Here is a 55,213-nt window from a genome sequence, read left to right as displayed (position 1 = left end):
AGCCGACTAGGCGGATACGCCGGGTTTGACTACGCTCAACCCCATCTGCGTGCCGATATCGGGAACCTTGCAATGCCTCACTGGCTGGTGATTGATCTGGAGGCCACTACCGATGAAGGTGGCTGGCCGGTAACCGAAATGGAAATTATCGAGATCGGCGCGACGCTGGTGAATCGTGACGGTCGTGAGGTGGACGCTTTCCAGCGCTTCGTGCGGCCCCTGAGGCGACCGCTGCTCACGCCTTTCTGTCGCGAGCTGACCCATATCACCCAGGCCAACATTGACAGCGCCGCGCCGTTGAGCGACGTCTGGCCCGCGTTTGAGCACTGGTTGGCGCCCTATCACGCGAAGTTGCAGAGCTGGGTCAGTTGGGGTGACTACGACCGCAAGCAACTGCTCCAGGAATGGCAGCGCCTGAACCTGCATGGCATCCTCGCCCAAGTCCCGCACATGAATCTCAAACAGCGCTTTGCCAAGGCCCGGCGCCTGGAGCGACCGTTGGGGCTCAATGGCGCACTGCAACTGGCCGGCCTGCAATTTGTGGGTCAGCAGCACCGGGCGCTGGAAGATGCGCGCAATACAGCGCGTCTGTTGCCTCTCGTGCTTCCAGTCTGAACGGCGGGCCGCGACTCGGTGCGGCAGATGACGAAACCTGAAGCCTTGTGCATACTGGCCGGCCTTTTTCAGCCCCTTTTTCGAGGAATCGCCCATGTTCAAAGTCAACGAGTACTTCGACGGCACCGTCAAGTCGATCGCTTTCGGCACCGCTGAAGGCCCTGCGACCATCGGTGTCATGGCACCGGGCGAATACGAATTCGGCACCGCCCAACGGGAAATCATGCACGTCGTCTCCGGCGCCCTGACGGTGAAACTGCCCGAGAGCAGTGACTGGGAAACCTTCGCCGCTGGCAGTCAGTTCAATGTTCCGGCCAACAGCAAGTTCCAGCTGAAAGTCGCCGTCGACACCGCTTACCTGTGCGAATACCGCGGCTGAAAACCAACACCAAAACCTGTGGCGAGGGCGCTTGCTCCCGTTGGACGCGTCAGCGTCCCTTCAATGTGACGCGTCAGGTTGGGGGCTGCTTTGCACCCCAGCGGGAGCAAGCTCCCTCGCCACAGAAGCCAATGGATGAATAAAAAAATGCCCGTGTCATTGGACACGGGCATTTTTTTAAAGGAGCTTTTTATTCGAGCACTTCTTATTCAAGCACTTCAACCGACATGCCGACTTCAAGCTGACCGTTGCTGTCGTTGACCAGGTTCTGGCCAAACATCGCCCCGTCCGGGGTCGAACGGTAGTGCTGCAAGGTGGCAAAGGGTTCGCGGTTCGGATCGCGCTCTCCGGTGTGCGGATCTACCGTGGTCATGATGCAGCGCGAGCATGGCTTGACCAGGCGGAATTCCACCTCGCCGATTCGAATGCGCTTCCAGCCATCCTCGGCGAACGCCTCGCTGCCCTCGACCACCAGGTTGGGGCGAAAACGCAGCATGTCCAACGGGCGGCCGACCCGATTGGACAAATCCTCGAGGGAAGCCTGGCCGATCAGCAGCAATGGAAAACCGTCGGCAAAGGCGACTTTGTCATCATCCTTGCCATAGCCGGCGGCGGTGGTGCGGGCCAGCTCCACCGGCACGTGCACCAGTCGCGTAGGGTTACCGATAAAATCGCTGACCCAGGCAGCCGCCTCATCGCCCGCGTCCGGCACGCGCAAGGTGTCCCGCCAGATGATCACCCCGCGCCGTTGTTCCTCGACGGTCACCGGTAGCGGCACGTCGATGGCGCCGTGGCCCGGCGCGCTGAGCGTAAGGCCGCCGGTCTCGTTCCACAACGCCGAGAGCTGGCTCATCTTCGCCACGGCGCGCTGGGTCAGGAAACGCCCCGTGCCCTCATCCACCAGCATCCAGCGCCGGTCACCGTCCAGCCCAAGCTTGTCCAGGCCAATCCCCTGCAGGGACTGGCCCTTGCCGGACTTCAACGGATAACGGTACAGCGCGCTCAGCCGCAACATGGTCAGCTTCCCTGGTGGCGAAAAAATGCCACCTTATACGAGCCGGCCATTGAAGCAAACCCGCATCAGCGTCAGTCCAACGCCAGCCGCTGGCGTACCACGTCGACCAGTTTGTCCGGCTGGAACTTGGAGAGGAAGTTGTCGCAGCCGACCTTCTTGACCATCGAGTCGTTGAAACTGCCGGACAGCGAGGTGTGCAACACAACATAAAGCCCGCGCAGACGTGGATCGTTGCGGATTTCGGTGGTCAGGCGGTAGCCGTCCATTTCCGGCATTTCCGCGTCGGTGAAGATCATCAGCAATTTGTCGGTCATCACCTCGCCGGTGTCGGCCCAGGCCTTGAGCATGTTCAAGGCTTTCAAGCCGTCGCTGGCGATGTGCATCTTCACGCCCAGTTGCCCCAAGGTATCGCGCAATTGCGAGAGCGCGACGTTGGAGTCATCCACCAGCAGCACTTCGCGGCCACGGGCGCGCTCCAGCACCGGGTCTTCGAGCTTGTCCCGGGAGACCTTGGCGTTATAGGGCACGATTTCAGCCAGGACCTTCTCCACGTCGATGATTTCCACCAACTGGTCGTCCACCTTGCTGATGGCCGTCAGGTAATGCTCCCGACCCGCACTGGACGGCGGCGGCAGAATGGCTTCCCAGTTCATGTTGACGATGCGGTCCACGCCGCCCACCAGGAACGCCTGGACCGAACGGTTGTACTCGGTGACGATGATGGTGCTGTTAGGCCCCGGTACCAGTGGACGCATGCCGATGGCCTGGGACAGGTCGATCACCGGCAGCGTCTGGCCGCGCAGGTTGACCACGCCGCAGACGAATGCATGGCGTTGCGGCATCAGGGTCAACTTCGGCAGTTGGAGGACTTCCTGGACCTTGAACACGTTAATGGCGAACAACTGCCGCCCCGCCAGGCGAAACATGAGAATTTCCAGGCGATTCTCACCCACCAGTTGGGTTCGTTGATCTACTGTGTCGAGAATGCCGGCCATCGATGACTCCTGGGCTTGTGCGGATGAATCCAATGAAACAGCTATCGGCTGCCTGCGTAGGATCTTGACCCCTCATAAAATATGAACGCGGGAAGTTGATATCACATTAACATCATGTTCTACTGGCTTCATTGCTTCATCCAGCATTTTTCTGCGCTGCGCGACCTCGGTTTGCGTATAAAGTTCCCTTCGCCTAAGGGATTCCCCTAGGCACAATCAGGTCCAACCTGATATTCCCGTTATTCAATAGCCATTAATGTGACGCCATTCTCATTGCTGAACGGAGTCAGGCCTTTGTGCGCGATCACGGGACATCGGTCCTCCAGCCTTCTGGCCGACCTTGCCAGTGCAATCGTTTGCGAATCTGCCTTCGATGTACACCACGGCGTCGCCGTCCTTGAAAACCAGCCGTTGGCCATACGCGGTTTCCTTTCGCCTGACATGATGTTGTGGAGATAAGCATGCCGAACGATCACAGGGACTGGAGTCAACGCTTCCCTGAATTCCTGAGCGAGGCGGAAACGCTGCTGGCCAAGTCCGAAGAGTGCCTGAGCCACCTGCAGTTGATCAGCAATGACAAAGACGCCATTGACTGCATGCTCAGCACCTTGCTGAAGCTGGCCAAGAAGGCCAATGCCCTGGCACTGGAATCGGTTTCGGAGTTTTCCCTGCATATCCATGGTTTGCTCAGCCATGCGCATAATCATATGGAACTGCATGATCAGGCCCTGGATGCCTTGAAGGATTGCTTTACGCTGATGGCGTGGCAGCTGGAACTGGTGGACCCCACCACCGGCAAGCTCAGCCTGGACAGCAGCGAACAGACTTCACTGATCGAAGCCTTCGCGTACCAGGTCGGACAGAGCCCCTGCCAGGCATCGGCCGTTTCACGCCCAGTGGTTCTGGTGCCCTTCGCTCATAAGCAAGCCTGAGATCAGTGCTTCCCGTCCGGCGGAGGCGGCCAGGCTCATCCCCCACAAGTGTTCATGCCGAGCGCGACCAACCATCCTCGAAGTGGTACTATCTCTCGCGTCAGTTGCTTCAACGGCCCTGCCCCACGCCGACCGAAGCCACCTTCGACCTGATACGTTTACCAACCCGGCCTGTCAGATGCCCTGACCGGCCAGCCCGCAGCGAACCTTCATTGGCTCCATCCGCTATGTACGCCAGCTTCAAATCCTTCATTACCTGGCCTCCCTCCCGAGAAAATGCCCGCCGCTTCACGTTAATGCTGTGCATCTGCTCGAGCGTCGGTTGCCTGCTGGCCTATCTGTTTGCCGATGAAGTGCCGCTGGTTCTGCTGGCGTTGAACGTCGCGGCCACGACCTGTGTCTGGATTCACCACCGCCTGGCCCGTACCTCCATCAAGCTCCAGCCGCAGGAACTGGCCGACCGACTGCTCGAAGTCCAGGAAAACGAACGCCGTCGACTCAGCCGTGAACTGCACGACGACATCGGCCAGTTGCTCACTGCGGCGAAGCTGCAAGGCGAATGGCTGAAGCGCCGGATGCCCGAAGAAATGCAGGGCCAGTGCACCACCCTCTGCGAGACCCTGGACGAAACCCTCGACAAAGTCCGCGATGTATCGGCGGTCCTCAATCCCCGGCAACTGACCAGCCTGGGCCTGGAAGCCAGTTTGCGGGCGCACCTGCTCAAGACACTGGCCAATGCGCCGGTCAAATGGAGCCTCGATTGCCAACAACGCATGACCGGCATCCCTGAAGAAATGTCGGTCGCGATCTTCCGGATTACCCAGGAAGCGGTCACCAACATGTTGCGCCATGCCGGGGCGAGCAATCTGCTGGTACGCCTGCAACGCTTGCCTGACGGCCTCACCTTGCTGATCGTCGATGATGGTCAGGGTTTTGTCCCGGCGCTCCACCCCGCCCATGAAGGCCAGCGTGGCATGGCCGGCATGTCGGAACGGGTCGAACAGCTGGGCGGCACCCTCACCGTCATCAGCGAAGCCGGCAAGGGCACCCACATCGAAGCCCGCCTACCCTGGGCGCCACGTGCCCTGGAACGGGCCAGTAAGAATAAGGTTCTCCATTGACTTGCAACTTACTGCTGGTAGATGACCACTCCCTGATCAGGGCCGGTGTACGCGCCCTGATCAGCGATATTCCGGACTATGCCGTCATCGGTGAAGCCAATGACGGCAAGCAACTGGTGGAATTGGTCGAACGGCTGGCCCCGGATATCGTGCTGCTGGACATTTCCATGAAAGACACCAGCGGCCTGGATGCCTTGCAGCAACTCAAGCGAGTAAGGCCACAAAGCAAGGTGCTGATCCTGTCCATGCACACCGACCCGGCGCTGATCATGCAGGCCCTGGAATCCGGCGCCCATGGCTATCTGCTCAAGGACACCAGCCCCACCGAGCTGGAACACGCCCTGGACGCACTGCGCAACAACGAACGCTACCTGAGCCCGGCCATCGCCCACACGGTGATCAATCAGGCGCTGACCCGTGCCCAGAAACAGCAGTCCGACCCTGCCCAGGCCCATAATCTGACGGCACGCCAGCTGGAAATCCTGCGCCTGATCGTGCGCGGCAAGTCCACCCGGGAAATCGCCAACGGCCTGAGCCTGAGCATCAAGACCGTGGAAACCCATCGAGCGCAGATCATGAAGCGCTTGCAGATCCACGATGTGGCCGGGCTCGTGCTGTTCGCCGTGCGCGAAAAAATCATCAGCCTGGACGATTGAGCGTCCCCGGGCCGCCCAGCAAGGGTGAATCGGACGGCAGGTGCACCCGCAACGCCTTGGGACGCACCGTGAAACGCAACGCGTCGACCTGCAACGGTTCGCCATCCAGATTGATATCCAGGCCCTGAGCAACCTTGATCTCCACCCAGGGCAGACGCGCCCGCACGAACATGTTGTCGATGCCCAGGCCGCCGGCGAGCAAATCCTTCAAGGTCCCCACCACTTCCTGAGGCGCCGGCAGGATGCTGATGTCCAGCAACCCATCGTCAGCCAACGCCTGCGGGCACAGGACATGGCCTCCTCCCGCCTGTCGGCCATTGCCGATGCCCAGCGCCAGCAAATCGCCCTGCCAGTGAAAATCCGGTCCCTGCAGTTCGCCATAGGCCGCGCTCAGCTCACTGAACCGCGTCAGACCGGTGAACAGATAGGCGGCGCCACCCAAGACTTTCTTCAGATCTTCCGAGGTGTTCGCCGTCACTTGGCTGCCAAACCCTCCGGTAGCCATATTCAGGAAAATCGCGCCGCCGACTTCCCCCACGTCTACGGCCCGCGGGGCAACGTCCAGCAGGCCCAAGGCCTGCTCAGGCTCCAGTGGAACACCGGCCGCCCGGGCAAAATCATTGGCCGTGCCCAACGGCAGGAGCACCAGGCTGGCATCACTGGCCTTGAGGACCATTGCCTCGGCGATATCGCGCAACGTCCCGTCACCGCCTCCGGCGATCAGACGGGTGTAACCGGCGTCCAGCGCCTCATTGACGCATCGCCGGGCATCGCCGGCCTCCCAGGTCAAGCGCACCGCCAGGTCCCAGCCTTGCTTGCGCTTGAGCATTACCGCCGCGCGAACCTCTTCGTTGAGCGCCTGCTTGCCATGCAATATCAACAGCGCCTTGCCCTTGCTCATCGTTCTCTCCGTCATTGGAAGGTTCAGGAAATGGGACCACTCATCCGGCTGAAAAAGCCCTATTGGCGCCAATTCAGTAAAAAATACCGCGCAGCCGTACCGAACCAAGGCCGGCTGAGCCACTCGCCGGACCGATACTTCGGTATTCGAAGAGTTTTCTTACAAGATCTGGCGAATCAGCTCAATTGACCCTCTAGCGGTATTGAGACACCTTGGGATTCTGTTTTGCTGGATCATCGAAAACACTCATCACACAAGGAAATACTGACCCATGGATGGATACAACGCGGCCCTCAGGGGCTGGATCAGAGGTTCGAACAGTGCAGGCCGAAGGGATGGGTCGTCCCATGCATAGCCGTGAATATAAGCTGTCGCCACGGCCGCTCGCATCCTTTGGGAGCGAGCGGGCCAATGCTCAGAACGAATGCAAAAGTTGCAACAGTCCCTCCGGAGGAATCGATTTGGAACCGCGCGTCGTTGAACTGGAAACCCACCTTAAATACATCCGCAAAGACATGGATGAGATCCGCACCGACGTAAAGGTGATCCGCCACAGGCTGGCCTATTCGGCCGGCGCTGCGGCGGTGGTGCTTGGCCTGCTGGGCTGGATCGCGAACAGCCGCTTCGACCAGGTGGTCATGCTGTTGACCCGATGACAGCAGCACGGGCAAGGGCCCGGGGATCCGGCTCGGGCCGCAGGATTGTCGCCGCGGCGTCAGCCCAGCACTTCACTCAAGGGAATGAAGCTGACTTCGTCGCCCTCGACCAGCGTTTGCTGCTCGAGCACCTCGACCAGCCCTTCGGCCCAGGCTGCGCTGCGCAGGACACCGGAGCTCTGATTGCGATAGATGATCGCTCGCCCGTTCTCCATTCGACCGCGCAAGTATTCTCGCCGGCTGCCGGCCTTCGACCAGGCGAAACCGGCTGGCACCTTGAACTTGAGCGGCGCGACCGACTGAACACCCTGGCGTCTGAGCAGATAAGGCCTGGCCAACAGGGCGAAGGTCACCAGGGTAGAAGCCGGGTTCCCGGGCAGGCCGATCACCGGCACGCCACGGTAGTGCCCGAACGTCAATGGTTTACCAGGCTTGATGGCGAGTTTCCAGAGCGCCAGCTCTCCGTCCTCGCGCAAGGCGATGCCCAGGAAGTCCGCTTCGCCCACCGACACGCCGCCGGTGGACAGAATCAGGTCGACGTCCGACAACTGCGCCAGACGCTCGCGGGTAGCCGGCAGATCGTCCGGAAGGATACCTGCGTCGATCACTTCGCAGCCCAGGCCCTGTAGCCAGCCGCAGAGCAGCACCCGGTTACTGTTATAGATCTGACCAGCGCCCAGTGTCTGGCCCGGCTCGACCAGTTCGTCGCCGGTGGACAGCACCGCAACGCGTACCTTGCGCACCACCTCCAGCGATGCACACCCCAATGAGGCCGCCAGCCCCAGCTCGATCGGCCCCAGGCGCGTACCAGCGCTGAGGACTTGTTCCCCGACGGTGGTTTCCTGCCCCTGGGGACGAATGTTCTGCCCAACGACCATGGATTCGGTAAACCGCACCCGCTGGTCGTCTTCGACCACCGTATTTTCCTGCATCTCGACACAATCGGCACCGGCAGGCACGGGCGCTCCGGTGAAGATCCGCGCACAGGTTCCTGCCGCCAGCCGCTGCGGCGCCTGGCCGGCGAAGACCCGCTGGCTGACCGTCAACGGTTCACCACTCCAGTCGGCCAAGCGCAAGGCATAGCCGTCCATCGCGCTGTTGGGCCAAGGCGGTAAATCAAGAGTCGACACCAGATCCTGCGCCAGCACCCGACCGAGCGACTCGGCCAAGGGCAGACGCTCGCGTTCGAGGATCGGTGCCGCTTGGGCCATTTCGAGCAGGCGCTGCAATGCCACCTCTACGGCCATCAAGGCCCCGGCCTTGCCAGGTTTACCCACGGGATTCACAGGGTGCCGCCTGTTTCAGATGGGCCACGAAGTTACATGGTCGATGCCGCACATCCAGCTGTTCGGCCAGGATCCCGTCCCACCCTGTGCGCACTGCATTGGTCGAACCTGGAAGGCAACATACCAGCGTGCCATTGGCCAGGCCTGCCAGCGCCCGGGACTGCACGGTCGAAGTGCCGATGTCCGCCACCGAGATCTGCCTGAACAACTCGCCGAATCCATCGACCTGCTTGTCCAGCAGGCATGTGACGGCCTCCGGAGTGCTATCGCGACCGGTGAAGCCGGTGCCGCCGGTGATTAGCACCACCTGCACCACCTCTTCGGCAATCCAGGTCGCAACCTGCGCCCGGATTTTGTACAAGTCATCTTTGAGCAATACCCGCGCCGCCAGATTATGACCGGCAGCCGTGAGCCGATCGACGAAGACCTGCCCGGAGGTGTCGGTTTCCAGGGTACGGGTATCGCTGACAGTCAACACCGCAATATTGAGCGGCACGAAAGGTACATCGGCCTTGGCTTTCATAGGCTCGTCCAGTTGTAGTGGAAACAGCCCGGTGTTATATCACAGCGCCTGATTTTTTCGCCTGTGCGGATACAACGCCATGAACTCGACCACCTCCCTGCCATCATGCTCCATTCTGCTATTGGCGGGTGGTCGTGGACAACGCATGGGTGGCCGGGACAAAGGCCTGCTTGAATGGCAAGGCGAACCGCTGATAGCCCATCTGCACCGCCAGACCCGAGCGATGAGCGATGACCTGATTGTTTCCTGCAACCGCAATCGGGATCGCTATGCAATGTATGCCGATCAGTTGGTGCAAGACGATGAAGGCGACTTTCCCGGCCCATTGGCCGGGATCCGTGCGGGCCTCAAGGTGGCAAGACACCCGTATTTGCTGGTATTGCCGTGCGACGTACCGCAAATCGACGCGAACCTGCTCGACGGTATGCGCAGAACCGCCAGCGAACACCCTGACAGGCCGTTGATGGTCCGGCATGGCGAGCATTGGGAACCGTTGATATGCATCATTCCGCTGGTGTTGGCGGTGACCTTCGAACAGGCCTGGAATGAAGGCGAACGCAGCCCTGGCCGCATTATGCGCTCGCTGCATGCGGTCGCCCTGCAATGCCCGGCTGACGATCCGCGGTTGGCAAACCTGAACACACCGGAATTACTGGCCCGTCATAAAGGCGTGTCAGATTGACACTAGCCAGGAACTTGCGCGCGATGTATACGTCTGAAGGTCAGTAACTTGAAGAATCCCTTTCGGAGAAACACCATGACTCAACGGACCCTCGCCACTTTCATGCTTGCTCTGGGCCTCGCCACTCTTGCCGGGTGCGCATCGCCAACAGTGATCACCTTGAATGACGGTCGCGAAATCCAGGCCGTCGACACGCCCAAGTACGACGAAGAAAGCGGCTTTTACGAATTCGAGCAACTGGATGGTAAGCAGACTCGTGTGAACAAGGATCAGGTTCGTACGGTCAAGGATTTGTAATTTTCTGCGCTGGACACTGTTATAGAAAAAGCCCGCAACTTTTTGCGGGCTTTTTTTTGGGTTTCGCGAAGAGGCCATCTCATTCGACATTGATGCAAGCAGACACACCGCCATCGCGAGCAAGCTCGCCCCCCCCCCAGAGGTTCGGTGTTTACACAAGATTTATGTCTGCTAAAGAGCAAAAGTGTGGGAGCGAGCCTGCTCGCGATGGCGGTGGTTCAGCCGCGCACAGGCTCTGGCTACCACTCCAACCTGATGCCACTTTCAAACACCCGCTCCTGCCCGGTCACCGGATCCACAAAGCGCAGCCCCTTAGCCAGCAACTTGAGAGGATTGGCGTAGTCATCTTCCGCATCCCGAAGCACATCGGGATAAAACGGATCATTGCAGATGCCGGCCCCCAAGGCATTCATATGCACCCGCAGTTGATGTTTCTTGCCCGTGACCGGATACAAACCGTAACGCCACAATTCACCGTTTTTCTCCAACACCTCGACAGCCGTCTCGGTATTGGGTTCGCCCGGAACTTCCTGCATCCGGAAAAAGGGTTCGCCATCGATCATCCGGCTCTTGTGCACCCGAGGAAAAGTCAGCTCAGGCAGCCCACGGGCGATCGCCTGGTAGCGCTTTTTGATCTGCCGGGTCGGAAACAATGACTGGTACGCCGAGCGCGTATCGGGGTTGGCTGAAAACAACACCAGCCCGGCCGTGTGCCGGTCAATGCGGTGCAAGGGCACCAGGTATGGATTGTCCAGACGCCGGATCAGCCGTCGCAGAAGGGTTTGCTCGACATACTCCCCCGCCGGGGTCACGGGCAGGAAATGTGGTTTGTCCGCTACCACCAAATGCTCATCAGCGTAGAGAATCGCCTCCACCACCGGAATCGGCTTTTCGTCGGGTACTTCGCGAAAGTAATGGATGCGCAGGCCTTCGCGATAGGGCAAGTCGAGATGAATAGGCCTCCCCTCCCCATCCAGCACCCGGCCCCGCGCGATCCGGTCCAGCCACTGCTCACGGCTTACGGCGCTGAAGTGCTCGCACAGGCATTCAAATACTGTCTGCCAGGAGCCGGGGGGCAGATACAACGTACTGGCCTGATGGTGAGCGGCGGAAAATGATGCACCGGACATTGGAGACTCTTACCCATTTCTGCGGGGCGGCATTATCCGACACTCGCGCCAGCCCGCCCAGTAATGATTGCGTCACACCGGGATTGATTCAGGCTTTGCCGCCGCCTCGGTGAACTCTTTCAACCAGCGCAGTACTTGCACCGCCTCCCAGCGTCCCGGGTCGTATAAGGCGTACATAAGCCCTTGGTAGCCCACCACATCCAACTGCTTGTGATAACCGGCACGCTGAAACAGCGCCTCAATCTCAGCGAAGCAGGTATTGAAATGCAACTTATTGAATGGCGTCTTGCCTTCGGTAACCAGCCCATCCAGACGCAATTCCTGGACCGCTTCGCGGACAACGTCTGCGGACATCCTGTTTACGCTGGCTTTGAGTTGTTCGACATTGACCAAGGGGACCTACTCCGGATAACTGTATGGGCATACAGTAACCGAAGCGTGCGATTTTCGCCAATGGCATGGTTTGCCGGGGAAGCGCAAACGGGTCAGCGCAGAAAAGCGGCGACCCGGTCAGGGTCATCGAACGGCCAGTCCAGTTCCGCCCCGGTATCGATCCGGCGCAACACCGGGATACGCAAACCGTAGGTTTCGGATAATTCCTCACTCTCGGCGATATCCACCAGTTCCACCAACAACCCATGCTCGACAAAACGCATCAGCACCGCCTCGGCAACTTCACACAGATGACAACCCAGGGTGCCGTACAACTGGCATTCAGGAGACATGGCAGGTAGACCCAAAAAAGATAGACGGTCATTCTAGGCCCGCCCCACAGAACCGTCGAGCCGCGTTATCGCTTGCGGATGTTTCGGTAAAACGCTGATGCAAATCACTGAACATTAATGCTTTTCCAGCGAGGCTGAGGGTCCTGTTACCTTCTACGCTTCGAACAGCCATCGTGAAACGGAGTACCCCTTGTTCACCAATCTGCTGATCATTCTCGCTTCGTCCCTGGTGGTCATTGCCTTGTTCCGGCGGCTGCGCCTGCCACCGGTGCTGGGCTACCTGTGCGTCGGGCTGGCGGTGGGGCCGACCGCGCTGGACTGGGTGAACGACAGCGAGGAACTGCCGGACCTGGCCGAGCTCGGAGTGGTATTCCTGCTGTTCTCGCTGGGCCTGGAATTCTCCCTGTCGAAAATGCTCGGACTGCGCCGGGTCGTGTTCGGCCTCGGTAGCTTGCAGGTACTGTGTTCGGGTGCGCTCCTGGCGATGCTGCTGGGGTTTGCCGGTGCGCCGCCGGTCGCGGCATTGTTGCTCGGCGCGGGTCTGGCCCTGTCTTCCACCGCCATCGTCAGCAAGGAGTTGGGCAGCCAGGGAGAGATCTTCAGCAGCCATGGCCAGAACGCCATCGGCGTGTTGCTGTTCCAGGATGTCATCGCGGTCCTGCTGTTGACCCTGGTACCGGTATTCGCCGGTAGCAGCGAGCACCCGTGGTACTGGGCGTTGCCACTCACCCTGGGCAAGACCCTGGTGCTGTTCGCAGGCTTGCTGCTGGCCAGCCGACTGCTGCTGCCCCGGCTGTTCCATGAGGTGGCAGCGTCCCGGTCGGCGGAACTGTTCGTGCTGCTGGCCCTGGTGATCGTGCTGCTGACGGCATGGCTGACTCATCTGCTTGGCCTGTCGCCGGCCCTGGGGGCATTCCTGGCGGGCATGTTGTTGGGAGAAAGCCATTACCGACACCAGATCGAGGCCGATATACGCCCGTTCCGCGACATCCTGCTGGGATTGTTTTTCGTCAGCATCGGCATGTTGATCGACCTGCAACTGTTCGTCGATGACGGCTTGTCGATCCTCGGGTTGACCCTTGCCCTGATGCTGATCAAGGGCAGCGTGGTCGCCGCGCTGGTGAAATGGCGCGGCAGCGACGCAGAAACCGCCTGGCGCAGCGGCCTGGCACTGGCCCAGGGCGGGGAGTTCTGTTTCGCCCTGATGGCGCTGATGCAGCAGAACCGACTCATGCCCGACAACATCAGCGGCCTGCTGCTGGCAGCGACGTTCTGCTCGATGCTCTTGACTCCGCTGTTGCTGCGCGCCGCTCCGCATATTGCCGCGAGGCTGCATCGCAAACCCAACGAAGCGGCACAACTGGACCAGATCAGCGCGCTCAACGCCGGGTTGTCGGGTCACGTGGTCATTTGCGGGTATGGGCGTGTGGGGCAATCCATCGGGCGGTTCCTGCGCCGCGAAGGCCAGGCATTCGTCGCCCTGGATGAAGATCCGGTGATCATCCAGGAAGCCTCCGTCGGGGAGCACTGCGTGCATTATGGCGATTCCCGGCGTGGCGACCTGCTGGCCGCCGTCGGCTTGAGCCGCGCCAGGTTGCTGGTGATCGCGGTCGACAAGACGGACATCGCCATTACCGTGCTCAAGGAGGCGCGACGGCTCAATCCGCAGGTGCCGATCCTGGTGCGCACCCGTGACGACAGCCAACTGGCCGAACTGCAGGCCGCCGGGGCCAGCGAGGTGGTCCCGGAGTTACTGGAGTCAAGCCTGATGCTGGCCTCCCATGCGTTGGTCATGCTCGGTCTGCCCGAACAGCAGATCCGTCAACATGTGGACCAGGTCCGTCACGACCGCTATCGCTTGTTGCATGGCTTTTATCCCGGCAATCAGGACAAAGTGCCGTGATGCCTTGTCTAGTCCTGGCTCACCGCCCCGATCTTGTGAATCGACAGGTCGGCGCCGTAATACTCTTGTTCCTGGCTCAGGCGCAGGCCCAACAATGCCCGGATCAGGCCGTAGACCGCGAACCCACCAGCCAGGGCCACGGCGACGCCCAGCGCCGTGCCGATCAGTTGGCTGACCAGGCTGACGCCACCCAGGCCACCCAACGCACCCTGGCCGAAGATGCCGCAAGCGATTCCGCCCCAGACGCCGCACAATCCATGCAGCGGCCAGACACCCAGCACATCGTCGATCTTCCACTTGCCCTGGGCCGCGGTGAAACACCAGACAAACAAGGCACCGGCAATGGCACCTGTGGCCAGCGCTCCCACCGGATGCATCAGGTCGGAGCCGGCACAGACCGCCACCAACCCGGCCAGCGGGCCGTTGTGCAGGAAGCCTGGGTCATTGCGCCCCACGACCAACGCCGCCACGGTGCCGCCCACCATGGCCATCAACGAGTTGACCGCCACCAACCCGCTGACTCCAGGCAGGGTCTGGGCGCTCATTACGTTAAAGCCGAACCAGCCGACGATCAGGATCCACGAGCCCAGGGCCAGGAATGGAATGCTCGACGGCGCGAACGCCACCAGGCGACCGTCTCGATAACGGCCATTGCGTGGGCCGAGCAACAGCACGGCGGCCAGCGCCAGCCAGCCGCCCATGGCATGCACCACCACGGAGCCGGCGAAGTCGTGAAAACTGGCCCCGAAGTTCGCCTGCAGCCAGGTTTGCAGGCCGAAATTGCCGTTCCAGACCAAACCCTCGAAAAACGGATACACAAACGCCACGATCAACACGGTGGCGCACAACTGCGGTGCGAATCGGGCGCGCTCGGCAATACCGCCGGAGATGATCGCAGGGATCGCGGCGGCAAAGGTCAGCAGGAAGAAAAACTTCACCAGGCTGTAGCCGTGATCGGTGCTGAGTACCGCTGCCGGTTGCAGAAACGTCACGCCATAGGAAATCCAATAGCCTATGAAGAAATAGGCCAAGGTCGAGACGGCGAAGTCGCTGAGGATTTTCGACAGCGCATTGACCTGGTTCTTTTGCCGGACCGTGCCTACCTCAAGGAAGGCAAACCCGGCGTGCATGGCCAGTACCATGACCGCACCGAGCAGGATGAACAGCGTGTTGGAGCTGTGGACCAGACTGTCCACGGCACTTTGCATATTTTCCATGGTGTTGGCAGACCTGAAAAAGTTGAAAAGGCACCAAACCGGGTCGCACAGCTCGACAGCGCACCAAGTTGAAACGCCCCTCCACCCGAGGAACGTGCCGTTTTGGTGCAATAGCATCGGCAAACGACATCACGCCGGGAGCTGCTTCGCGGGTTTTGATTATTTGGGTTAAGGTTTTACGGGCTGGCGCCCATCTACAGCGCACGGGTGCGGACAAACGCACCAGTACATGGCAAATGCCTGAGCAAGAGTTGTACCAGGCACTTTCACTGAACCTTCCGGCAAGGCTCATACTCGAACGCTTCAGACGTCATCTCACGGAGATTCACCCATGGCCAGAACCCAGGCAAAGACTGCTCAAGAAACCCTGATGGAAGATTTCCAGACGCTGGTCAGCGACACCGAACGACTGCTGGACGACACCGCCACCCTGGCGGGTGATCAGGCTGACGTCCTGCGCAGCCAGATCCACGAAACGCTGCTGCGCGCCCGCGAGACCCTCAAACTGACCGAAGACTCCGTGCGCGAACGCGGCCAGGCGGCAGTGATCGCTACCGAAGAATACGTACAGGCCAACCCCTGGCAATCCGTTGGTATTGCTGCAGGCGTGGGCTTCTTGATCGGCCTGCTGGCGACCCGGCGCTGATGATGGGCATCGACGAATCCGGCTCGCCTGAAGCGGGCACCAAACCCACTGCGCGCCGCCTCGGCGCGGCGTTCCTTGGCTTGCTGCACAGTCATGTCGAATTGTTCGGCATGGAGTTGCAGGAACAGAAGGCCCGCACCGTGAGCCTCCTGCTGTTCGCCGGCCTGGCGCTGGTATTCGGCTTGTTGCTACTGGTCGGGCTCTCGGCGCTGGTGATGATCCTGGTCTGGGACACCTATCGCCTGGCGGGGATTCTCGGACTGTGCCTGTTCTACCTGCTGGCGGCATTGTTCTGCGGCCTTCGGCTCAAGGCAGCAATCTACGACGAGTCCTCGCCTTTCCATGCCACCCTCGAAGAACTTGCCAATGACCGGGAGCGCCTGCTGCCATGAGCCTGCCTGATATTCCCCAAGCCCGGACCCGACAGGAAATGCGCAAGGCGCTGGTGCGCCTGCGCATGGAAATGCATCGCCAGGAGATCCGCCAGGAAACGCGTCAGTTGCTGCTGCCTCTGCATCGGGTTCGCGGCATGACGCAAAGCTGGCATGACGGCTTCGGCATCAAGCACGCGCCACTGTGGGGCATGGCTGCGGTTTCATTGCTGGGTTTCATCACCGGCAAGCGGACCCGTAGCGGCCGTACAGGAAGCATCACCGGCCTGGTCAAGCTGGCAACCACATTGTTGCCGCTGATCAAACTGGCCAAGAGCATGCGCAAGCCCTGACGAGCCGTCTGGACCGGGAACGAGTAGCCTGCGGTGAGGGAGCTTGCTCCCGCTTGGCCGGGCTGGTGCTCCCGTGCGAAACGCTCACAACAGGGGGCCTGCTGCGCAGTCCAGCGGGAGCAAGCTCCCTCGCCACGTTTTCCCATGGGTCTCGGCAAGCATGGGCCTTGCAGCGCGACGCTCGAAACGGGAAGCTAAGGCATCGACATTATCAAACGGAGCAACCGGCCTTGGATTGGCACACCCTGCTGAATCGCGAACGCCTCGGCAAACCCCTGCATAGCCCGCAAGAGCTGGGTCGCAGCCCCTTCCACAAAGACCATGATCGCATCATCTTCTCCGGCGCTTTCCGGCGCCTCGGACGCAAGACGCAGGTCCACCCGGTTTCCAGCAACGACCATATCCATACGCGCCTGACCCATTCGCTGGAGGTCAGTTGCGTCGGGCGCTCCCTGGGCATGCGGGTGGGAGAGACCCTGCGCAATGCCCTACCCGACTGGTGCGAGCCAAGTGACCTGGGCATGGTGGTCCAATCGGCGTGCCTGGCCCACGACATCGGCAACCCGCCATTCGGTCACTCCGGTGAAGACGCCATTCGCTATTGGTTCCAGCAGGCGGCGGGCCGCGGCTGGCTGGACGCCATGAGTGAAGCCGAGCGTAACGACTTCCTGAATTTCGAGGGCAACGCCCAAGGCTTCCGCGTCCTCACGCAGTTGGAATACCACCAGTTCGACGGTGGAACCCGACTGACCTATGCCACCCTGGGCACCTATCTGAAATACCCGTGGACGGCGCGTCACGCCGACTCCCTTGGTTACAAGAAGCACAAGTTCGGTTGTTATCAGAGTGAACTGCCGCTGCTGGAGCAGATTGCCAATAAACTGGGCCTGCCGCAGATCGAGGACCAACGCTGGGCGCGGCATCCGCTGGTGTACCTGATGGAAGCCGCCGATGACATCTGCTACGCCCTGATCGACCTGGAAGACGGCGTGGAGATGGAGCTTCTACAGTACTCGCAGGTGGAATCGCTGCTGCTGGACCTGGTGGGCGACGATATTCCGGATACCTATCGCCAGCTGGGGCCGCTGGACTCCCGGCGCCGCAAGCTGGCGATCCTGCGAGGCAAGGCCATCGAACACCTGACCAACGCCGCCGCGCGGGCTTTCGTCGAGCAGCAGGAGGCCTTGCTTGCCGGCACGCTGCCGGGAGATCTGGTGGAACACATGCATGGCCCGGCAAAGCGCTGCGTATTGAATGCCAAGGACATGGCACGCAGGAAAATATTCCAGGACAAAGGCAAGACCCTGCACGAAATCGGCGCCTACACCACGCTGGAAATCCTGCTCAATGGTTTTTGCGGCGCAGCACTCGAACAACACGGCGGTCGCACGCCTTCGTTCAAGAACCGTCGCATCCTCGACCTACTGGGCAACAACGCGCCCGACCCGAACGGGCCGTTGCATGCTGCCTTCCTGCGCATGATTGACTTCATTGCCGGGATGACCGATAGCTATGCCAGCGAAATGGCTCAGGAAATGACCGGTCGCACCCGGCAATGAATTGGAGCCACATCCCCGGACGTCACCAATCCTGTGGGAGCGAGCCTGCTCGCTCCCACAGAAATTCGGTAACGCATTAGTTGATCCAACACAACAAAGGACGCTTGGCTGGAAATGAAGTATTTCGCCAGCGCAACATTGAATATCGCTTTTCCTAGACGTTTATATAAGCAACAAAACTGCGGAAATTTCCTTTCACAAATGACTGATTCGTCAGTTTTCCTATTCCATTCGCCTACTAAAACCCTTTACACCCGTAATATCTTGCCTCTTTTTTTGTAGGAAACTTCTGAAATTGAAGTTGCATGGCTGTCTGTTCGTACGACCTCGGCTGTAACTGGGCTAAGGTGCGCGCTTTATTAAGCTCGCAGGGAATTTATTCATGAACTCCGTTTTCATTGTCGACGATCATCCGGTCATCCGCCTCGCCGTCCGCATGCTCCTGGAGCATGAGGGTTATAAGGTCGTAGGGGAAACTGACAATGGCGTCGATGCGATGCAAATGGTGCGCGAATGCATGCCGGACCTGGTCATTCTGGATATCAGCATTCCCAAACTCGACGGGCTGGAAATCCTCTCGCGCTTCAACGCTATGACCACTCCCCTCAAGACCCTGGTGCTCACGGCCCAATCGCCCACGCTGTTCGGTATTCGCTGTATGCAATCCGGTGCCTCTGGCTACGTGTGTAAACAGGAAGATCTCAGCGAACTTGTCAGTGCTATCAAGGCGGTATTGTCCGGCTACAACTATTTCCCCAGCCAGGCACTTAATCCGATGCACCCGGATGATCCGCGCAGCATAGAGCTGGATCTTTTCAAGAGCGTCAATGATCGCGAGTTGATGGTGCTGCAACTCTTTGCCCAGGGACGCACCAACAAGGAAATAGCCAAAGGGATGTTCCTGAGCAATAAGACCGTCAGCACCTATAAGAAACGGCTGATGCAGAAACTCAAAGTCAAATCCCTGGTAGACCTGATTGAAATGGCCAAGCGCAACGCGCTGGTGTGAGAAACCGGATGCTCAAATGCATAACGAAATGTCTCCTTCTTTCAGCCGCGGGTTTATATGCCGGTGTCCTCGCGGCGGCCCCCGCCGCGCCCGAGCCGTACACGCTCCTGGGGCGCTCGCCGACGGCCCCTGTCGAGGTTCGCCTGGATGACGTCCACCGGGCCTGGCTGACGGATCGACGGGAACTGGTCCTGGGAACCTCTGCACCGGATTACCCGCCCTTCGACCTTTCCACGAGCGGCCGCGATTACGAAGGCATGACTGCCGATTATGCAGGGCTCATCGCCGGGGCGACCGGCCTGCCCATGCGGGTGCTACGGTTCGATTCCCGCGAGGCCGCCGTGGCCGCTCTTGCACAAGGGCAGATCGACCTGCTGGGCACGGCCAACGGTTTCGAAGCGCGCAATCCAGACCTGGTGTTATCGACCCCCTATGCCGTAGACCAACCGGTTCTCGTCACTCGCACCGACGAGAGCCCATCCCTGGCCGACCATCTCGAAGGGCTGCGGCTGAGCATGGTCTATCACTACCTGCCGTTGCCGGAAATTGAAAAGCTGTACCCCAAGGCGCTCATCACCACTTACCCCTCCTACCAGAACGCCATCAACGCCGTCGCGTTCGGCCAGGCCGATGTCTTCCTCGGCGATACCATTTCCACCCATTACATGATCAGCAAGGGCTACCTGAGCAATATCCGCATGGCCAGCTTCGGCAAGCACGAATCCCACGGGTTCGGTTTCGCGGTGCGACGCAACGACACCCGCCTGCTCGACATCATCAACACCACGCTCAACCAGATCCCGATCGCCGAGCAAGCGGCCATCGCCAAGCGCTGGAGCGCCGGCAGCGACCTGTACCTCACCGACCACAGGATACAACTGACCGACCGCGAGCAACGCTGGCTTGCGGCTCATCCCGTGGTTCGAGTGGCAGTCAACGAAACATCGGCGCCGTTCACTTTCTTCGACGCACAGGGCGATATGCGCGGGATCAGCGCCGACCTCCTGGAACTGATCAGGCTGCGCACCGGCCTGCGCCTGGATATCCAGCGGCGCCAGAGCGACAGCGAAATGATCGCCTCGGTCCTGCACGATCAGGCCGACATGGTGGCTGCGCTGTTGCCCAGTGGCGAGCGACAACAACAGCTCCGATTCAGCCGACCCTACGTCGACAGTTCGTTCGTCCTGCTGACCCGCAAACATGCAGGCACACCGACGACGCTCGATCAATTCGGTCGTGCAAGCCTGGCCATCGCCAAGGGCAACCCGGTCATCGAATGGCTACGCAGCCAGTACCCCGCTATCACGATCATCGAAACGGACGGCTCCTTGCGCGCTGTGGAAATGCTTGCCGATGGAAAGGTCGATGGCAGCGTGCACTCGCTGGTGATGGCCAACTACTTCATCGCCTCCCACAGGCTGCACGACCGGTTGCAGATCAGCAGCACGGTCGGCACCCAGCAAGCCCTGTTCTCCCTGGCCACCGCAAAAAATGCCACCGAGCTCAGCGCGATACTCGACAAGGCGCTGACCAGCATCGACCCCGATGAACTGGGCGTCATCAACAATCGTTGGCGTGGTTACGTCTCGGCATCGGAACACACCTGGCGCACCTATAACCGCCTGTTCTTCCAGGTCGTGGCGGGTGTCGGTTTGCTGTTGCTGCTATCGCTGGCCTGGAACGCCTACATGCAGCGCCAGATTAGGCAACGTCAACGGGCGGAACTGGCCCTCAATGACCAACTGGAGTTCATGCACGCCCTGCTCAACGGCACGCCCCATCCGATTTATGTGAGGGATCGCAACGGCTTGCTGCAAAGCTGCAACGACAGTTACCTGGAGACCTTCGATGCACGGCGCGAGGACATCCTCGGCAAGGATGTGATGTCGGGCTCCATGAGCAACGCCTTCGAAGCGCAGCAGTACCAGGCCGATTACCAGCGCGTCATGCGCGAAGGGACTCCCCTGATCATGGACCGGCCCTTGCACATCGGCGACCGGCAACTGACGATCTACCACTGGATCCTCCCCTACCGAAACTCGGCCGCCCAGGTACAAGGCATCATCGGCGGCTGGATCGACATCAGCGAGCGGCGACAACTGTTCGAACAGCTGCGCGCATCCAAGCAACAAGCCGAAGACGCCAACCGGGCCAAGAGCACGTTCCTGGCGACCATGAGCCACGAAATCCGCACCCCGATGAACGCCGTGATCGGCATGCTGGAATTGGCACTCAAACAGGCCGACAAAGGCCATGTTGATCGTTCGTCCATCGAAGTGGCCTATGAGTCGGCATCCGGGATGCTCGAACTGATCGGCGACATCCTGGACATCGCCCGTATCGAATCGGGCCATCTGAGTCTGGCGCCCGAACGGGTCAATCTCAGGGCCATGCTGCAATCGGTCATACGGGTATTCGAAGGTGTGGCGAGGCAGAAGAACGTCGGTTTATCGCTGCAGTTCGATACCACCGAAGGCAGTCCGGACGTCTTGATCGACCCGTTGCGCTTCAAGCAGGTGCTGTCGAACCTGATCAGCAATGCCCTCAAATTCACCGAAAAGGGTCAGGTCCAGGTGAAGGTCCGCTTGTCTCGAACCGCCGAGGACAATGTCCTGCGCCTGCAACTGCAAGTCAGCGACAGCGGCATCGGGATCAGCCCGGCCGATCTGCAACGGCTGTTCGAACCGTTCGCCCAGATCGACAACACCAGTCGAATGGCCCGCAAAGGCGCAGGCCTGGGGCTGGTGATAAGCCGTAACCTGTGCCGGATGATGGGTGGCAGCCTGCACATGAACAGCCAGCCGGGCATCGGTACCCAGGTCCAGGTCTGCCTGCGCTTGACGACCCTGCCACCCGCGACGCCTGGCATATCCCTGGAACCGGCGATCGAAACAGCCGCAACGGCCCTGGACATCCTGGTCGTGGACGACCATCCCGCCAACCGCCTGTTGATGTCGCAGCAACTGGAATACCTGGGCCACCGCTACCAGGTGGCCCACGATGGCGGCCATGGGCTCGAGATGTGGCGCAACGGGCACTTCGACCTGGTCATCGCCGATTGCAACATGCCCATCATGAGCGGCTACGAGCTGGCCCGGTCGATTCGCCGCGATGAGACCGAAAGCCAACGGCCGCCTTGCACCATCCTGGGATTCACCGCCAATGCGCAACCGGAGGAAAAGCAACGCTGTCGGGACGCCGGAATGGACGACTGTCTGTTCAAACCGATCAGCCTGAACGCCCTGAGCCAGTGGATCAAGAACGTCAACGCAACCGTCCGCCCCGAGGTCTTCAGCGTGCAGAGCCTGCAGGCGCTGACCGGTGGCGACCCTTCTTCCACGCGGCGCTTGTTGAGCGAACTGTTCAGTAGCAGTCGAGCAGACCGTCAGGAGTTGCTTCAGGTCGCCCGGCAGGGCAGCCGCCAGGCGCTGACAGAAACGGCGCACAAGATAAAAGGCGTGGCCCGAATCGTCCAGGCAACCGTGCTGATCCAGCGGTGCGAAGCCCTGGAGCAGGCCTGTCGCCAAGAGCAGGCACCTGGACAGATCGACGCGTGTATCCAGGCCCTCGACCACGCCATGACCGAGCTTGAGCAGGCCTTGGGCATGGAGATCGCCAAGGCAAAATAATCCGGTGTTTACTATGCTGTTCGCAGCAGTGCGTACCAGGGGTGTTCTCGATCGGTTTCCCCTTCACGCAAGAACTGATGAGAGCACCCCTTTCACTTGGAGTGACTGCAATGCCCAGCGCACCGCCTCCGGAAAAACGCCGGTTTCCCCTGCACGTCCACATCAGTGTGATGTTCACCTTGCTGCTGTTGCTCACCGGGACTGTGCTGGGCGTTTTCAACTACCAGCAAACCACGCAGATCATCCTGTCCAGCAGTGAAAAACTGTTTAACCGGATTGAACAGGATGTGCGCCTGGACCTGTACGACACCTACGAACCGATCCGCCATTTGCTGGGCTTGCTGGCCGACTATCCGGCGCCCCAAGCACCCGGGACTACCCAGCGCCTGGCCTTGCTCACGCCTTTCAGTCAGGCACTGCGAGACAACCCGGACCTGGCGTCGCTGTACCTGGGCGACAGCGACGGCAACTTCCTGATGGTCCGGCCACTGCGCAGCGAAACCCTGAGGACCGACTTGAAGGCCCCCGCCAACGCGGCCTACCAGGTCTGGACCGTGGAGCAGGCAAGCAACGCCGAACCGCTGCATTCCCAGTCGCTGTTCTATGACGACGCCCTGGTCCTCATCAGTCGCCAGGACCTCACCGGCGAGACCTTCGATCCCCGCAGCCGCGGCTGGTTTCGCAGCGCAATGGAAAGTCCCGAGCAAATCACCACCGAACCCTACGTGTTCTTTTCCACCCGTAACATCGGCACCACGCTCGCCCGGCGCAGCGGTGAGCGGGCCGTCATCGGGGCCGACCTGACGCTGGCGGCCCTGTCCGAAACGCTGGCCAAACATAAGGTAACCCCAGGTACCGAAATCGTATTGCTCGACCCCAAGGGCAACGCGGTCGGCTATCCCGACAGCGCCCGGATCGTGGCCGACAGCCGGTCGGCGCGCCTGATCAAGGCCCGGGATCTCAACCCGGCTATCGCCGCCGCACTCGACGCTCCCCACGATGCCCCGCGCCTGGAAGCGGTCGGGCGCCGATGGATCGTGTCCCGCAGCCACATGCAGGAAGGCGGGCCGCAAGGCCTGGAACTGGCGCTGCTGGTGCCCGAGGATGAGTTGTTGGACGATGCCTATCGCCTGCGCTGGCAAGGCGCACTCATTACACTGGCTACCTTGCTGATGTGCCTGCCACTGGGCTGGCTGACCTCACGAATCCTGGTCAAGCCCCTGCGGGCACTGGTGCAGGAAGCCGACGCCATCCGCAGCTTCGACTTCAATTACCCGGTGTCGCGTCGCTCCCCGGTGTTGGAGGTCGATCAGTTGAGCGTGTCGATGGCGCGCATGAAGGAAACGCTGGCGAGCTTCTTTGAAATCACCGCCAGCCTGCGCGCCGAAACCCGTTTCGCCCCGTTGCTGGAGCGAGTGCTGTTCGAGACTGTGAAAATCGGCCAGGCCCAGGCCGGGCTGATCTACCTGCGGGAAAACGACGACAACCGGGTCAAGCCGTATGGGCTGGTGATCGATGGCACCCCACGTGACCTGGACGCGTTCAAACTGCAAGGCTACGAGCTTCAAGGGGACGCCAGCCCGCAATGGCTCCAGCAGCTGGCTGTGGCGGAAAACCTGGTCGCCTCCCTGGGCTTTGAACAGGCTGCCGACTTGCAGAGTGTCCTGCGGGCACTGGACGCGCCGCGCGTGCACCTGATCGGTATCCGCCTGCGCAACCGCCACTACGAAACCATCGGGTTCCTGGTGCTGCTGATCAATGACAGCGGCACCGAAGCGGACCTCGAGAAACTGCAACCGGACCGCATCGCCTTTCTGCAGGCCGTGTCGGGCGCTGCGACGGTGAGCATTGAAGGCCAGCGTCTGCAAGCCAGGCAAAAGCAATTGTTGGACTCGTTCATCCAACTGCTCGCCGGCGCGATTGACGCCAAGAGTCCCTACACCGGTGGCCACTGCCAACGGGTGCCGGCCTTGACACTGATGCTTGCCCAGGCCGCAGCGGCCAGCCAGGCGCCGGCGTTCGACACTTACCGGCCCACTGAAGATGAATGGGAAGCCTTGCACATCGCGGCCTGGCTGCATGATTGCGGCAAGGTCACCACACCGGAATACGTCGTCGACAAGGCCACCAAGCTCGAGACGCTGAACGACCGGATCCACGAAATCCGCACCCGCTTCGAGGTGCTCAAGCGCGACGCCTGGGTCGACTATTGGCAAGCCGTGGCAACGGGCGGCGAACCTTCTGACCTCGCCCAGCGCCGCGACGCGACGTTGGCAGCCCTGGATGACGACTTTGCCTTTGTCGCCCACTGCAACCTGGGCTCGGAGGCCATGGCCGAGGCTGACCTGCAACGCTTGCAAAGCATCGCCCGGCGCACCTGGACCCGCACGCTGGATGATCGCCTGGGGGTTTCCTGGGAAGAGAACCGGCGGCAGGAGCGTACATCCAGGCCAACCCTGCCGGTCACCGAAGCATTACTGGCGGACAAGCCGGAGCACCTGCTGGAACGGCACGACGCAGAACTGATTGCACCGGACAACCCCTGGGGCTTCCAGCTCGATGTGCCGCAATGGAAATACAACCGAGGCGAACTCTACAACCTGAGCATCACCCGGGGCACGCTGACCCGCGAAGAACGCTACGTAATCAATCATCACATGGTGCAGACGATCCTGATGCTCAGCCAGTTGCCTTTCCCCAGTCACCTGGACAACGTGGCGGAGATTGCCGGCGGTCATCACGAGAAAATGGACGGCAGCGGTTACCCCAAGCGGCTCAAGCGCGAGCAGATGAGCTTGCCGGCGCGCATGATGGCCATTGCGGATATCTTCGAGGCATTGACCGCCGCTGACCGCCCCTACAAGAAAGCCAAGAAACTGAGCGAAGCGCTGGGGATCATGGCGACCATGTGCCGTGACGCCCACATCGACCCCGAGCTGTTCGGGTTATTCATCGAAGAAAGGATTTATCTGCGTTACGCCGAGCAGTTTCTCGATCCGCACCAGATCGATGAGGTCGATCCACAGCGCCTGCTGGTCATTGCAGGGCTCAAGCCGTGAGCCCTGCCTCAAGGAGCCGCTCAGCAGTCCGTCAGGCGCAGGAATATCCCGGCCAGCTGCTCGATGCCGGCCTGGTCATGCTCGGTAAAGCGCGCCAGTTTCGGGCTGTCCAGGTCGAGCACGCCGATCAGGCGTCCGTCCTTGACCAGCGGCACCACCAACTCGCTGTTCGATGCGCTGTCGCACGCGATGTGTCCGGGGAACGCATGCACGTCTTCGACGCGCTGGGTCTGCAACGTCGCCGCCGCCGTACCACAGACGCCGCGACCGAAGGGAATCCGCACGCAGGCAATCTGGCCCTGGAACGGCCCCAGCACCAATTCTTCGTTGCGATTGAGATAGAAGCCGGCCCAATTCAAGTCTTCCAACTGACTGAACAGGAAGGCCGAGAATTGCGCGGCGTTGGCGATGAAATCACGCTCATCCGCCAGCAGGGATTGCAACTGTGCCGCTAACAAACCGTAGCCATCGAGGCCCTGGCCGGTGCTTTTCAAATCGATCATGCCTTGTGCTCCAGCAGTTTGAGGCCTACCCAATACCGGGCAAACTGATAGGCGCAACGTCCGTTGCGGTTGCCGCGTCCGGTGGCCCAGCGCACCGCCTGGATGTCCAGCGCCTCGTCGCGTTGCCAGACCAGTCCGGCCTTGGCCGCCAGTTCGCCGATCCAGTGTTCCACCACGTTGAGGAAATGCTCCTGGGTGAACGGATAAAACGACAGCCACAAGCCGAACCGGTCGGACAAGGCGATCTTGTCCTCCACCGCTTCGCTGGGGTGGAGTTCGCCGTCGACCCGCTTCCAGTTCTCGTTGTCGCTTTCCTTTTCCGGCACCAGGTGACGGCGGTTGGAGGTGGCGTACAGCAGCACGTTGTCCGGCGCCTGTTCGAGGGACCCGTCCAACACGCTTTTGAGCACCCGGTAATCGCCCTCGCCGGACTCGAACGACAGGTCATCGCAGAACAGTACGAAACGCTGGGGCAGTTTCGCCACCTGCTCGACCACCCGAGGCAGGTCGGCCAGGTGATCGCGCTCGATCTCGATCAACCGCAGGCCCTGCCCGGCGTGCTCGGCCAACAGCGCGCGCACCAACGACGACTTGCCGGTGCCACGCGAGCCCCAGAGCAATGCATGGTTGGCCGGCATGCCATCGATGAATTGCCGGGTGTTGCGGCCCAGCTGTTCGACCTGGCGGTCGACGCCGATCAGGTCCGACAGACGCATGTCGAGGCTGACTTGCAGCGGCAGCAGGTAGCCGCTGCGTCCGTCTCTCTGCCAGCGTGCGGCCAGGGTCTGGCTCCAGTCGATGTCAGGGCGCGGCGCCGGCAGCAGAGGCTCGATCCGGGCCAGCACGGCATCGGCGCGCTCAAGAAAAGCATTCAATCGCGAGTCCACGTCTTTTCCTCGGGCACGTTCACAGTAATGATGGCGCTACAGCAACGAAACGCCGTATCCAATGGCGGGTCTACCCACCACACAACACAAACCGGTTGCACCGGTATCCGGAGATGATCAGCTATGCTTGAGCGGCGAAGGGAAACGTAAGTGGTTCATCACTCAATGGACATCAGATTCACCCAACGGCTGTCTTACAAGCAGGCACGCCTGACCGTCCTGGTGGGCTTCGTGCTGGGCACCTTGCTCAGCCTGATGCAGATCGGCATCGATTATGCCAGCGAAGACGCCTCGATCAACCGGGAAATCCTGTCGTTGCTGGAAATCAGCCACAACCCGGCCTCGCGCATCGCCTACAACATCGACGCCGAACTTGCCCAGGAACTGTCCATGGGCTTGTTGCGCTCACCGGCCATCATCGGTGCCGAACTGATCGACAACAACAAAACCGTACTCGCCAGCGTCAAGCGGCCCGAACTGCAAAGCAGCTATCGATTCATCAGCGATTTCCTGTTCGGCGCCCAGCGTCAGTTCGAAGACCGACTCTACCTGGATCATCTGCCCAGCGAGTCCCTGGGCGTGTTGCGCCTGGACGTCGATACCTATGCATTCGGCGCACGCTTCCTGCGCCGTGCCGAGGTCACGTTGCTCAACGGCTTCGCCCGCAGCCTGATTCTCACCGGCCTGTTGCTGGCGCTGTTCTATGTGATGCTGACCAAGCCGCTGGTGCGGGTGATCCGCGAGCTGAGCAGTCGCGACCCCGGCAGCAGCGAGCAGAATCGCCTGGAATGTCCGTCCGGTCACCAGTCCGATGAAATCGGCGTACTGGTGTCCGTCGCCAACCAGCAGTTCGAAAACATCGCCACCGAAATCCAGCAGCGACGCACCGCTGAAAATCGCCTGACCGAATACCTGGCCCAACTGGAAAACATCGTCTCGGCCCGCACCGCCGAACTGAAGGCGATCAATGCGCGTCTCAGCCAATCCAACGAGGAGTTGGAGGTGGCCCGGCGCACCGCCCTGGACATGGCCGAGGCTCGCTCCGCTTTCCTGGCCAACATGAGCCATGAAATCCGCACGCCGCTCAATGGCCTGCTGGGGATGATTGCGTTGTCTCTCGATGGCCCGCTGACGGCCGAACAGCAGCAGCAATTGTCGATTGCCCATGACTCGGGCAAGGTCCTGGTGGAGCTGCTCAACGACATCCTCGACCTGTCGAAATTCGACGCAGGCCAGCTGGAGCTCGAGCGTATCCCGTTCGACCTCGGCTCCCTGATCGAGGACACCGCCAACCTGCTTTCGCAAAACGCCGCGCCCAGCGTCGAGCTCGCCTGCCTGATCGACCCGCAGTTCCCGGCGCAGGTGCTGGGTGACCCGACCCGGGTGCGCCAGATCGTCAGCAACCTGCTGTCCAACGCGCTGAAGTTCACCCGCTTCGGCCGGGTCGATGTGAAGTTGAGCCATTACGAAGGCGGCGTGCGCATCGAGGTCTGCGACACGGGCATCGGTATCCCCAAGGAGGCCCAGGCGCGGATCCTGCAGCCATTCACCCAGGCCGGTGCCGGCATCACTCGTCAGTTCGGCGGTACCGGCCTGGGCCTGGCGCTGACCTACAACCTTTGCGAAGCCATGCAGGGCCGTTTGACCATCAGCTCCGAAGCCGGCTTCGGCAGCCAGTTCTGCGCTGACCTGCCCCTGCCCTGTCACACACCGGCCACGCCGCCCGAGCCGCTGCGGGGCAATGTCGTCGCCATTACCGCCGGCAGCAGCGGCCTGGCCGAGTTGCTGCAGATGCAGCTACCGGGCTGGGGGCTGGACTATGTAAGGCGCTCGGTCGATGACGGGTTGCTGGGTCTCGCGCCCGACGTGCTGATTACAGACTGCCCGGAATGCCTGTTCAACCTGCGACCGACGTTTAGCGCGCCGATCCTGCTGGTCACCGCCTACGGCAGCTTCATGCCCGGCGAAGAAGCCGCCGCCCTCGCACCACTGATCCAGCAGGCCCGGCCCCTGGCGCGCCATGCGCTGCATCAGATTCTGCGGCGCGCCTTGCAAAGCGAGGCGACCACCATCAACGAGGCGCAAATCGAAACCCAGATCCCGTCCCGCCGCGGACGGGTGCTGCTGGTGGAGGACAATCCGGTGAACCAGCTGGTGGCCAAGGGCATGTTGGTGAAACTGGGTTGCGAGGTCACCGTCGCGGCCCACGGCGCCGAAGCCCTGGGCCAGCTTGAGCAGCGGGTTTTCGACCTGGTGCTGATGGATTGCAACATGCCGGTGATGGACGGCTATGAGGCCAGCCGGCAGATCCGCCAGAGCGGGCGTTGGCCGGAGTTGCCTATCGTGGCGTTGACGGCCAATGCCATGCCCGAGGAGCGCGAGCGCTGCCGGGCATCGGGCATGAACGATTACTTGTCCAAGCCGTTTCGTCGCGAAGAACTGGCGGCGGTCCTTGACCAGTGGGTGCCGACTACGTCAGCGCTTTGATTTGTCCCAGCAGGTGATCGAGACCGTCTCTCAACGTGCCGAGGCGGTCCAGGTCAACCCCGCTTTCGCACAACAGGCGCGCCTTTAGTGGAGCAACCTGGTCGCGCAATGCCCGGCCTTGCTCCGACAGGCTCAGGTGCACTTCCCGCTCATCCCGGGCCGAACGCTGGCGCTGGATCAGGTCCAGCTGTTGCAGGCGCTTGAGCAACGGCGTCAACGTGCCGGAATCCAGCAGCAGGCGTTCACCCAAGGCCTTGACCGTCGGTTGTTCCGGCGCCGTGTCGTGCCACTCCCACAGCACCAGCATCGCCAGGTACTGCGGATAGGTCAGGCCGAGCTGGTCGAGCATCGGCTTGTAGCCCCGGATCACCGCCCGCGATGCGGCATACAGCTTGAAGCACAACTGGCTGTCGAGCTTCAGGGAATCGGCTGACAGGTCATTCATTTGAGCAGTGCTTCGATCTCGCCGGTGAGATCCTGGGGTTTGGTGGTCGGGGCAAACCGCTTGACCACCTGACCGTCCTTGCCAATCAGGAACTTGGTGAAATTCCACTTGATCCCTTTGGACCCCAACACACCGGGCGCTCGCTGCTTAAGCTGGACGAACAACGGATGGGCGTCGGCACCGTTGACCTCGATTTTCTTGAACAGTGGAAAACTCACGCCGTAGTTCAGCTCGCAGAACTCGCTGATCGCGCCTTCATTGCCTGGTTCCTGCTTGCCGAACTGATTGCAGGGAAAGCCCAGCACCACCAGGCCCCGGTCCTTGTAGGTCTGCCACAGCGCCTCCAGTCCCTTGTATTGCGGAGTGAAACCGCACTGGCTGGCAGTGTTGACCACCAGCACCGCCTTGCCGGCGAAATCGGCAAGGGTCTTTTGCTCGCCTTTGATGGTGGTGCACGGGATGCTCAGTAAGTTGTCGCTCATGGCACGGCTCCGATTAAAGATTGAACGCTGAAAATAGCGAGCAATTAAATTGCGTACAATTTAATCATTGAAAGTAATAACTCATCATAAACGTGGCCTCAGGCATTGCCCCCCGTGGCGACGGAGCTTGCTCGCGCTCGGCTGCGAAGCAGCCGCAAATCGATCACCACGCTCCATCGAACCGTATCAGGTGCTATTGGGGCGGCTGCGCCACCCAGCGGGAGCAAGCTCCCTCGCCACAGGTAAGCCGCTGGCTGGCGCGCAAAATCGGTTGGTACCGAGCCTTCGGCGGTTACTCGCGAGGAACCAGATCCAGGCACACCGAGTTGATGCAATACCGCAGCCCCGTGGGCGGTGGACCGTCCGGGAAGACGTGGCCCAGGTGCGCATCGCATTTGGCACAGACCACTTCGGTGCGGATCATCCCGTGGCTGACATCCCGCACTTCCACCACGGCGCTGCCCTCGATCGGCGCGTAGAAGCTCGGCCAGCCACAGCCGGAATCGAACTTGGTCCGTGAATCGAACAGAGGCTCATTGCAGCAGATGCAGTGGTACACGCCGTCGGTCTTGGTGGCGTTGTACTTGCCGGAGAATGGGCGCTCAGTGCCCTTCAGGCGGCAGACGTTGTACTGCTCCGGATCGAGCATGGCGCGCCATTCTTCAAGGGTTTTTTCCAACTTTTCCATCGTCCTACCTCGGCAATTGAAAAAGCCCGATCCGACGCTTTTAAGCAGATCGGGCGGCACGTATGATTGCGCCTCGTCAGGCGCCAGTCTGGCAGTCACGTCACGCGCATTCAAACGGATTGTGACGCCTACGCCGCGTCAGGCCCGGGCACAGACGCAGCAATCCCAGTACGGTAGTTCATACGCCGCCTGGATCGTTCATTTTCGGGAACACATCGCCATGCAGGTCAGCAAATCGAACAAGCTCGCCAACGTCTGCTACGACATTCGCGGCCCGGTGCTCAAGCACGCCAAACGCCTGGAAGAGGAAGGCCATCGCATCCTCAAGCTGAACATTGGCAACCCGGCGCCCTTTGGTTTCGAAGCGCCCGATGAAATCCTCCAGGACGTCATCCGCAACCTGCCGACCGCCCAGGGCTACAGCGACTCCAAAGGCCTGTTCAGCGCACGCAAGGCGGTGATGCAGTACTACCAGCAAAAGCAGGTCGAAGGCATTGGCATCGAAGACATCTACCTGGGTAACGGGGTGTCCGAGCTGATCGTGATGTCGATGCAGGCCCTGCTCAACAACGGTGACGAAGTGCTGGTGCCGGCGCCTGACTATCCGTTGTGGACCGCCGCCGTGAGCTTGTCCGGCGGTAACCCGGTGCATTACCTGTGCGACGAACAGGCCAACTGGTTCCCGGACCTGGCGGACATCAAGGCCAAGATCACCCCGAACACCAAGGCGCTGGTGATCATCAACCCGAACAACCCCACCGGCGCCGTGTATTCCCGGGAAGTGCTGCTGGGCATGCTGGAACTGGCCCGCCAGCACAACCTGGTGGTGTTCTCCGACGAAATCTACGACAAGATCCTCTACGACGATGCCGTGCATGTCTGCACCGCGTCCCTGGCTCCGGACCTGCTGTGCCTGACCTTCAACGGCCTGTCCAAATCCTACCGGGTCGCGGGTTTCCGCTCCGGCTGGATCGCCATCTCCGGGCCCAAGCAGCATGCCCAGAGCTACATCGAAGGCATCGACATGCTCGCCAACATGCGCCTGTGCGCCAACGTGCCGAGCCAACATGCGATCCAGACCGCGCTGGGCGGCTACCAGAGCATCAACGACCTGGTCCTGCCCCAGGGCCGGCTGCTGGAGCAACGCAATCGCACCTGGGAACTGCTCAACGACATCCCTGGCGTCAGCTGCGTCAAGCCAATGGGCGCGCTATATGCCTTCCCGCGGATCGATCCCAAGGTCTGCCCGATCCACAACGATGAAAAATTCGTCCTCGACCTGCTGCTGTCCGAGAAGCTGCTGGTGGTCCAGGGCACGGCGTTCAACTGGCCGTGGCCGGATCACTTCCGCGTCGTGACCCTGCCCCGGGTCGATGATCTGGAACAGGCCATTGGCCGGATCGGTCACTTCCTCAAGTCCTATCGTCAGTAGTCCACAAAGCGTGCGGGACGCCTTCGTCTCGCACGCTGTCTGATTCAGCAACATATCCGTTCAGAAGATTCCGGCAAGGCTCCTACACTTGAGACTGGGCAGCCAAGGACGGCCGTGTCCAACGTTCACGGGGCATCCACATAAGATTTCTTTTCCTCGCTCACTTTCAGAAAAGTCTTTCAAACATTTAGGACGCTTGTAGGACATAGTTTGAAATAGTCAGCGAGTTGAATAGCCAGCGGCAGCACCTTATATACCCGCATGACGCTACATCTTTAGCATGAGGAGATTTCCACAACCATGATGCGCATCCTGCTGTTCCTGGCCACTAACCTGGCGGTCGTGCTGATTGCCAGCATCACCCTGAGCCTGTTTGGCTTCAACGGGTTCATGGCGGCCAACGGGATTGATCTCAACCTCAATCAGCTGTTGATCTTCTGTGCGGTGTTCGGCTTCGCCGGCTCCCTGTTCTCGCTGCTCATCTCCAAGTGGATGGCGAAGATGAGCACCGGCACCCAGATCATCAGCCAGCCGCGCACCCGCCATGAACAATGGCTTCTGCAAACCGTCGAGCAACTGTCCCGGGAAGCCGGGATCAAGATGCCGGAAGTCGGGATCTTCCCGGCCTACGAGGCCAACGCCTTCGCCACCGGCTGGAACAAGAACGACGCATTGGTCGCCGTCAGCCAGGGTCTGCTCGAGCGATTCTCCACCGAGGAAGTCAAGGCCGTGCTGGCCCACGAGATCGGCCACGTTGCCAACGGCGACATGGTGACCCTGGCGCTGGTCCAGGGCGTGGTGAACACCTTCGTAATGTTCTTCGCCCGGATCATCGGCAACTTCGTCGACAAGGTGATCTTCAAGAACGAGGAAGGCCAAGGCATCGCCTACTACGTGGCAACCATTTTCGCCGAGCTGGTACTGGGCTTCCTCGCCAGCGCCATCGTCATGTGGTTCTCGCGCAAACGCGAATTCCGCGCCGACGAAGCCGGCGCACAGCTGGCCGGCACCACCGCCATGATCGGCGCGCTGCAACGCCTGCGCGCCGAACAAGGCCTGCCGGTCCATATGCCCGACACGCTGAATGCCTTCGGCATCAACGGTGGCATCAAGCAGGGCCTGGCCCGGATGTTCATGAGCCATCCGCCGCTGGAAGAGCGTATCGACGCGCTGCGTCGCCGCGGTTGATAGCCAGCGTCTCAGAAGCCCGCAGCGATGCGGGCTTTTTTGCGCCTGACTGGCTTCATCGCGAGCAGGCTCGCTCCCACAGGGATTTATAAACGCCATAGATCCGGTGTGGGAGCGAGCCTGCTCGCGATAAAGCCATTGCAGGCCACGTCAATAACCGGAAACCCGATAAACCCGCTCATCCAGCCGCGTCACCCCGGCCTGCAAAAACTTCCAGCTTTCCCCCAGCACATCCTGCTCCTGCAAGACCTCCAGCTGCCAATTGCCCCCCAACAACCGCTGCACCTCGGCATCATCCACGGCAAAAGGTGGGCCGGGCATTTCGACCTGGTCGTAATCCAGGGTAATCAACAGCCCGACGCAGCCTGGCAGGATCGCCTGCAAATGCGCTGCATACCGCTCACGCATCGGCATGGGCAAGGCGATCAACGCGGCACGGTCATACAGTGCCACGCAGTCGGCCACTTCCTGCGGACTGAGGGCAAAGAAATCTCCGCAACGAATTTCGATGTTTTCGGCGCGAAAGACCTTGAATGCGCCCTCCTCACTGATGCTGGGCTGCAGTTGATGCTCCTGGAAAAAATCCGCAGCCGCTTTTTCCGACAATTCCACGCCAAGCACTGAATACCCCTGCCGGGCCAGCCACAACAGGTCCAGGCTCTTGCCACACAACGGCACCAACACCCGACTGCCCTGCGCCAGACCCAGTTGCGGCCAGAACCGTTGCAGATAGGGGTTCACCTCGGGCAAATGAAAGCCGATCTGATTCGATGACCAACGCTTATGCCAAAACTCGGGTTCCATGATTCGCTCCAAAAAATCGATCAAACCGGGCTAAAACATGTATTAGATTTAGATGATTGACCTGACGGAAGATGGCGACATCTTAACGCTCTGGAGTCCTTTCATGCTGCCCAGCCTGTTCATCTCCCACGGCTCACCGATGCTCGCCCTGGAGCCCGGCGCCAGCGGCCCGGCGCTGGCTCGCCTGGCCGCGCAACTGCCCAGGCCCAAGGCTATCGTCATCGTGTCCGCCCACTGGGAAAGTGACGAGCTGTTTGTCAGTGCCAACCCGCGACCCCGCACCTGGCACGACTTCGGAGGTTTTCCACCGGCCCTGTATGCGGTGCAATACCATGCGCCGGGTGATCCGGACCTGGCCGCGCAAGTGAGCGAGCAGCTCAATGCCGCACGCTTGCCGGCGCGCCTCGACCATCAGCGACCGTCCGACCACGGCGTCTGGGTGCCTTTATCCCTGATGTATCCCGAAGCCGATATCCCGGTGGTCCAGGTGTCGCTGCCCAGTCGCCACGGCCCGGCATTACAGACGCAAGTCGGCCAGGCCCTGGCGAGTCTGCGCGAGCAAGGCATCCTGCTGATCGGCTCCGGCAGCATCACCCACAACCTGCGCGACCTGGACTGGAACGCCGGCCCCGAACGCATCGAGCCCTGGGCCAAGGCTTTTCGCGATTGGATGGTCGAGAAACTGGCGGCGGATGATGGACCGGCACTGCATGACTACCGTCGCCAGGCCCCCAATGCCGTGCGCAGCCATCCCAGCGACGAGCACCTGTTGCCGCTGTATTTCGCCCGCGGGGCCGGCGGGTTATTCAGCGTGGCTCATCAAGGTTTCACGATGGGGGCGTTGGGAATGGACATCTATCGGTTCGATTGAGGGCGGACCGAGTTGCCTTGATCGCGTGCAGGCTCGCTCCCACAGGGAGTTTGTAAGCACCATAGATCCGGTGTGGGCGCGAGCCTGCTCGCGAATGAAACAACGCCGATCACCCTGAAAGCCCGCAAACCAACAGGCAAAAAAAATCCCCGAACCAGTCGGGGATTTTTCATGCTCGATCAATCAGCCCGGAGGCCGATCAGTCTTCGCGATAGCGACGCAGCTTGAGTTGCTTGCCGGCTACGCGGGTGTCCTTGAGCTTGGCCAGCAACTTCTCCAGGCCATCTTCCGGCAGCTCCACGAGGCTGAAGCTGTCACGCACCTGGATGCGACCGATGGCTTCACGCGCCAGGCCACCCTCGTTGAGGATGGCGCCCAGCAGGTTCTTGGCGGCGATACCGTCACGGGCGCCCAGCGCAGTACGGCAGCGAGCCCGACCTTCGGCCAGCGGGATCGGTGCACGACGCTCGCGATCACCACGGTCCGGACGATCACCGCTGCGCTCAGGACGATCGCCACGCGGTGTGCTGTTCGGCACCAGCGGACGCTCTTTCTCGATTGCCGCCAGGTTCAGCGCCTGACCGTTGGTGGCCTTGCGCAGCAGGGCGGCGGCCAGGGCACGTGGGGAGCAGCCGATGTCGGCGGTCAGGCGATCAAGCAGATCACCGTGGGTCGATTCGGCGTCGGCCACCAGCGGCGACAGGCTGTTGGTCAGTTTCTTGATGCGTGCATCCAGAACAGCTTGCGCGTCCGGCAGACGAACTTCGGCGACTCGCTGGCCGGTCACACGTTCGATCACTTGCAGCATGCGACGCTCACGCGGGGTGACCAGCAGCAGGGCACGACCTTCGCGACCGGCGCGGCCGGTACGACCGATACGGTGAACGTAGGATTCCGGATCGTACGGCATGTCCACGTTGAATACGTGGGTGATGCGCGGAACGTCCAGGCCACGGGCCGCGACGTCGGTCGCCACAACGATGTCCAGACGGCCATCCTTGAGGGAGTCGATCACGCGCTCACGCTGGTTCTGGGCGATGTCACCGTTCAACGCAGCGGCCTTGTAGCCTTTGGCTTCCAGGGCGCTGGCCAGGTCCAGGGTCGCTTGCTTGGTGCGCACGAACATGATCAGCGCGTCGAAATCCTCGACTTCCAGCAGGCTCAGTACGGCAGAGGTCTTCTGGTCGGCGTGGACCAGCAGGTGAGCCTGCTCGATCGCGGTGACGGTCTGGGTCTTGCTCTGGATCTTGACGTGTTTCGGGTCTTTCAAGTGACGCTCGGCGATCGCACGGATCGACTGCGGCAAGGTGGCCGAGAACAGTACGGTCTGACGGGTTTCAGGCATGGCCTTGAAGATGACTTCCAGGTCATCCATGAAGCCCAGCTTGAGCATTTCGTCCGCCTCGTCCAGAACCAGGTGGTTCACGGTGGCAAGGACTTTTTCGTCGCGACGCAGGTGGTCGCACAGACGGCCCGGGGTGGCGACAACGATCTGTGCGCCATTACGGATTGCTTTCAGTTGCGGGCCCATCGGCGCACCGCCGTAGACAGCCACAACAGTCACGCCTGGCATCTGCTTGGCGTAGGTTTCGAAAGCGGTTGCAACTTGCAGCGCCAACTCACGGGTTGGGGCCAGGATCAGAGCTTGCGGCTCGCGCTTGGACGGATCAATGCGGTGCAGGATCGGCAGGGCGAACGCGGCGGTCTTACCCGTACCGGTTTGCGCCTGACCAATCATATCGTGACCGGCGAGAATGATCGGGATCGACTGCTGCTGAATGGCCGAAGGCTCTTCATAGCCGGTAGCGACTACTGCAGCGACAATATTGGGATGAAGTTCAAGAGCGGCGAAGCCGCCGATTTCCTGGGTCATGGGTCTGCCTCTAAGTGCATCCGCAAAGACCCATGCTCCAAAGCTGCGCATGCCGTGTTGAGACTCAAGAGTCGCCCTGGCAGCTTTGTCGGCGGGGATTTGCGAAAACGAATGAATGAAAAAGAACGTCAGGAAGCATCCGTTGTGCGGACATGCAACCGAAGCTGACTTCGGAAATTGCGCTACCTTGACGCGGCCCGGCTAAAGGCCGGCGCGCACTATACCGGAATTCGGTCAAAAAGGGAGCTTTTTTTACAGTGGCTAAATCGGTTCACCCTGGGTAACGAAGGTTCGCCACAGCGTCTCTGTCACACCCGAAACCCGTGGCGAGGGAGCTTGCTCCCGCTTGGCTGCACCGCAGACGTCTTGAACCAGGCTCAGTACCGAAGGGGGACGCTTCGCGCCCCAGCGGGAGCAAGCTCCCTCGCCACAAGAGCACAAGCGCACCAGACAGGACAGTGCCCTCGGGCCTGCATTGTTCACCCACTCAAGTCGCCGGCCGAATCGCCTTGATCAACGGCAACAACGAATACCCCAGTCGCGGCGCCAGCCCTTCGGCCCGCATGATCAATCCGTCCATGTCCAGCGCCTGGTCCAGTTCGGACGGCACGATCAGGATCACGTTGCCCTCCTTCACCGGCAGCTCCCAATAGTGCCGGTGATACAAACCGCGCAACAGCGCAGCCCCCAAGGGCTTGCCGTCGTCGGTGGCCCATTGGTTGATGACCAGCCAGCCGCCGGGATTGAGGCGCTTCTGGCAATCTTCAAGGAAACCCCAGGCCAGGTGCCCGACACCTGGGCCGACATCGGTATAGAGATCGACGAAAATCAGGTCCGCAGGTTCGGCGGTTCCCAGCAGTTCAAGGGCATCGCCGATGCGGATGTACAGTCGCGGATCGTCGTCCAGCCCCAGGTATTCGATGGCCAGGCGCGGCACGTCGGGGCGCAACTCGATGGCTTCGACGTCTTCCAGCGGCAGGAACTTGAGACAGGCCTGGGTCAGCGTCCCGGCGCCGAGCCCGAGGAACAGCGCGCTCTCCGGCTGTTCGTGACACAACGCGCCGATCAACATGGCGCGGGTGTAGTCGTATTCAAGCCAGCTCGGATCAGCGGTGAACACGCAGCTCTGCTCGATGGCATCGCCGAACTCAAGAAACCGGTAGTCGGCCACTTCGAAGACTCGGATCATGCCGAACTCGTCATGCACCTCGGCGAGCAGATGCTCGACGCGCTCCTCTGTCATTTCAACTCCTGGTGCAGCCGGACGGCTGCGACAACGCGCAGAACCTGGGCAAAAGTGTGATTGTCCGCGAAGCGACGCAAGCAGGTCACGCACTAATTTACTGCTAACATGGCCGTCCGAGCGTAAACCACCTAGAGATCATGATGAGCCAACCCTGGAGCCCTGACAGCTGGCGCGCCCTGCCGATCCAGCAACAACCTTGCTACCCCGACGCAGCCCACCTGTTGCAGGTGGAGCAAACCCTGGCCAGTTATCCACCACTGGTGTTTGCCGGTGAAGCGCGGGAGTTGCGCCGTCAGTTCGCCGAGGTGACCCAGGGTCGCGCTTTCCTGCTGCAAGGCGGCGACTGCGCCGAGAGCTTTGCCGAATTCTCGGCGGCGAAGATCCGCGACACCTTCAAAGTGTTGCTGCAAATGGCGATTGTCATGACCTTCGCCGCCGGCTGCCCGGTGGTCAAGGTCGGGCGCATGGCCGGTCAATTCGCCAAGCCGCGCTCGGCCAACGACGAAACCATTGATGGCGTGACCCTGCCGGCCTATCGGGGCGACATCGTCAACGGCATCGGCTTCGACGAAAAAAGCCGGATACCGGACCCCGAACGGCTGCTGCAGTCGTACCATCAGTCCACCGCGACCCTGAACCTGCTGCGTGCGTTCGCTCAGGGCGGGTTTGCCGATCTGCACCAGGTGCACAAGTGGAACCTGGATTTCATCGCCAACTCGGCCCTGGCGGAAAAATACAGCCATCTGGCCGACCGCATCGATGAAACCCTGGCGTTCATGCGTGCCTGCGGCATGGACAGCTCGCCGCAACTGCGTGAAACCAGTTTCTTCACCGCCCACGAAGCGTTGCTGCTCAATTACGAAGAAGCCTTCGTACGCCGCGACAGCCTGACCAACGACTACTACGACTGCTCGGCCCATATGCTCTGGATCGGCGACCGTACCCGCCAGCTGGACGGTGCGCATGTCGAATTCCTGCGCGGGGTGAACAACCCGATCGGCGTCAAGGTCGGGCCGACCATGGATCCTGACGACTTGATCCGCCTGATCGATGTACTCAACCCGGACAACGATCCGGGCCGCCTGAACCTGATTGCGCGGATGGGGGCCAACAAAGTTGCCGAGCACCTGCCACCGCTGTTGCGGGCCGTGCAGCGCGAGGGCAAGCAGGTGCTGTGGAGCTCGGACCCGATGCACGGCAACACCATCAAGGCCAGCAGCGGTTACAAGACCCGGGATTTCGCGCAGATCCTCGGCGAGGTGAAGCAGTTCTTCCAGGCCCACGAAGCCGAAGGCACCTACGCGGGCGGTATTCACATCGAAATGACCGGGCAGAACGTCACCGAATGCATCGGCGGCGCCCGGCCGATCACCGAGGACGGACTGTCCGACCGCTACCATACCCACTGTGATCCACGGATGAATGCCGATCAGTCGTTGGAACTGGCATTCCTGATTGCCGAGACGCTGAAGCAGGTGAGGCGGTGAGTCAGCGGACTTTGTAGCGCCTGTAAAGCCCTCATCGCGAGCAGGCTCGCTCCCACAGTGACCGCGTCGTGCGCAGGTCCTGTGTTCCCAGATCCACTGTGGGAGCAGTCGTGCTCAGGTCTTGCGTTCCCCAGAGATCCACTGTGGGAGCGAGCCTGCTCGCGATGGCGTCAGTTCAGTCACCTCCGATCCGGGCCAACGCCCCAGCCAGCCGGACCCCGCCCTCGCGCCGGCAATTAAGCTGCACCCGCGCCAGCCCCAACCAATCAGCCATGCGCCGCAGGTTCAGCGCCAAGGCCTGCAACCCCACCTCGTCCAGCCCCGGCGCTTCCTCGTGTACTGCATGTATCGCCAGCCGCCCCTGGGCCCGCTCCGCCCGCACGTCGACCCGTGCCGCGATGCGCTCGTTGTGCAGGAACGGCAGGACGTAATAGCCGTAAACCCGTTTGTGAGCCGGGGTGTAGATCTCCAGGCGATAGCGGAAGTCGAACAACCGCTCGGTGCGGCTGCGCTCCCATACCAGCGAGTCGAATGGCGACAGCAAGGCACTGGCCGCCACCTTGCGCGGGATTTTCACGCCGGGACGGCACCAGGCCGGTTGCTTCCAGCCCTGGACCTCGCAGCGCAGCAATTCACCGGCCTCCTCCAGTTCAGCCAGACGTGCACGACTGTCAGCTGGGTCGAGGCGAAAATAGTCGCGCAGGTCCTTCTCTGTTCCCACGCCCAAGGCCTCGGCGGCATGCAACAACAAACCGCGCTGGGCCTGGGCTTCGTCCGGCAGGACTTGTTGCAGGGCAGCGACCGGCAACACCCGTTCCGGCAAGTCGTAGAGCCGCTCGAACCCCCGGCGCCCCGCCACGGTGACTTCACCCGCAGCGAACAGCCATTCCAGGGCATGTTTTTCGGCACTCCAATCCCACCATGGCCCGGCCTTTTCCTGGCGAGTGGACAAGCTGCCCGCCCCCAGCGCACCCTGTTCGCGGACCGCAGCCAGGACCCGATGAATGACATCCTGCCGCTCCTGGCCGAACCGCGCCAATTGCTGGTAGATCCCCTCGCCACGCGACGCACGCTGCATACGCCAGCGCATCAACGGATACATGGATAGGGGCAGCAACGACGCTTCGTGTCCCCAATACTCGAACAGCGTTCGACGTCGCCCCTGGCTCCAGGCCGCTTGATCGAGCAGATCGGGGTTGTAATGACCGAGACGGGAAAACAGCGGGAGGTAATGCGAGCGCACCAGCGCATTGACGGAATCGATCTGCACCACGCCCAGGCGTTCGATCAGGCGATTGACATGCGTCGATTGCACCGAAGCCGGCGGTGACCGCCCATTGAATCCTTGGGCGACCAGCGCCAGACGCCGGGCCTGTTTGAGGGTAAAGGACAGAGTCGCGGGCATGGAGATCTCCTTGTCTGCTCGCAACCTACCTCACCAATAAGGGGTTTGTGTAGGGAAGGATGGCTCATTTGTGCATCGGGTCATCCCAGAATGGCCGAACCACTTCCCGTTCTACGTCGGCACGGCTGACGCCGATATCCTTGAGCGCCTCATCGCTCATTCCGGCCAGCAGTTCACGTTCGTGGTGCAATTCGTACCAGCGGCTAAACTTGTGCAGCAGGCCACTGATCGAAAAGCTGTGGGACGAGAGTTTGTCTATCAGTAGATAACCTTTTTGACCTTTCATCGTGATGTCCTCCGTTGGGGATGGCTCAAGTCTCTCGCCAACGTTAAGATCAATCCAACGAATGTTTCTTATGCAATACATCTCGGAGATTGATCAATTGTCGAGTTACCCGAGTATCGATACGGAAGTGCTGCGTACCTTCGTCGCCATCGCCGACCAGGGCGGTTTTACTCGGGCCGGCGAACTGGTCAATCGCACCCAGTCGGCTGTCAGCATGCAGATGAAGCGGCTGGAAGAGGATGTATTGCAGCGGCGGCTGTTCGAACGCGACGGGCGTCAGGTCAAGCTCACCGCCGAAGGCCAGGTCTTGCTGGGTTACGCCCGGCGGATCCTCAAGCTGCACAGTGAGGTGTTCAATACCCTGCGCGAGCCGCACATGGTCGGCACGGTGCGCATCGGCACGCCGGACGATTATGTGATGCGTTTTCTACCGGGGATCCTGCAGCGCTTTGCCCAGTTCTACCCCTTGATAGAAATTGAAGTGCACTGCGAATCGTCCAAGCAATTGTTGCTGCGCCAGGATCTGGACCTGTCCATCGTTACCCGCAAGCCGGGCGACGAGATCGGCCAGTTGTTGCGCAAGGAGCGCTTTGTCTGGGCGGAAGCCGCCTGCTTCAATGTCCATGAACAAACACCACTGCCGCTGGCGATGTTCAACAGTGATTGCTTCTGCCGGCAATGGGCCTGTAATGCGCTGGATGCCATGGGCCGCGATTATCGCGTGGCATATAACAGCTCCAGCCTGTCGGCGCTGATGGCCGTAGTGGGCGCCGGCCTGGCCATCACCGCACAGCTGGAAAGCCTGCTGACCCCGGACATGCGCGTACTGGGCGAGGCCGAAGACCTGCCGGAACTGCCCGAGGCCAGCATCATGCTGATCCGCAACTTGCACAACCCATCGCCGATCACCGAGTGCCTGGCCGAGCACATCGTCGAAGGCTTCAAACTTTAAGTGCGAGCATCACCGCACACAGCACCAGGAAACCGCAGAACAGCCCGCGCAACAGCCGCTCCGGCAACGCGTGGGCAACTTTTACCCCCCAGCTGATACTCAGCAGCCCACCGACGGCCAGTGGCAGGCCGATGCTCCAGTCCACTTCATGGTGAAAGGCATAGGTGGCGAGGGTCACGCCGGTGCTGGGCAAAGCCAGCGCCAGGGACAGCCCTTGGGCCACCACTTGTGTGGTGCCGAACAGGCTGGTCAGGATCGGCGTCGCGACCACGGCCCCGCCGACACCGAACAGACCGCCCATGGTTCCCGACGCCGCCCCCAGCACAGCCAGCCATGGCCAGCCATAACGCATCTGCGCCGAAGGTGGCGTGGTGGCGGCGAACATTCGGACCAGGTTGTAGAGCGTCAGCACAATCAGGAACGCCACGAAGCCCAGGCGCATGCTCTGCGCATCGATCCCCACGGCCCAGATCGAGCCAAGCCAGGCGAAGCAGAACCCCATGGAAGCCAGTGGCAGCACATGGCGCATCTCGATGCGATTGCGCTGGTGGTAGCGCCACAACGCGAGCATCACATTGGGCACAACCATGACCAGCGCAGTCCCCTGAGCCATCTGCTGGTCGAGGCCGAACCATACCCCCAACACCGGAATTGCAATCAGCCCCCCGCCGATGCCGAACAATCCCCCCAACGTGCCCAACAAGGCACCAAACGCCACAAACACCAGACTCTCGATCACAGACAATTCCCCTTCACCAAGGCGTCTATCCTACGCATTCCGGGCAATTGGGGAAATGTAACTTCGGTTCGGGACGTCAGAATTATCTGGCGCATTAAAGATTCGCCCGCTAGATTTGTAGCGTTCACTGAATGAAGGTTTTGCCATGAGTACCCAGCGCGACACCCCCGAAGCCTGCGCAGCCCTGCTGCTCGATAACCAGGTCTGCTTCGCCCTGCATTCCACGTCCCTGATGATGACCAAGGTCTACAAGCCGCTGCTACAGGCCCTGGGTCTGACGTATCCGCAATACCTGGCGATGATGGTGTTGTGGGAAACCGACGGTTTGACCGTCGGTGAAATCAGCGCCCGCCTGCTCACCGACCCCGGCTCGTTGACTCCATTGCTCAAGCGCCTGGAGGCCGAGGGCCTGCTCAGCCGCACCCGCAGCCGGGAAGACGAGCGCGTGGTGATTGTCGAACTCACCGCAAAAGGCCGCGCCTTACGCGAAAAGGCCCTCGACATTCCCCAATGCATCCTCGCCGCCAGCGGCCAGACCCTGGAACAGCTGAAAAAGCTCCAAGAGGACCTGCAGACACTGCGCGGGCATTTGCAAGAGAGCCTCTGATTGCGCATCCACTGCTAGCGTCGGCGATCCAATGTGGGAGCGAGCCTGCTCGCAAGAGGCGTCACATCCACCGCCTTCATTGACTGACCCACCGCCATCGCGAGCAGGCTCGCTCCCACAGGTATCAAGCCAGCCTCGGACCCTGTCATCACCACCGATCCAATGTGGGAGCGAGCCTGCTCGCGAGAGGCCGTCACATCCACCGTCTTCATTGACTGACCCACCGCTATCGCGAGCAGGCTCGCTCCCACAGGTACCAAGCCAGCCTGGATCCCGTCAACACGAGTAACCATTGTGGAAGCGAGCCTGCTCGCAATGGCGCCAGTGCTGTCCCAAGAAGCAATCACCAATCCGGAAAATTTTTCCCCTCTGGAACGGCTCTAAATCAAGGGTCACAGCCACGTCGCCTGCGTTTTTCTAAAAAAAACCAAAAATTTATCTTGCGCACAAAACATTAGCGCTATACATTCTCTTCACACCTACTTAGCGCGCAAACATTTAGCGCAAAAAACCAACCAGAAACGAGGCTCTCATCATGCAAACTCTCTACACCGCAATCGCAACTTCCACTGGTGGCCGCGACGGTCGTGCGATCTCCAGCGACAACATCCTCGACGTCAAGCTCGCCACGCCCAAGGAACTGGGTGGTGCAGGCGGTGCAGCGACCAACCCTGAGCAACTGTTCGCCGCTGGTTACTCGGCCTGCTTCATCGGTGCGTTGAAATTCGTCGCCAGCCAGAGCAAGCGCAAGATCCCAGACGACGCCTCGATTACTGCCCATGTCGGCATCGGCCAGATCCCTGGCGGCTTCGGCCTCGACATCGATTTGCACATCAGCCTGCCGGGCCTCGAACAGGCCGACGCGCAAAGTCTGGTGGAGGCGGCTCACCAAGTCTGCCCGTACTCCAACGCCACCCGCGGCAATGTCGATGTGCGCCTGCACGTAACCGTCTGAATCAGCGACCCGAATTCGAACTCAAGGAGAAACTCATGAAAAAGCTCAGCAAAGTCCTGACCGGCACCCTTCTGGCTCTCAGCGTCGGCAGCGCCTTCGCCGATAACATCGTGGAACACAACACCCAGGCGTTTCTCGATGCACTGAACGCCGGGAACGGCAAGCCGTTGGAACAGCTCTCGCCCAAGGATGCTCGCGCCGTTCTGGTCGGGGCCCAGGCGGGCGTGAAACTGACCTTGCCCAAGGCCGACGTCAGCGAGAAGACCATCCAGGTCGATGGCCAGCCGATCAGCCTGACGATCGTCCGCCCGGCCGGGGTCAAAGGTGAGTTGCCCGTGTTCATGTTCTTCCACGGCGGTGGCTGGGTACTGGGGGACTTCCCGACCCACGAACGCCTGGTTCGGGATCTGGTGGCAGGCTCCGGCGCCGTCGCGGTATTCGTCAACTACACACCGTCACCCGAGGCGCATTACCCGGTGGCGATCAACCAGGCCTACGCGGCAACGAAATGGGTGGCCGAGCACGGCAAGCAGATCAACGTCGACGGCAAGCGCCTGGCGGTCGTGGGCAATAGTGTCGGCGGCAACATGGCGGCGGTCGTGGCGCTGATGGCCAAGGACAAAGGGACCCCGGCGATCCGTTTCCAGGCCCTGCTGTGGCCGGTAACCGACGCCAGCTTCGAGACGGCGTCCTACAACCAGTTCGCCGAAGGGCACTTCCTCAGCAAGAACATGATGAAGTGGTTCTGGGACAACTACACCACCGATGCCGGGCAACGCAACGAGATCTACGCTTCGCCATTGCGCGCCAGCACCGCCCAGCTCAAGGGCCTGCCGCCTGCGCTGGTACAGACTGCCGAAGCCGATGTGTTGCGTGACGAGGGTGAAGCCTATGCTCGCAAGCTCGACGCCGCCGGGGTTCCGGTCACCGCAGTGCGCTACAACGGCATGATCCACGACTACGGGCTGCTCAACGTGGTCAGCCAGGTACCGGCGGTACGTTCGGCGATGTTGCAGGTGTCCGAAGAGCTTAAACAGCACTTGAAGTGATGGGACCAGCCGCAACCTTCGTGGCGAGGGAGCTTGCTCCCGCTGGGCTGCGCAGCAGACCTAATCCACAGGGTCCACGGCCAATGATCCAGACAGCAGCAATGAAAAAGCCCGACTCAATGGTCGGGCTTTTTCATACACAAGACTTCGCTTATTTAGCGCGGCCTTTGTAGGAACCGCCTTCGCGGGTATCGATTTCGATCATGTCGCCGATTTCGATGAAGTCAGCCACCGACAGCTCGGTGCCGTTCTTCAGTTTGGCAGGTTTCATGACCTTGCCGGAAGTGTCGCCACGAGCAGAACCTTCGGTGTAGTCAACCTGACGCACGATGGTGGTCGGCAGCTCTACGGAAACCAGGCGCTCTTCGAAGAACACAGCTTCGCAGACGTCGGTCATGCCTTCTTCAACGAAAGGCAGAACGCTTTCGATGTCTTCGGCGTTCAGTTCGTACATGGTGTAGTCAGTGGTGTCCATGAACGTGTAGGTGTCGCCGCTGATGAAGGACAGGGTCGCTTCCTTGCGGTCGAGGATCACGTCGTCCAGTTTGTCGTCCGCACCGTAGACGGTTTCGGTCTTGTAGCCGGTCAGCAGGTTTTTCAGCTTGGTCTTCATGATCGCGCTGTTACGACCCGACTTGGTGAATTCAGCTTTCTGAACCAGCCAAGGATCGTTGTCGATACGAATCACTGTACCGGGTTTGAGTTCTTTACCAGTTTTCATTGCGAATATCCGAATTTGGATGGGATTGACAAAAATCTAGGCCGCGTATCATATCCAATTTACATAAAACTTCACCAGCGCCGCGGCAAGATCCGGCCGTGAGGCCTGTTCCAGACACCACGCCCGGGCATGTTCGGCCAGTTCCGGCCCCTGTTGGCACGCAGCTTTCCAGTGTTCGGTCATGTCCTGCCCGGCATTCCAGGCTCGCCAGAGACCGTTGATCGCTTTTTGCGTTGCGTCCGGAAGCCCTCGGGTATAGAGCCCGAGAAACGCCTCGAGTTTTTCCAGGTGAACGTCTTCTTCCTGCTGATAAATGTGCCAGAGCATTGGCCGGCCCGCCCACTGAGCCCGTACGAAAGAGTCTTCGCCACGCACCGCGTTGAAATCGCAGCACCACAGCAACTGGTCGTATTGGTCCTGCCGGATGAACGGCAGCACCTGGACCGTGAGACCGCCACGCCGATGCACCGCTCCGGCCTTCAGGTCAGCGACTCCGAGCCAGCGCTCCACGTCCCCCAGCACCCGCCCTTCCGGAACCAGCACGTGGAATTTTTTGCCGTTCGTCGACATCGCGTCGAACCAGCTGGCCAGACCGGCATTTTCATAGGCGAACAGCGAAATCAAGTACGTATCCGACGCCCGCTCAACGTCCAACCCCTGCAGAAAATGTCGCTGCGCCTCGGCATCCTGCTGAAATTCCCTACGGCGCTCAAGAAGCCCAGCCTCACGCAGCAAACCACCCGTCCCTTCCTGGAAGCCTGGGAAAAAAAAGTACTTCTGCACATGTTTGTATTTGACCGAAGGCAAGCCATGACAGCCCACTACCCAGTCCTCGGCGCTCAGATAGTCGAGGTTCATCCACAGTGGCGTCGTCTGGCGTTCAGCCATCGCGTCCATGTAGGCAGCAGGCAGTTGGCAGGCGAACGCGGCAATCACCACATCCGCAGCGTCGGTGGCCGGCCAGGTCTGAGGCCAATGCCGCACCTGCACACCCTGCTGCCATTGCACCTCAAGACTGACATCGATTTGCGGGCACAGCCGTTCGAAAGCCCGCAGGTCATCCACCCACAGTCGCACCGCGCAATGATGTTCGGCCACCAGCTGCCGGGCCAGGCGCCAGGTGACACCAATGTCGCCATAGTTATCGACGACGGTGCAAAATATATCCCAGCGCACGGTCATTCCTGACTCCTGATGGCAAATGTCCGATTGTCCCGAATAAACCGGTGATGCAGAAGAGCCGACGGCGATTAATCTTCATGCGACAATCAGGCCTGCCCACGAGCCTGCCAGGAAGCAGCCATGCCCGATCACTCACCTGCCCCACGCCCTACCGCCCTGAAGTTGACCCTCAGCATTGCCCTGGGCCTGTGGCTGGGATTCCTCGCCATCGTGCTGAGTGGTTGGCTGCTGTCCAGATTCCTGCTCAACGAACAACTGGCCCCGGTGGCCGCCGCCGTCCACCAACTGGCGCAACCACCCGCAGTGCAACCGCCACCCGAAGCGCCGACACCGATGTTCGAACAATACCAGCAGAACCTGCAGAGGAACGAACAGCGCCAGGCTCTCGACCAAGCTCGCAACAACCCGCGCAACCTGTCCAATCCCAAGTGCCAGTTCTGGTTGCAGCAGGACCAGAACGCTCCCAGCGAAAAAAGCCGCGCCAACGTTTTGCAGTTCTGTGAATGAACATGAACAAACAGACCGTCCACCAGTTGATCCTCGACAAGCTCAGGATTGACCTCGATATCGCCGAACGCGCCGCTCAGACCGCGTACGAAACCGCGACCCACGAAGAAAATATCGCCGAGAACAAATATGACACCCTGGGCCTCGAAGCGTCTTACCTGGCCGCCGGCCAGGCCCGGCGGGTTGAAGAAATCCGTCAGGCCCTGGCGCAGTGCCAGAACCTGACGCTGCGGCCTTACGACGCGCAGCGCGGCATCCAAGTCGGCACATTGATCGGTCTGGAGGACGAGAACGGTCGCGAACAGTGGTTGTTCCTGGGACCGGACGCGGCGGGACTGAAGGTCTCGCTGGTGGGGCAACCGATCACCGTCATCACCCCCCGCTCGCCGCTGGGCCGAGGCTTGCTGGGTAAATTCGAGGGGGATGAAGTGGAGATCGTCGTGGCGGGGGCCCGGCAACAGTTCGCTGTCACCGAAGCCATTTAGAAATGGTTTAGTGCACGGGCAGTTCGACACCGTCGAACAGCTCTTCGAGCTCTTGTTTGTTGTGGCACTGGATGGCCTTGGCCATGACATCCCGGGTCAGGTGCGGCGCGAATTTCTCGATGAAATCGCACATGAAGCCACGCAGGAAAGTACCGCGACGGAAGCCGATCTTGGTCACGCTGGACTCGAACAACTCGCTGGCGTCGAGCACCACCAGGTCATTGTCGAGCTTGGTATCGACAGCCATCTTCGCCACGATCCCCACGCCCAGTCCCAGGCGAACATAGGTCTTGATCACGTCGGCGTCGGCGGCGGTGAACACCACTTTCGGCGTCAGGCCACGGTGGCTGAATGCCTCGTCGAGCTTCGAACGACCGGTGAAACCGAATACGTAAGTCACGATCGGGTATTCGGCCAGGGCTTCGAGGGTCAGCTTCGGCAGCTTGGTCAACGGGTGGCCTTGGGGCACCACCACGCAGCGGTTCCAGCGATAGCACGGCATCATCACCAGATCCCCGAACAGCTCCAGGGCCTCGGTGGCGATGGCGAAATCCACGGTGCCGTCGGCGGCCATTTCGGCGATCTGCATCGGCGAGCCTTGGTGCATGTGCAGCGCCACGTCCGGGTATTGCTTGATGAAGTTGCTGATCACCGGCGGCAGTGCATAACGGGCCTGGGTGTGGGTGGTGGCGATCGACAGGGTGCCCTTTTTCTCGTTGGAGAACTCCTGGGCGATCTGCTTGATGCTTTCGACCTTGCGCAGGATCTCGCCAGCCGTGGTGATGATGCGCTCACCGGCGGGGGTCACGCGGGTCAGGTGCTTGCCACTGCGGGCGAAAACCTCGACGCCCAGCTCATCTTCCAACAGGCGGATCTGCTTGCTGATGCCGGGTTGCGATGTGTAAAGGCTTTGAGCAGTAGCGGAAACGTTGAGGTCGTGGTGCGCCACTTCCCAGATGTAGCGCAGTTGTTGAAGCTTCATATGTATCCCTCAAAGCAGTTGGACGCCACGGCATCAGCGGCGATATATAACTATATGGAAGGTTTGAACAAGAAATCTAGAACTTTTTATAGAATGCCATCATTTTGCTTCAAACCTCGCCCTGGCGGCGGCGCTGTACCAGCGGCACCAGGTAGACCGGCACACGGGATAACTGCAATACCCGTGCGGCGGTCCTGCCCAGCGGAGTTTCACCGCTGGCCCCCTGACAATGACTGCCTACGATCAGTAAATCGACGGAGAGTTTCGCAGCCTGTTCCAGAATGACCTGGGACGGATCACCCTGGTACACCCTGACCGACTTGATCAATTGCAGATCCTGCTGCCCTTCCCCCAGCTCTTCGCGAAAGCTGTCGAGCACTCGGTGCTCGATATTGGCCATCACCGTATTCAGACCCTGGCGATGAAATTCGTTCAACGCCTGCTCGTCGAGATAGCTTTGCAACACCGACTCGGCGAACAGCCCCATCGGTTCTACCGCATGCACCACATACAACTCGGCTTTAAACGTCCGTGCCAACGCCAAGGCATGCTGCATCACATACGGGGCGTAGAGCCCCAGGTCTGTGGCGTACAGCATCGAACGAATCATGTGACCTCCTCGCGTGCCAGAATGGCGGAGATTGATTCAGCTTAGCAGCGCCTCGGCGAGCGCGACGTGCGGCTTGAGGTCTCGGACCAAGGGCGGTCAGGGGGTCACTTCGTTGCTGATGCCATGGGGCACGTGACCGGTGGCAACTACCTCGCGGGCCAGTTCACAGTGACCGGTCTGGTCATCGAAAAACACATCGGCGGCGAACGCTTCGAGGAATGCCGATTTGGCCAGGCCGCCGAGAAACAAGGATTCATCCAGGCGAATATCCCACTCACGCAAGGTCCGGATGACCCGCTCGTGGGCCGGCGCCGAACGCGCCGTCACCAGCGCTGTGCGGATGGGGCAGGCGTCTTCGGGAAACTCCCGCTGCAGCGCATTGAGCGCCGCAAGGAAGCCTTTGAACGGCCCGCCTCGCAGCGGCTCGCGTGCGGCCTGACGCTCGTTGGCCTGGAACGCAGCCAGGCCACCCGCCTGGTAGACACGCTCCGACTCATCGGAAAACAGCACTGCATCGCCATCGAAGGCAATGCGCAATTCGTCGCTGGCGGCACGGCTGGCCCCACCCGACAGAATGGTCGCGGCGGCAAACCCGGCGTCCAGGGCGCTGCGCACGTCCTCGGCGTGGGTGGATAAAAACAGATCGCAGCCAAATGCCTTGAGATACGGATACGGGCTGCGACCGCCGACGAACGCGGCCCGCGAGATCGCCAGTCCGTAATGATGGATCGAGTTGAAGACCCGCAGGCCGGTATCGGCGCTGTTGCGCGAAACCAGGATCACCTCGACCCGGGCCCGCCCCAGATGCTCGTTGAGGTTCAAGAGTTTCTGCACCAGGGCAAACGCGTCCCCGGGCGCCAGCACCTCGTCCTCATGCTCGATCTGGTACTGCCGATAGGCCTCGACGCCACTCGATAGATACACCTTGTGGCTTTCGCTGAGGTCGAACAGCGCCCGCGAGGAAATCGCCAGCACCAGTTTGTCGTCGATGTTATTTGCCATGCTTCCTCCCTCACCCGCTTAGCAATTACGTCGCTCCAGGAATTGCAACGCCTGATACAAGGCTTCGATTCTCGGCAAGGCACAGCCCGCCGCCCTTGCCGCAGCCAGTGGCCGGCCGTAAATGGCCTCCAGCTCCAGCGCACGCTTGTGGGAATAATCGTGATACATGCTCGGCCAGTAATCCGGCATTTTCTCAGTCATCGTAAACAGATACCCGGCGTAGCCCGGCGCGATGTGATGCCCGCAAGCCTGCGCCCCAAGCACCACCTCCTCCATCAGCGCCTGGATCAATCCACGGCTGTGCTCGTCGGTCATCAATGGGGTGGTGCTGGCACCGAGCAGGACCGACAGGCCGTTGTAGGGCACGTTCCACACCAGCTTCTGCCAGCGGGCCTGTTGCAGGTCGGGCATGGCCTGGGAATCGATGCCGGCACTGCGAAACAGTGACGCCGCTGCCTCGACAATCTCCATGCGCGAGGCTTGATCGCCGCAAGGCCCGCTGTGGTATCCAATGTTGACCGCTCCGAGCGCCTGATGGGTGATGACGCCAGGAACGACTCGATGCACACAGACCAGGCACAAGCCGCCCAGCAGGTGCAGGGAGTCAGGCAGCAACGGCCGCAGTTGCTCCTCGACATCCAGGCCGTTCTGCAGCAACAGGACTTTCGCGCCGTCCGCTGCGGCCTGGATGATGGCTGGCGCAAGATCGGCATTGCTGGTGGTCTTGGCACCGACCAGCAGCCAGTCACAGGGTGGCATGTCCGCCGCCGAACGATAGGCCTGGACCGGCTTGAGGCTCAACGCACCATGGACCGCGCTGTCGACCTGCAAGCCGTTTTCGGCCACGGCGCCGAATTCACTGCGCAACAGAAAGTGCACGTCGAAACCGGCGCGTGCCAGCATCACGCCATAGAACCCGCCGATGGCCCCGGTTCCGATCATTGCAATCCGCGGTTTTGCGTCTGCCTGCATCTTGCCACTCCTCTGGAAAACGACCCGGGCACATCATTACATAGCAGCCTTATGGCCAGGAGATTTAACCCTCTTTGTGGGAGCAAGGCTTGGCCGCGATGCGGACGATGTGGTCCCTCTGGGGACAATGCGACTGTGTCGCGAGCGAGCTTTGCTCCCACGGCTCAGCACAGATAAGCCCCAGGTCACAAAGAACGCAGTGCCTGCCCATTGTCGAGCAACCTCGTAACGCGATAAGGTTCGGCTCCCCGACGCGCTTAAATCCGCTGTGCACCGCCGCGCGGGGATCGCTGGCGGCCGGCACCCGTGACCTGACGAGTAACACGATGGCTGATTTACCGATCAATGACCTTAACGTCGCCTCCAACGAGACCCTCATCACGCCTGACCAGCTCAAGCGCGATATCCCCCTGAGCGACGCTGCCCTGCGCACCGTGACCAAGGGCCGGGAAGTCATCCGCAACATTCTCGACGGCACCGACCACCGCCTGTTCGTGGTCATCGGGCCCTGCTCGATCCATGACATCAAGGCCGCCCACGAGTACGCCGAACGCCTGAAAGTGCTGGCTGCGGAAGTCTCCGACACCCTGTACCTGGTGATGCGAGTGTATTTCGAGAAGCCGCGGACCACCGTCGGCTGGAAAGGCCTGATCAACGACCCTTACCTGGACGACTCCTTCAAGATCCAGGACGGCCTGCACATCGGTCGCCAGCTGCTTCTGGACCTGGCGGAAATGGGCCTGCCCACCGCGACCGAAGCCCTGGACCCGATCTCCCCGCAATACTTGCAGGACCTGATCAGCTGGTCGGCCATCGGCGCGCGCACCACCGAATCCCAGACCCACCGCGAAATGGCCTCCGGCCTGTCGTCGGCAGTGGGCTTCAAGAACGGCACCGATGGTGGCCTCACCGTCGCCATCAACGCCTTGCAGTCGGTGTCCAGCCCTCACCGGTTCCTGGGCATCAACCAGGAAGGCGGCGTGTCGATCGTCACCACCAAGGGCAATGCCTACGGTCACGTCGTATTGCGCGGCGGCAATGGCAAGCCGAACTACGATTCAGTCAGCGTCGCACTGTGCGAGCAAGCGTTGAACAAGGCCAAGATCAAGCCGAACATCATGGTCGATTGCAGCCACGCCAACTCCAACAAGGACCCGGCGCTGCAACCATTGGTCATGGAGAACGTGGCCAACCAGATCCTGGAAGGCAACCAGTCGATTATCGGCCTGATGGTCGAAAGCCACCTGAATTGGGGCTGCCAGGCGATCCCGAAAGACCTCGCCGACTTGCAGTACGGCGTGTCCATCACCGATGCCTGCATCGACTGGAGCGCGACCGAGACCACCCTGCGCAGCATGCACGCCAAGCTCAAGGACGTGCTGCCCAAGCGTCAGCGCAGCTGATCGCTTTCTTCGCCGCAAAAAAAAGCCGGGCTTGTCAGCCCGGCGTTTTTTTGTGGAATCCGTTTTATCAGAGCTTCGCCGCGTGCCGCTGATGGCGTTCCATGTAGCGCTCCACGTAGGAACAGGACGGGATCACGGTGTAGCCCATTTCTTCGGCGTACTGCAGCGCCCGTTCGGTCAGGGCCGCCGCGATGCCCCTGCCGCGCAAGGCGTTGGGCACGAAGGTACGATAGATATCCAGGGTCTGCTTGCCCAGGTCCATATAGGTCAGATAGGCACGATGACCGTCCACATTGGTCTCGAACTGATGACCAGCCTGGTCATGGTGGATGGACAACGCCTCGCTCATCACTACTCCTCGCGGGTCTTTATACTGACCCCTACCTTACCGATGTTTTTCCGGCGAAGGAACATCTACGCCACCCCGTGCCTTCCTGGTCACCGAGCGCCAAAACCCGAACCGCTCAAACCCGAGCACGTCGTGAATAGTAGGCACCAATGACGCAAATGCTCAAGAGCACGCCTGTCTTCGAGCGGCTGACCTCGTCGGATTTATCGGTCGAGGGCCATCGTCGCGCTGGAAGCGGCCACGGTGCAATAGCTGAACATCGCCAGTTGTTGAGTCTGAGACGAGCAACGGTAGTTAAAGTCACCGCCTACAGCAATAAAAGATGCCTTCAAGGTTGCGCAAAAAACGTACAAAAGTGTAGGCAAATCAATAAACAGCGACACTAGCGGGCGATGAAGAGTTCCATTAGCCTACGGAACTTTTCCGCGTCGTCACGCTCCATTCATGGGCTGCGGCTGTATATTTTTTAAACAACACTAAGAAAAGTTGCTTGAAAAAGAATCACCGCCTACAATTTTTTTGCTTCTTGCGCTACGTCAGTTTACTTACTACAAGTAATGGGTAGTATGTACGCCGGCTAACTCTCCAGTCTGGAGAGACAGTCACTAATAGAAAGTCCTTGAAGGGGAACACGATGAACAACGTTCTGAAATTCTCTGCTCTGGCCCTGGCCGCAGTTCTGGCTACCGGTTGCAGCAGCGCATCGAAAGAAACCGAAGCACGTCTGACTGCTACCGAAGACGCAGCAGCTCGCGCCCAAGCTCGTGCAGACGAAGCCTACCGTAAAGCTGATGAAGCTCTGGCTGCTGCTCAAAAAGCACAACAGACTGCTGACGAAGCTAACGAGCGCGCTCTGCGTATGCTGGACAAAGCTAGCCGCAAGTAATAATCCCTCGGGATTGTTATCGAGCCGACCCATTGCTGGGTCGGCTTTTTATTGCCCGGCTTTCCCCCA

At 60.7% G+C, this 55,213-nt stretch carries 57 protein-coding genes (1 of these 57 cut by a window edge); 30 read left to right on the top strand and 27 right to left on the bottom strand.

What is annotated here, in order from left to right:
• The 3 genes from ACLEJQ_RS18380 to ACLEJQ_RS18370 all read left to right on the top strand — a co-directional run.
• On the top strand, positions 1–10 hold the 3' portion of the coding sequence (locus ACLEJQ_RS18380) for an acetyl/propionyl/methylcrotonyl-CoA carboxylase subunit alpha (protein WP_440797179.1). It extends 1,961 nt beyond the left edge of the window; the window shows 10 of its 1,971 coding nt (coding positions 1,962–1,971); the start codon falls outside the window, past its left edge; the stop codon is at positions 8–10.
• A 62-nt stretch (positions 11–72) separates the two neighbouring features.
• Complete coding sequence (locus tag ACLEJQ_RS18375; protein WP_440797177.1) at positions 73–615, top strand: exonuclease domain-containing protein; 543 nt, start codon at positions 73–75, stop codon at positions 613–615.
• A 94-nt stretch (positions 616–709) separates the two neighbouring features.
• Positions 710–994, top strand: coding sequence for a pyrimidine/purine nucleoside phosphorylase (locus ACLEJQ_RS18370; protein WP_245144359.1), 285 nt, complete (start codon positions 710–712; stop codon positions 992–994).
• A gap of 205 nt (positions 995–1,199) precedes the next feature.
• Here the strand turns inward: ACLEJQ_RS18370 and ACLEJQ_RS18365 are convergent, their stop codons facing one another.
• Together ACLEJQ_RS18365 and ACLEJQ_RS18360 are read right to left on the bottom strand one after the other, a co-directional pair.
• Positions 1,200–2,009, bottom strand: a complete 810-nt coding sequence (locus ACLEJQ_RS18365; protein ID WP_440797175.1) for an MOSC domain-containing protein — start codon at positions 2,007–2,009, stop codon at positions 1,200–1,202.
• A 71-nt stretch (positions 2,010–2,080) separates the two neighbouring features.
• Positions 2,081–3,004, bottom strand: coding sequence for a chemotaxis protein CheV (locus ACLEJQ_RS18360; RefSeq protein ID WP_440797173.1), 924 nt, complete (start codon positions 3,002–3,004; stop codon positions 2,081–2,083).
• 461 nt (positions 3,005–3,465) lie between these two features.
• Between ACLEJQ_RS18360 and ACLEJQ_RS18355 the strand changes: the two genes are divergently transcribed.
• The 3 genes from ACLEJQ_RS18355 to ACLEJQ_RS18345 all read left to right on the top strand — a co-directional run bounded on the left by ACLEJQ_RS18355 (position 3,466) and on the right by ACLEJQ_RS18345 (position 5,713).
• Entirely contained in the window at positions 3,466–3,936 is a 471-nt protein-coding gene (locus tag ACLEJQ_RS18355) for a hypothetical protein (protein ID WP_440797171.1), read from the top strand.
• 227 nt (positions 3,937–4,163) lie between these two features.
• On the top strand, positions 4,164–5,057 hold the full coding sequence (locus tag ACLEJQ_RS18350) for a sensor histidine kinase (RefSeq protein ID WP_440797304.1): 894 nt from the start codon (positions 4,164–4,166) through the stop codon (positions 5,055–5,057).
• Positions 5,054–5,713, top strand: coding sequence for a response regulator (locus tag ACLEJQ_RS18345; RefSeq protein ID WP_440797169.1), 660 nt, complete (start codon positions 5,054–5,056; stop codon positions 5,711–5,713). Before ACLEJQ_RS18350 ends, ACLEJQ_RS18345 begins: the two co-directional genes overlap by 4 nt.
• On the opposite strand, the gene yegS is transcribed toward ACLEJQ_RS18345, so the two are convergent.
• Positions 5,697–6,614, bottom strand: a complete 918-nt coding sequence (gene yegS, locus ACLEJQ_RS18340) for a lipid kinase YegS (protein ID WP_440797167.1) — start codon at positions 6,612–6,614, stop codon at positions 5,697–5,699. The two genes, ACLEJQ_RS18345 and yegS, sit on opposite strands and share 17 nt — an antisense overlap.
• Before the next feature lie 347 nt (positions 6,615–6,961).
• Here yegS and ACLEJQ_RS18335 point away from each other — a divergent pair, with 347 nt between their 5' ends.
• Positions 6,962–7,270: a hypothetical protein gene (locus tag ACLEJQ_RS18335; protein WP_440797165.1), complete on the top strand. Its 309-nt coding sequence runs from the start codon at positions 6,962–6,964 to the stop codon at positions 7,268–7,270.
• A gap of 59 nt (positions 7,271–7,329) precedes the next feature.
• Here ACLEJQ_RS18335 and ACLEJQ_RS18330 read toward each other — a convergent pair whose 3' ends face one another.
• Entirely contained in the window at positions 7,330–8,517 is a 1,188-nt protein-coding gene (locus ACLEJQ_RS18330) for a molybdopterin molybdotransferase MoeA (protein ID WP_440797302.1), read from the bottom strand.
• 22 nt (positions 8,518–8,539) lie between these two features.
• Positions 8,540–9,079 (bottom strand): molybdenum cofactor biosynthesis protein B, encoded by a 540-nt coding sequence (gene moaB, locus ACLEJQ_RS18325; RefSeq protein WP_245144373.1) that lies wholly within the window; start codon positions 9,077–9,079, stop codon positions 8,540–8,542.
• Between the two features lie 79 nt (positions 9,080–9,158).
• Between moaB and mobA the strand changes: the two genes are divergently transcribed.
• Positions 9,159–9,761, top strand: coding sequence for a molybdenum cofactor guanylyltransferase MobA (gene mobA, locus ACLEJQ_RS18320; protein ID WP_440797163.1), 603 nt, complete (start codon positions 9,159–9,161; stop codon positions 9,759–9,761).
• A gap of 75 nt (positions 9,762–9,836) precedes the next feature.
• On the top strand, positions 9,837–10,058 hold the full coding sequence (locus tag ACLEJQ_RS18315; RefSeq protein WP_003183689.1) for a YgdI/YgdR family lipoprotein: 222 nt from the start codon (positions 9,837–9,839) through the stop codon (positions 10,056–10,058).
• Positions 10,059–10,297: 239 nt separating this feature from the next.
• On the opposite strand, the gene ACLEJQ_RS18310 is transcribed toward ACLEJQ_RS18315, so the two are convergent.
• The 3 genes from ACLEJQ_RS18310 to ACLEJQ_RS18300 form a co-directional block, all read right to left on the bottom strand.
• Positions 10,298–11,188, bottom strand: coding sequence for a pseudouridine synthase (locus ACLEJQ_RS18310; RefSeq protein ID WP_440797161.1), 891 nt, complete (start codon positions 11,186–11,188; stop codon positions 10,298–10,300).
• Between the two features lie 72 nt (positions 11,189–11,260).
• A complete protein-coding gene (locus ACLEJQ_RS18305; protein WP_440797159.1) occupies positions 11,261–11,581 on the bottom strand; it encodes a transcriptional regulator in 321 nt (106 codons plus the stop codon).
• A 92-nt stretch (positions 11,582–11,673) separates the two neighbouring features.
• The gene (locus ACLEJQ_RS18300; protein WP_440797157.1) at positions 11,674–11,913 is read right to left on the bottom strand and encodes a glutaredoxin family protein; all 240 of its coding nucleotides are present in this window, start codon (positions 11,911–11,913) and stop codon (positions 11,674–11,676) included.
• A gap of 190 nt (positions 11,914–12,103) precedes the next feature.
• Between ACLEJQ_RS18300 and ACLEJQ_RS18295 the strand changes: the two genes are divergently transcribed.
• Positions 12,104–13,816, top strand: coding sequence for a cation:proton antiporter (locus tag ACLEJQ_RS18295; RefSeq protein WP_440797155.1), 1,713 nt, complete (start codon positions 12,104–12,106; stop codon positions 13,814–13,816).
• Between the two features lie 8 nt (positions 13,817–13,824).
• Here ACLEJQ_RS18295 and ACLEJQ_RS18290 read toward each other — a convergent pair whose 3' ends face one another.
• Positions 13,825–15,033: an ammonium transporter gene (locus tag ACLEJQ_RS18290; protein ID WP_440797153.1), complete on the bottom strand. Its 1,209-nt coding sequence runs from the start codon at positions 15,031–15,033 to the stop codon at positions 13,825–13,827.
• Positions 15,034–15,364: 331 nt separating this feature from the next.
• Here ACLEJQ_RS18290 and ACLEJQ_RS18285 point away from each other — a divergent pair, with 331 nt between their 5' ends.
• The 7 genes from ACLEJQ_RS18285 to ACLEJQ_RS18255 all read left to right on the top strand — a co-directional run bounded on the left by ACLEJQ_RS18285 (position 15,365) and on the right by ACLEJQ_RS18255 (position 25,659).
• Positions 15,365–15,679: a DUF883 family protein gene (locus ACLEJQ_RS18285; protein WP_440797151.1), complete on the top strand. Its 315-nt coding sequence runs from the start codon at positions 15,365–15,367 to the stop codon at positions 15,677–15,679.
• 2 nt (positions 15,680–15,681) lie between these two features.
• Positions 15,682–16,071: a phage holin family protein gene (locus tag ACLEJQ_RS18280; RefSeq protein ID WP_245144481.1), complete on the top strand. Its 390-nt coding sequence runs from the start codon at positions 15,682–15,684 to the stop codon at positions 16,069–16,071.
• Positions 16,068–16,403: a hypothetical protein gene (locus tag ACLEJQ_RS18275; RefSeq protein ID WP_440797149.1), complete on the top strand. Its 336-nt coding sequence runs from the start codon at positions 16,068–16,070 to the stop codon at positions 16,401–16,403. The genes ACLEJQ_RS18280 and ACLEJQ_RS18275 overlap by 4 nt, the downstream gene beginning before the upstream one ends.
• A 230-nt stretch (positions 16,404–16,633) precedes the next feature.
• Positions 16,634–17,962 (top strand): deoxyguanosinetriphosphate triphosphohydrolase, encoded by a 1,329-nt coding sequence (locus ACLEJQ_RS18270; RefSeq protein ID WP_440797147.1) that lies wholly within the window; start codon positions 16,634–16,636, stop codon positions 17,960–17,962.
• Positions 17,963–18,344: 382 nt separating this feature from the next.
• Positions 18,345–18,971: a response regulator gene (locus tag ACLEJQ_RS18265; RefSeq protein ID WP_440797145.1), complete on the top strand. Its 627-nt coding sequence runs from the start codon at positions 18,345–18,347 to the stop codon at positions 18,969–18,971.
• Positions 18,972–18,979: 8 nt separating this feature from the next.
• Positions 18,980–22,600: a transporter substrate-binding domain-containing protein gene (locus ACLEJQ_RS18260; protein ID WP_440797143.1), complete on the top strand. Its 3,621-nt coding sequence runs from the start codon at positions 18,980–18,982 to the stop codon at positions 22,598–22,600.
• A gap of 110 nt (positions 22,601–22,710) precedes the next feature.
• Positions 22,711–25,659, top strand: coding sequence for an HD domain-containing phosphohydrolase (locus ACLEJQ_RS18255; protein ID WP_440797141.1), 2,949 nt, complete (start codon positions 22,711–22,713; stop codon positions 25,657–25,659).
• Positions 25,660–25,679: 20 nt separating this feature from the next.
• Here the strand turns inward: ACLEJQ_RS18255 and ACLEJQ_RS18250 are convergent, their stop codons facing one another.
• On the bottom strand, positions 25,680–26,162 hold the full coding sequence (locus ACLEJQ_RS18250) for a GAF domain-containing protein (protein WP_440797139.1): 483 nt from the start codon (positions 26,160–26,162) through the stop codon (positions 25,680–25,682).
• Positions 26,159–27,049, bottom strand: coding sequence for an ATP-binding protein (locus ACLEJQ_RS18245; RefSeq protein WP_440797137.1), 891 nt, complete (start codon positions 27,047–27,049; stop codon positions 26,159–26,161). Before ACLEJQ_RS18245 ends, ACLEJQ_RS18250 begins: the two co-directional genes overlap by 4 nt.
• Before the next feature lie 165 nt (positions 27,050–27,214).
• Between ACLEJQ_RS18245 and ACLEJQ_RS18240 the strand changes: the two genes are divergently transcribed.
• Entirely contained in the window at positions 27,215–29,536 is a 2,322-nt protein-coding gene (locus ACLEJQ_RS18240) for a response regulator (RefSeq protein WP_440797135.1), read from the top strand.
• Here the strand turns inward: ACLEJQ_RS18240 and ACLEJQ_RS18235 are convergent.
• From ACLEJQ_RS18235 to msrB, 3 genes are all read right to left on the bottom strand, one after another.
• Positions 29,520–29,981 carry a MarR family winged helix-turn-helix transcriptional regulator gene (locus ACLEJQ_RS18235; protein ID WP_440797133.1) on the bottom strand — a complete coding sequence of 154 codons (462 nt, stop codon included), beginning with the start codon at positions 29,979–29,981 and terminating at the stop codon, positions 29,520–29,522. The two genes, ACLEJQ_RS18240 and ACLEJQ_RS18235, sit on opposite strands and share 17 nt — an antisense overlap.
• Entirely contained in the window at positions 29,978–30,463 is a 486-nt protein-coding gene (locus ACLEJQ_RS18230; protein WP_440797131.1) for a glutathione peroxidase, read from the bottom strand. The genes ACLEJQ_RS18235 and ACLEJQ_RS18230 overlap by 4 nt, the downstream gene beginning before the upstream one ends.
• Before the next feature lie 292 nt (positions 30,464–30,755).
• Positions 30,756–31,151 carry a peptide-methionine (R)-S-oxide reductase MsrB gene (gene msrB, locus ACLEJQ_RS18225; RefSeq protein WP_440797129.1) on the bottom strand — a complete coding sequence of 132 codons (396 nt, stop codon included), beginning with the start codon at positions 31,149–31,151 and terminating at the stop codon, positions 30,756–30,758.
• A gap of 220 nt (positions 31,152–31,371) precedes the next feature.
• On the opposite strand from msrB, the gene ACLEJQ_RS18220 reads away from it, so the two are divergent.
• A complete protein-coding gene (locus tag ACLEJQ_RS18220) occupies positions 31,372–32,583 on the top strand; it encodes a pyridoxal phosphate-dependent aminotransferase (RefSeq protein WP_440797127.1) in 1,212 nt (403 codons plus the stop codon).
• A gap of 300 nt (positions 32,584–32,883) precedes the next feature.
• The gene (gene htpX / locus ACLEJQ_RS18215; protein WP_440797125.1) at positions 32,884–33,771 is read left to right on the top strand and encodes a protease HtpX; all 888 of its coding nucleotides are present in this window, start codon (positions 32,884–32,886) and stop codon (positions 33,769–33,771) included.
• A gap of 150 nt (positions 33,772–33,921) precedes the next feature.
• Here htpX and ACLEJQ_RS18210 read toward each other — a convergent pair whose 3' ends face one another.
• Complete coding sequence (locus ACLEJQ_RS18210; RefSeq protein ID WP_440797124.1) at positions 33,922–34,575, bottom strand: thiopurine S-methyltransferase; 654 nt, start codon at positions 34,573–34,575, stop codon at positions 33,922–33,924.
• A 103-nt stretch (positions 34,576–34,678) separates the two neighbouring features.
• Between ACLEJQ_RS18210 and ACLEJQ_RS18205 the strand changes: the two genes are divergently transcribed.
• Positions 34,679–35,446 (top strand): DODA-type extradiol aromatic ring-opening family dioxygenase, encoded by a 768-nt coding sequence (locus ACLEJQ_RS18205; RefSeq protein ID WP_440797122.1) that lies wholly within the window; start codon positions 34,679–34,681, stop codon positions 35,444–35,446.
• A 199-nt stretch (positions 35,447–35,645) separates the two neighbouring features.
• Here ACLEJQ_RS18205 and ACLEJQ_RS18200 read toward each other — a convergent pair whose 3' ends face one another.
• Both ACLEJQ_RS18200 and ACLEJQ_RS18195 read right to left on the bottom strand, forming a co-directional pair.
• A complete protein-coding gene (locus tag ACLEJQ_RS18200) occupies positions 35,646–37,319 on the bottom strand; it encodes a DEAD/DEAH box helicase (protein ID WP_440797119.1) in 1,674 nt (557 codons plus the stop codon).
• Positions 37,320–37,806: 487 nt separating this feature from the next.
• Positions 37,807–38,562, bottom strand: a complete 756-nt coding sequence (locus ACLEJQ_RS18195) for a spermidine synthase (RefSeq protein ID WP_440797117.1) — start codon at positions 38,560–38,562, stop codon at positions 37,807–37,809.
• 143 nt (positions 38,563–38,705) lie between these two features.
• On the opposite strand from ACLEJQ_RS18195, the gene ACLEJQ_RS18190 reads away from it, so the two are divergent.
• Positions 38,706–40,052 (top strand): class II 3-deoxy-7-phosphoheptulonate synthase, encoded by a 1,347-nt coding sequence (locus ACLEJQ_RS18190; RefSeq protein ID WP_440797115.1) that lies wholly within the window; start codon positions 38,706–38,708, stop codon positions 40,050–40,052.
• 175 nt (positions 40,053–40,227) lie between these two features.
• Here ACLEJQ_RS18190 and ACLEJQ_RS18185 read toward each other — a convergent pair whose 3' ends face one another.
• A complete protein-coding gene (locus ACLEJQ_RS18185) occupies positions 40,228–41,457 on the bottom strand; it encodes a winged helix-turn-helix domain-containing protein (RefSeq protein ID WP_440797113.1) in 1,230 nt (409 codons plus the stop codon).
• A gap of 64 nt (positions 41,458–41,521) precedes the next feature.
• The gene (locus ACLEJQ_RS18180) at positions 41,522–41,743 is read right to left on the bottom strand and encodes a DUF1127 domain-containing protein (RefSeq protein WP_440797111.1); all 222 of its coding nucleotides are present in this window, start codon (positions 41,741–41,743) and stop codon (positions 41,522–41,524) included.
• A gap of 97 nt (positions 41,744–41,840) precedes the next feature.
• On the opposite strand from ACLEJQ_RS18180, the gene ACLEJQ_RS18175 reads away from it, so the two are divergent.
• Positions 41,841–42,695 (top strand): LysR substrate-binding domain-containing protein, encoded by an 855-nt coding sequence (locus tag ACLEJQ_RS18175; RefSeq protein WP_027912697.1) that lies wholly within the window; start codon positions 41,841–41,843, stop codon positions 42,693–42,695.
• On the opposite strand, the gene ACLEJQ_RS18170 is transcribed toward ACLEJQ_RS18175, so the two are convergent.
• Positions 42,685–43,419 (bottom strand): sulfite exporter TauE/SafE family protein, encoded by a 735-nt coding sequence (locus ACLEJQ_RS18170; RefSeq protein WP_440797300.1) that lies wholly within the window; start codon positions 43,417–43,419, stop codon positions 42,685–42,687. The two genes, ACLEJQ_RS18175 and ACLEJQ_RS18170, sit on opposite strands and share 11 nt — an antisense overlap.
• A gap of 160 nt (positions 43,420–43,579) precedes the next feature.
• Here ACLEJQ_RS18170 and ACLEJQ_RS18165 point away from each other — a divergent pair, with 160 nt between their 5' ends.
• From ACLEJQ_RS18165 to ACLEJQ_RS18155, 3 genes are all read left to right on the top strand, one after another.
• A complete protein-coding gene (locus ACLEJQ_RS18165; RefSeq protein ID WP_440797109.1) occupies positions 43,580–44,041 on the top strand; it encodes a MarR family winged helix-turn-helix transcriptional regulator in 462 nt (153 codons plus the stop codon).
• Between the two features lie 535 nt (positions 44,042–44,576).
• Positions 44,577–44,996, top strand: a complete 420-nt coding sequence (locus ACLEJQ_RS18160; protein WP_440797108.1) for an organic hydroperoxide resistance protein — start codon at positions 44,577–44,579, stop codon at positions 44,994–44,996.
• Positions 44,997–45,031: 35 nt separating this feature from the next.
• The gene (locus ACLEJQ_RS18155) at positions 45,032–46,045 is read left to right on the top strand and encodes an alpha/beta hydrolase (RefSeq protein ID WP_440797106.1); all 1,014 of its coding nucleotides are present in this window, start codon (positions 45,032–45,034) and stop codon (positions 46,043–46,045) included.
• A gap of 151 nt (positions 46,046–46,196) precedes the next feature.
• On the opposite strand, the gene ACLEJQ_RS18150 is transcribed toward ACLEJQ_RS18155, so the two are convergent.
• Positions 46,197–46,766, bottom strand: a complete 570-nt coding sequence (locus tag ACLEJQ_RS18150; RefSeq protein ID WP_003226785.1) for an elongation factor P — start codon at positions 46,764–46,766, stop codon at positions 46,197–46,199.
• Positions 46,767–46,814: 48 nt separating this feature from the next.
• Positions 46,815–47,948, bottom strand: coding sequence for an elongation factor P maturation arginine rhamnosyltransferase EarP (earP, locus tag ACLEJQ_RS18145; protein ID WP_440797104.1), 1,134 nt, complete (start codon positions 47,946–47,948; stop codon positions 46,815–46,817).
• 120 nt (positions 47,949–48,068) lie between these two features.
• Between earP and ACLEJQ_RS18140 the strand changes: the two genes are divergently transcribed.
• A complete protein-coding gene (locus ACLEJQ_RS18140; protein WP_440797102.1) occupies positions 48,069–48,455 on the top strand; it encodes a hypothetical protein in 387 nt (128 codons plus the stop codon).
• A 2-nt stretch (positions 48,456–48,457) separates the two neighbouring features.
• Positions 48,458–48,940: a GreA/GreB family elongation factor gene (locus ACLEJQ_RS18135; protein ID WP_440797298.1), complete on the top strand. Its 483-nt coding sequence runs from the start codon at positions 48,458–48,460 to the stop codon at positions 48,938–48,940.
• A 7-nt stretch (positions 48,941–48,947) separates the two neighbouring features.
• Here the strand turns inward: ACLEJQ_RS18135 and cysB are convergent, their stop codons facing one another.
• The 4 genes from cysB to ACLEJQ_RS18115 form a co-directional block, all read right to left on the bottom strand.
• Complete coding sequence (gene cysB / locus ACLEJQ_RS18130) at positions 48,948–49,922, bottom strand: HTH-type transcriptional regulator CysB (RefSeq protein WP_440797100.1); 975 nt, start codon at positions 49,920–49,922, stop codon at positions 48,948–48,950.
• 109 nt (positions 49,923–50,031) lie between these two features.
• Entirely contained in the window at positions 50,032–50,532 is a 501-nt protein-coding gene (locus ACLEJQ_RS18125) for a universal stress protein (protein WP_245144436.1), read from the bottom strand.
• A 96-nt stretch (positions 50,533–50,628) separates the two neighbouring features.
• The gene (locus ACLEJQ_RS18120) at positions 50,629–51,534 is read right to left on the bottom strand and encodes a 5'-nucleotidase (protein WP_440797098.1); all 906 of its coding nucleotides are present in this window, start codon (positions 51,532–51,534) and stop codon (positions 50,629–50,631) included.
• Positions 51,535–51,552: 18 nt separating this feature from the next.
• On the bottom strand, positions 51,553–52,506 hold the full coding sequence (locus ACLEJQ_RS18115; RefSeq protein ID WP_440797096.1) for a putative 2-dehydropantoate 2-reductase: 954 nt from the start codon (positions 52,504–52,506) through the stop codon (positions 51,553–51,555).
• A gap of 326 nt (positions 52,507–52,832) precedes the next feature.
• Between ACLEJQ_RS18115 and ACLEJQ_RS18110 the strand changes: the two genes are divergently transcribed.
• Positions 52,833–53,909 carry a 3-deoxy-7-phosphoheptulonate synthase gene (locus ACLEJQ_RS18110; protein WP_440797094.1) on the top strand — a complete coding sequence of 359 codons (1,077 nt, stop codon included), beginning with the start codon at positions 52,833–52,835 and terminating at the stop codon, positions 53,907–53,909.
• Positions 53,910–53,976: 67 nt separating this feature from the next.
• Here ACLEJQ_RS18110 and ACLEJQ_RS18105 read toward each other — a convergent pair whose 3' ends face one another.
• Positions 53,977–54,258 (bottom strand): GNAT family N-acetyltransferase, encoded by a 282-nt coding sequence (locus tag ACLEJQ_RS18105; RefSeq protein ID WP_003183779.1) that lies wholly within the window; start codon positions 54,256–54,258, stop codon positions 53,977–53,979.
• Positions 54,259–54,892: 634 nt separating this feature from the next.
• Here ACLEJQ_RS18105 and oprI point away from each other — a divergent pair.
• Positions 54,893–55,144 (top strand): outer membrane lipoprotei OprI, encoded by a 252-nt coding sequence (oprI, locus tag ACLEJQ_RS18100; RefSeq protein WP_025113130.1) that lies wholly within the window; start codon positions 54,893–54,895, stop codon positions 55,142–55,144.
• The last annotated feature ends 69 nt before the right edge of the window (positions 55,145–55,213 follow it).

Origin of the sequence: Pseudomonas sp. SMV71 (assembly GCF_052042015.1) — a bacterium.
Taxonomy (GTDB): Bacteria; Pseudomonadota; Gammaproteobacteria; order Pseudomonadales; family Pseudomonadaceae; genus Aquipseudomonas.
The sequence above is the reverse complement of the archived record's forward strand: the minus strand, read 5'-3'. Positions and strand labels throughout refer to the sequence as shown.

Excerpts from the sequence above, each read along its gene's own strand:
- ACLEJQ_RS18150 (WP_003226785.1), bottom strand. The coding sequence starts at position 46,766 with ATGAAAACTGGTAAAGAACTCAAACCCGGTACAGTGATTCGTATCGAC.
- ACLEJQ_RS18110 (WP_440797094.1), top strand. The coding sequence starts at position 52,833 with ATGGCTGATTTACCGATCAATGACCTTAACGTCGCCTCCAACGAGACC.
- mobA (WP_440797163.1), top strand. The coding sequence starts at position 9,159 with ATGAACTCGACCACCTCCCTGCCATCATGCTCCATTCTGCTATTGGCG.
- ACLEJQ_RS18250 (WP_440797139.1), bottom strand. The coding sequence starts at position 26,162 with ATGATCGATTTGAAAAGCACCGGCCAGGGCCTCGATGGCTACGGTTTG.
- msrB (WP_440797129.1), bottom strand. The coding sequence starts at position 31,151 with ATGGAAAAGTTGGAAAAAACCCTTGAAGAATGGCGCGCCATGCTCGAT.
- ACLEJQ_RS18310 (WP_440797161.1), bottom strand. The coding sequence starts at position 11,188 with ATGTCCGGTGCATCATTTTCCGCCGCTCACCATCAGGCCAGTACGTTG.
- ACLEJQ_RS18135 (WP_440797298.1), top strand. The coding sequence starts at position 48,458 with ATGAACAAACAGACCGTCCACCAGTTGATCCTCGACAAGCTCAGGATT.
- ACLEJQ_RS18220 (WP_440797127.1), top strand. The coding sequence starts at position 31,372 with ATGCAGGTCAGCAAATCGAACAAGCTCGCCAACGTCTGCTACGACATT.
- ACLEJQ_RS18230 (WP_440797131.1), bottom strand. The coding sequence starts at position 30,463 with ATGAGCGACAACTTACTGAGCATCCCGTGCACCACCATCAAAGGCGAG.
- cysB (WP_440797100.1), bottom strand. The coding sequence starts at position 49,922 with ATGAAGCTTCAACAACTGCGCTACATCTGGGAAGTGGCGCACCACGAC.
- ACLEJQ_RS18360 (WP_440797173.1), bottom strand. The coding sequence starts at position 3,004 with ATGGCCGGCATTCTCGACACAGTAGATCAACGAACCCAACTGGTGGGT.
- ACLEJQ_RS18255 (WP_440797141.1), top strand. The coding sequence starts at position 22,711 with ATGCCCAGCGCACCGCCTCCGGAAAAACGCCGGTTTCCCCTGCACGTC.
- ACLEJQ_RS18190 (WP_440797115.1), top strand. The coding sequence starts at position 38,706 with ATGAGCCAACCCTGGAGCCCTGACAGCTGGCGCGCCCTGCCGATCCAG.
- yegS (WP_440797167.1), bottom strand. The coding sequence starts at position 6,614 with ATGAGCAAGGGCAAGGCGCTGTTGATATTGCATGGCAAGCAGGCGCTC.
- ACLEJQ_RS18205 (WP_440797122.1), top strand. The coding sequence starts at position 34,679 with ATGCTGCCCAGCCTGTTCATCTCCCACGGCTCACCGATGCTCGCCCTG.
- ACLEJQ_RS18315 (WP_003183689.1), top strand. The coding sequence starts at position 9,837 with ATGACTCAACGGACCCTCGCCACTTTCATGCTTGCTCTGGGCCTCGCC.
- ACLEJQ_RS18240 (WP_440797135.1), top strand. The coding sequence starts at position 27,215 with ATGGACATCAGATTCACCCAACGGCTGTCTTACAAGCAGGCACGCCTG.
- ACLEJQ_RS18165 (WP_440797109.1), top strand. The coding sequence starts at position 43,580 with ATGAGTACCCAGCGCGACACCCCCGAAGCCTGCGCAGCCCTGCTGCTC.
- moaB (WP_245144373.1), bottom strand. The coding sequence starts at position 9,079 with ATGAAAGCCAAGGCCGATGTACCTTTCGTGCCGCTCAATATTGCGGTG.
- ACLEJQ_RS18290 (WP_440797153.1), bottom strand. The coding sequence starts at position 15,033 with ATGGAAAATATGCAAAGTGCCGTGGACAGTCTGGTCCACAGCTCCAAC.
- ACLEJQ_RS18335 (WP_440797165.1), top strand. The coding sequence starts at position 6,962 with ATGCATAGCCGTGAATATAAGCTGTCGCCACGGCCGCTCGCATCCTTT.
- ACLEJQ_RS18200 (WP_440797119.1), bottom strand. The coding sequence starts at position 37,319 with ATGACCCAGGAAATCGGCGGCTTCGCCGCTCTTGAACTTCATCCCAAT.
- ACLEJQ_RS18120 (WP_440797098.1), bottom strand. The coding sequence starts at position 51,534 with ATGGCAAATAACATCGACGACAAACTGGTGCTGGCGATTTCCTCGCGG.
- ACLEJQ_RS18365 (WP_440797175.1), bottom strand. The coding sequence starts at position 2,009 with ATGTTGCGGCTGAGCGCGCTGTACCGTTATCCGTTGAAGTCCGGCAAG.
- ACLEJQ_RS18375 (WP_440797177.1), top strand. The coding sequence starts at position 73 with ATGCCTCACTGGCTGGTGATTGATCTGGAGGCCACTACCGATGAAGGT.
- ACLEJQ_RS18260 (WP_440797143.1), top strand. The coding sequence starts at position 18,980 with ATGCTCAAATGCATAACGAAATGTCTCCTTCTTTCAGCCGCGGGTTTA.
- ACLEJQ_RS18355 (WP_440797171.1), top strand. The coding sequence starts at position 3,466 with ATGCCGAACGATCACAGGGACTGGAGTCAACGCTTCCCTGAATTCCTG.
- ACLEJQ_RS18210 (WP_440797124.1), bottom strand. The coding sequence starts at position 34,575 with ATGGAACCCGAGTTTTGGCATAAGCGTTGGTCATCGAATCAGATCGGC.
- oprI (WP_025113130.1), top strand. The coding sequence starts at position 54,893 with ATGAACAACGTTCTGAAATTCTCTGCTCTGGCCCTGGCCGCAGTTCTG.
- ACLEJQ_RS18330 (WP_440797302.1), bottom strand. The coding sequence starts at position 8,517 with ATGGCCGTAGAGGTGGCATTGCAGCGCCTGCTCGAAATGGCCCAAGCG.
- ACLEJQ_RS18370 (WP_245144359.1), top strand. The coding sequence starts at position 710 with ATGTTCAAAGTCAACGAGTACTTCGACGGCACCGTCAAGTCGATCGCT.
- ACLEJQ_RS18180 (WP_440797111.1), bottom strand. The coding sequence starts at position 41,743 with ATGAAAGGTCAAAAAGGTTATCTACTGATAGACAAACTCTCGTCCCAC.
- ACLEJQ_RS18275 (WP_440797149.1), top strand. The coding sequence starts at position 16,068 with ATGAGCCTGCCTGATATTCCCCAAGCCCGGACCCGACAGGAAATGCGC.
- ACLEJQ_RS18235 (WP_440797133.1), bottom strand. The coding sequence starts at position 29,981 with ATGAATGACCTGTCAGCCGATTCCCTGAAGCTCGACAGCCAGTTGTGC.
- ACLEJQ_RS18125 (WP_245144436.1), bottom strand. The coding sequence starts at position 50,532 with ATGATTCGTTCGATGCTGTACGCCACAGACCTGGGGCTCTACGCCCCG.
- ACLEJQ_RS18115 (WP_440797096.1), bottom strand. The coding sequence starts at position 52,506 with ATGCAGGCAGACGCAAAACCGCGGATTGCAATGATCGGAACCGGGGCC.
- ACLEJQ_RS18195 (WP_440797117.1), bottom strand. The coding sequence starts at position 38,562 with ATGACAGAGGAGCGCGTCGAGCATCTGCTCGCCGAGGTGCATGACGAG.
- ACLEJQ_RS18350 (WP_440797304.1), top strand. The coding sequence starts at position 4,164 with ATGTACGCCAGCTTCAAATCCTTCATTACCTGGCCTCCCTCCCGAGAA.
- ACLEJQ_RS18105 (WP_003183779.1), bottom strand. The coding sequence starts at position 54,258 with ATGAGCGAGGCGTTGTCCATCCACCATGACCAGGCTGGTCATCAGTTC.
- htpX (WP_440797125.1), top strand. The coding sequence starts at position 32,884 with ATGATGCGCATCCTGCTGTTCCTGGCCACTAACCTGGCGGTCGTGCTG.
- ACLEJQ_RS18140 (WP_440797102.1), top strand. The coding sequence starts at position 48,069 with ATGCCCGATCACTCACCTGCCCCACGCCCTACCGCCCTGAAGTTGACC.
- ACLEJQ_RS18280 (WP_245144481.1), top strand. The coding sequence starts at position 15,682 with ATGGGCATCGACGAATCCGGCTCGCCTGAAGCGGGCACCAAACCCACT.
- ACLEJQ_RS18185 (WP_440797113.1), bottom strand. The coding sequence starts at position 41,457 with ATGCCCGCGACTCTGTCCTTTACCCTCAAACAGGCCCGGCGTCTGGCG.
- earP (WP_440797104.1), bottom strand. The coding sequence starts at position 47,948 with ATGACCGTGCGCTGGGATATATTTTGCACCGTCGTCGATAACTATGGC.
- ACLEJQ_RS18155 (WP_440797106.1), top strand. The coding sequence starts at position 45,032 with ATGAAAAAGCTCAGCAAAGTCCTGACCGGCACCCTTCTGGCTCTCAGC.
- ACLEJQ_RS18300 (WP_440797157.1), bottom strand. The coding sequence starts at position 11,913 with ATGTCTCCTGAATGCCAGTTGTACGGCACCCTGGGTTGTCATCTGTGT.
- ACLEJQ_RS18285 (WP_440797151.1), top strand. The coding sequence starts at position 15,365 with ATGGCCAGAACCCAGGCAAAGACTGCTCAAGAAACCCTGATGGAAGAT.
- ACLEJQ_RS18265 (WP_440797145.1), top strand. The coding sequence starts at position 18,345 with ATGAACTCCGTTTTCATTGTCGACGATCATCCGGTCATCCGCCTCGCC.
- ACLEJQ_RS18160 (WP_440797108.1), top strand. The coding sequence starts at position 44,577 with ATGCAAACTCTCTACACCGCAATCGCAACTTCCACTGGTGGCCGCGAC.